We start from the raw sequence: 57,671 nt of genomic DNA, 5'->3' as shown, positions 1-57,671 counted from the left end.
TGATCCAACGGGTGCGCACACCGATGGAGTTGAGGACCTCCAGGAGCCGGTAGACCTCTTCGATGCGCGCCACCCTGCGCAGCACGGTACGGCCCTTGTTGAGCAGGGAGGCGCAGAGGAGTGCCACACACGCGTTCTTGCTCGTCTTGACGTCGATCGAGCCCGAGAGGCGGCGGCCGCCGACGACACGCAGATGCATCGGTCCGGCGTAACCCAGCGACACGATCTCGCTGTCGAGCGCCTCGCCGATACGCGCGATCATCTCAAGGCTGATGTTCTGGTTGCCGCGCTCGATGCGGTTCACCGCGCTCTGGCTGGTGGAGAGCGCATCGGCAAGCTGACTCTGTGTCCAGCCCCGGTGCTGACGGGCGTCACGGATGAGCTTGCCGATACGTACGAGGTAGTCGTCTGCCATATCGGCAGGTTATCTCAGATATGAGATGCCGCATCTCGGGGGTGGGCCATCGGGGTGATCATGCGATGGATCTCAGCGCCGCACCAGCAGGGAGTGCGTGGCGGCAGGGGAGGCGACCACCTCGGCGACCCGATAGCCGTCGAGCGCGTCCCCCAGGTCGTCGAAGAGACGCTCGCCCCGGCCGGCGAGGAGCGGGACGACGACCACATGCATCTCGTCGACCAGACCGGCGCGCAGATACTGCTGGACGGTGGCCGGACCGCCGCCGATCCGTACGTCCTGCCCGCCCGCGGCGTCGAACGCCCGCCGCAGCACGGTCTCGACCGGCTCGTCCGTGAAGTGGAAGACGGTCCCGCCCTCCATGGGCTGTGAGGGGCGCAGATGGTGGGTGTGGACGAACACATCGTGGTGGTACGGCGGGTTCTCGCCCCACCAGCCCGTCCATGACTCGTCCTGCCACGGTCCACGCACGGGGCCGAACATATTGCGCCCCATGATGGTCGCGCCGATGTTCTCGTCGCCGCGCTCGATCCACCCGGCGTCGATCCCGCCCTTGCCGTCGGTCAGTTCCCGCATCCCGGCGAAGGCCCATTCGTGCAGCCCGTCGACGCCGTCGCCGAAGGGTGCGCCGGGGCGCTGGCCGACGCCGGAGGCGAAGCCGTCCAGGGTGACCGTGAGGTTGTGTACGCGAAGCTTGGGCATGGTGCGCTCCTTGGCCCGTCTCCATCTGCTCTTACGAGTACGTCGAACGGGGAGCGGCCGGATCGACACCGTAAAGGGACCAGGTATTTTCAGCCGAACTTAGGTTAGGCTAACCTTCATCTCGTGAAAGTCGGTGAAGAACTTACCCGGGCCGCGCCACCGCGCGGCCACACCCTCTCGGCCACGGGTGTCACCGTGGCGTACGACGGTGTCGACGTCGTGCACGAGGCGTTCCTGGACCTTTCGCCCGGACGGGTGACCGTACTGGTCGGGCCGAACGGCAGTGGGAAGTCGACGCTGTTGCGGACCGTGGCGCGATTGCAGCGGGCGCGGACCGCGGCGCTGACCCTCGACGACGGCACGGACGGCTTCGCGCTGACGCCCCGTGAGTTCTCGCGGCAGGTGGCGCTGCTGACCCAGGGGCGGCCCACACCCAGCGGGCTCACCGTGCGGGACGTCGTGGAGTTCGGGCGGTATCCGTACCGGGGCCGCTGGGGGCGGGCCGATCCGGGCGGGCACGCGGCCGTGGAGCGGGCGCTCGGGATGACCGGGGTCGCCGAACTGGCCGAGCGGGGTGCCGAGCACCTCTCCGGCGGCCAGCTCCAGCGCGTGTGGCTCGCGGGCTGTCTCGCGCAGGAGACCGGCGTACTGCTCCTCGACGAGCCGACGACCTACCTCGACCTGCGGTACCAGGTGGAACTGCTCGATCTGATACGGGACTTGGCGGACGACCACGGCATCGCCGTCGGCGTGGTGCTGCACGACCTGGACCAGGCGGCGGCAGTCGCCGACCGGATCGTGCTGCTCAGGGACGGACGGGTGATCGCCGACGGGGAGCCGGACGGCGTACTCACCCCGGAGCGCCTGACCGAGACGTACGGCATCCGTATCGAGGTCTCCACCGATCCGCTGACCGGGCGGCTGCGCACCCGCGCCATCGGCCGGCACCACACACGACGGAACACGCACCAAGTGCACCACGCGCACAGCGAAAGGCTCAGTACCACCTCATGAGACGACTCCTCCTCACCGCCGCCGCGGCCACCACCGCCATGCTCGCCCTGAGCGCGTGCGGTACGTCCGAACCCGCCGCGGACCAGGCGGAGAACAAGCCCGCCGAGCACATCACCCTCACCGGCGCGGACGGTAAGAAGGTGGAGCTCGACGGGCCCGCGAAGAAGGTCGTCGGGACCGAGTGGAACGTCGTCGAGCACCTGGTCTCGCTGGGTGTCGCGCCGGCAGGTGTCGCCGACGTCAAGGGGTACAAGTCCTGGGACAAGGCAGCCCCGTTGACGAACACGCCGAAGGACATCGGCACCCGCGGCGAGCCCAGCATGGACACCGTCGCCGCTCTCGCGCCCGATCTCATCGTCGCCACCAGCGACCTGCCCGCGGCCGCCCTCACGCAGCTGCGGAAGACAGCCCCGGTGCTCGACCTGAAGGCGGCCGACGCAGCCGACCCGATCGGCCGGATGAACAGCGATCTGGACATGATCGCCAAGGCCACCGGCACCACGGCCCGCGCCGGCGAGCTCAAGAAGGGCTTCGAGGCGAAGCTCGCCGAAGGCAGGCAGGAGCTGGAGAAGTCCGGTCACAAGGGGACCGAACTCGCCTTCGCCGACGGGTATGTGACCGGTAATCAGGTCTCCATCCGGCCGTACACCAGCGGTTCGCTGCTCGGCGCCGTGAACGAGAAGCTCGGGCTGAAGAACCCCTGGACGATGAAGGGCGACCTGGCCTACGGGCTCGCCACCACCGACGTCGAGGGCCTGACCAGGCTCGGTGACGTGGAGTTCGCGTACATCGCCAGCGACGACGACAAGAGCAGCACACCGTTCACCGGAGCGCTCGCGGGCAACGCGGTGTGGAAGTCGCTTCCGTTCGTGAAGGCGGGCAATGTGCACCGGCTGCCCGACGGCGTGTGGATGTTCGGCGGCACCGCGTCGATGGAGTCGTACGTCGACTCCGTCGTCGCCGCGCTGAAGAAGTGACGACGGGACGCACGTAGACATCATGGCCGTCACCACCACCGTTCCCGCCGGCCCCACCGCGGCGGCGGCTTCCCGGAAGGGCGGCGCGGCAGCGGTGACGGCCGTGCTCGTCCTGCTGGTCACCGCACTCGCCGTCGTCGACATCGCGCAGGGCACAGCCGCCGTCGGCGCCGCAGAGGTCTGGAAGGCGCTCACCGGGCAGGCCGACCCGGCCGACGCCTCCGTCGTCATCGCCTCACGGCTGCCGCGCATGGCCGCCGGACTGTTCGTCGGGGCGGTGCTCGGCATGGCGGGCGCCGCCCTCCAGGCCGTCAGCCGCAATGTGCTCGCCGCGCCCGACACCCTGGCGGTCAACGCCGGTTCCTATCTCTCGCTCGGACTTGTCGCCGCGACCGGCGTCTCGCTGCCGCTGCTCGCCTCGTCGGGCGTCGCCTTCGTCGGCGGCCTGGCGGCTGCGGCCGTCGTGCTCGGCATGTCGGGGCTGGGAGCCGGGACCGTACGGCTGGTCCTGGCGGGCAGCGCCCTCACCCTCGGCCTCAGCTCCGTCACGGAAGGACTGCTGCTGCTGTTCCCCGTACAGACGCAGGGGCTGTACGCCTGGAACCAGGGCAGCATCGCGCAGAACGGTTTCGGCGGGGTGCTCTGGATGGTGCCGCTCGCTCTCGCCGGTCTCGCGGGACTGCTGCTGGTCGCCCGCCGGGTCGACGCCCTGGCGCTCGGCGACGACGCCGCGCGGGGTCTGGGCGTACCGGTGCGGGCCACCCGTGTCACCACCGTCGTGCTCTGCGCCCTGCTGTCCGCCGCGGCCGTCACCCTCGCGGGCCCGATCGGCTTCGTCGGGCTCTGCGCCCCGGCCGCCGTACGCCTGCCGGCACGCCGCTACCGCGCCTTCTCCCGCTTGCGTACGAATGTGGCGGTGTCCGCGCTGGCCGGTGCGGCCCTGGTCCTCGGCTCGGACGTCGTCCTGCGGACACTGGTGCCGGCCGACGTGGCGGTGGCCGTGCCGACCGGTGTGGTGACGAGTCTGCTCGGCGCTGTGTTCCTGGTGGGACTGGCGACCAGGGGCCGGGACAGCGGGGCCGCCGCCGCGCCCGACCGGTTGCGCATCCGCAGCCGGGCCGTCTTCCTGGCCGTGGCCGGGACGCTGGTGGCGGTACTGATCGCGCTGACCGTCGCCTCCGTACTGCTCGGCGACACCAAGCTGTTGTTCGGCGATGTCATGAACTGGGCGCAGGGCAGGTCGGGCCGGGCCGTCACGTTCGTCCTCGACACCCGGGTGCCGCGCGTGCTCGCCGCCCTCCTCGCGGGTGCGGCCCTCGCACTGGCAGGCACCCTGGTCCAGGCGGTGACCCGCAATCCGCTCGCCGAACCGGGCGTCATGGGCGTCTCCGGCGGAGCCGCGCTCGGCGCGGTGATCCTTCTGACGTCCGTGCCGTCGGCCGGTCCCACGGCGCTCGCCGGTGCGGCCTTCGCGGGCGCGGCCCTGGCCTCCGTCATCGTCTTCGGGCTGTCCGCGCGCGGCGGCTTCCAGCAGAACCGTCTCGTCCTGGTCGGCATGGGGGTCGCCACCGCGAGCTCCGCCCTGATCAGCCTGTTCATCGTCCTCACCGACCCGTTCAACGCCACCAAGGCGCTGACCTGGCTGTCCGGTTCGACGTACGGGCGGACCATGCCGGACCTGCTGCCGCTCGCCGTCGTGCTGGTGGCGGCGCTCGCTGTCGCGGTCGTACGGCGTACCGAACTCGACCTGGTCTCGCTCGACGAGGACACTCCGAGACTGCTGGGCCTCGGGCTGGCCCGGTCGCGTCCGGGATTCCTGGCGCTGGCCGTCCTGTTGAGCGCGGCGGCCGTCGCCGCCGCCGGGACCATCGCCTTCGTCGGCCTGGTGGCCCCGCACGCCGCACGCGCACTGGTGGGCCGCCGGCATGCGCGGGTGGTGCCGGTGGCGGTGCTGCTCGGTGCGGTGCTGGTGTGCACGGCGGACGTGGTGGGCCGGACGGTGATCGCACCGGCCCAGCTCGGGGCCGGTCTGCTCACCGCGGTGATCGGGACGCCGTACTTCCTCTGGCTGCTGGTACGGAGCCGGGGAGGGGCGCGCTAGGCGGGGCTCAGCCCAGCTGCTCGTGCAGGAACGTCAGCGTGCTCTCCCAGGCCTGCGCGGCCGGTCCGGGGGCGTATACCTCCGGGTGGCCGTCGTTGAAGAAGGCGTGCCCGGCGGGGTAGAGGCGCAGGTCGGCGGTGACGCCGGACTGCCGCTCGACCGCTTCGCTCAGCTCTGTGAGGCTGTCGAGCGGAACGGTGCTGTCGAGCTCGCCGTAGTGACCCTGGATCTGGGCCTTCAGACCCGAGAAGTCCGGCAGGGGGCCCTGGATCACTCCGTAGAAGGGCACCGCGGCACTGACGCGCGGATCGGCCGCGGCCTGCTGGATCACGAAGCCGCCGCCCATGCAGAAGCCGACCGATCCCACGGTGCCCGACGTGACCTCGGGCAGCCCCAGCAGGTGGTCGACGGCGCCGGACAGCAGCTCGACGCCGTGCTCCACCGGAAGCTCCCGCATCATCCGGAACGCTTCTCCGCTGTCGTGCGCGACGTTGCCGCCGTAGAGGTCGGGTGCGAGGACGACGAAGCCCTCCGCCGCGAGCCGGTCGGCGACATTCGCGATGTGGTCGGTCAGACCCCACCACTCCTGGATGACGATGACGCCGGGACCCTGTCCGGTCGGCGGAAGCGCGAGATAGCCGTGCGCGGAGCCCCCGGCGCTGGGGAAGGTCACGTTCTGGTGGGCCGGGGCCCCGGTCGGCTTCGGCAGTTCGGTCATGGCGGTCAGCTCCTGCGGGACGGCGTCCGGGGCGACGGACCGGCCCCGAGTCGATCACCACCCTTTCATGCGCGGGGAGATGGAGGGACAGAGCATTCGTCGTGCAGGCGTTGCCACGTCTGTTGCGGGTCGGCCTGCTGGAGACATTGGAAAACAAACATCACGCCCCCGCCCGTGCCCGCGAGAGAGGACAGTGCCAGGCCCGGGTCGACCAGCAGTCCGGGCTCCTCGCGCCGGTCTGCCCGATCCGGCTCTTCGATGACGGCGAGCGCGGTGCTGCTCCTGCCCACCGCGCGGGACTTCTCGCTGTCCGCCGGGCCGCCGTACAGCACCCAGGTCGCCCCTCCCGCTATGGAGGCCAGGTGGTAACGGTCACGGCCGTGAGTGATGGCGTCGAGAGCCTCGCCGACGGTGATGTCCCCGCGCACGGTACGGCTCTCGCCAATCGTGCGGTACGGGGAATCGTCGTCCCCCGCATGGACCCTGTCACGGTCGATGTGCAGCGTGATCGTGTGCTCTGTCATCAGATGGCTCCGTTCGAAGTCGCGCCTGCCGGCATGCCGCTCATCGAGGAGGGCCGGGACCCGTCCTCGACGAGCGGCATGCCGGCAGACATCAGCTACTTTCCGCCGTCGGCCCGACGGCCGTGCCTCACTTCAGGTGCCGGGCGAAGAACCGGGCCCCGTCCTCCATCTCGGACCGCGGGACACCGGCGTGCCCGCCGAGGTTGGCGTGCAGGGACTTCTCCTTGGAGCCGAAGGCGTCGAACAGGTCGAGTGCCGCCTGCCGGTCGTTCCCTTCGTCGTCCCACTGCAACAGGACCCGCAGCGGAACGGTGACCTGGCGGGCCTCTTCAAGGATGGCGGCGGGAATGAAACTCCCGGCGTAGAAGCCGGCCACCGCGATGCGCGGCTCGACCACCGCAAGGCGGACGCCGATGGAGATCACTCCCCCCTCGTACGCGACCGGGCCGCCGATCTCCGGCAGCGAAAGGAGGGCGTCCAGGGCGGTCCGCCATTCCGGGACCGACTTTTCGACCAGCGGGAGGACGAGGGCGTCGATGATCTCGTCGGTCACCGGCTCGCCTGCCTCCATCGCCCGGCGCAGGTCGGCGCGGGCCTGCTCGGCGGCGGCCCAACGGGGCCGGTCACCGCTCCCGGGGAGCTCGATGGTGGCCGCGGCCCAGCCGTACTTCGTCGCGTAGTGCCGGGCCCGCCCCGCCAGCCGGGGGTGCATCTTGCGCAGTCCGAGGGGAGGGGGGCTGATCAGGATCAGCGGCGTCGGTGCGGATACGGATGAGGGCGTCCACAGGATGCCGGGGATCTCGCCGAGGGTGAATTCGCGTTCGATGACGCCGTCGTCGAGGTGTTGTTCAGAAGTGAATTGCATGGTCGTGCCTTTCGGGAGGGCTCAGAGACGGCGCTCCCGGACGACCTATCGCCCGACCATGACCCCAGAGGGGAGCACCCATGTCGATACTGTGTTCACGGGTACCACCTCCTCGTTCTCTTGCACGGCCACCGGAAAATTAGCAGTGGTCGCGGTGGTCCGCAAACGGGTTTTTGCGGAGGCTCGGTGGCGACGGCTGAGGCGGACAGAAGCGTCGCAGCGGCGAGGCTGCCCCAGAGGGCGGCCGAGCCGTGGGGTGCGAGAGCGGTGATGACCGCCGGGGAGACGGCGAGGCCGAAGCCCGTCGAGAGCTGGAAGCGCGCCAGGACGCGCCCCAGGACATGGGCCGGTGCGATGGCGGTGACGAGCGCGGTGGCGCTGCCGGCATAGATGATCTCGCCGATGGTGCAGATCACGGACACCGCGGCGACGGCCGGGGCACCCCAGCCGTGTCCGAGTGAGGTGGCCGCGAGGAAGCCGAGGTAGGACACGGTGAGCACCACGCCGGCGAGAGCCAGTACGGTCCGCCGGGGGAAGCGGGACATCAGGACGGTGACCGGAACCTGCAGGGTGACCACCAGCACCGTGTTGGCCACGAAGATGGCTGCCGACCACATCGGGGATGCGTGCAGTTGTGTCACCAGGACCAGGGGAAGCGCGATTTCGGTGACGTTGAGGCAGAAGGCGTAGGCCACGTTGGCGGCGAGCAGCGCGCGCATCCGGGGTGCGGGCTCGTCGCCCCTGTCCTTCCTGTCCTTCCTGTCCTTGGCCGGGGCAGCGGCCGGATACGCGCGCAGGTGGACCGACCACGCCAAGGCCGCAGCAGCGAGATAGGCGAGCCCGGTCACGGCCGCCAGCGCCTGCATCGCGGTGGTGCCGCCCGCCAGGCATGCGGTGGCGACGAGGGCGCCCGCGCCCATGCCGGCGTTGCGCAGGGCGCGGCCTCCCGCGAGAGCGGCATCGCGTTCGCGGCCGTGGGCGACCGTGGCCACGAGGGCTGCGTGGGCGGCCGGCCAGGCCTGGTTGCCGATGCCGAGGAAGAGTGCCGCCGTCGCGAACAGCCCGACGTGCCCTGCCGGGGCGGCCAGCAGAAGCGCCACGCCCAGCACGCGCACCAGCATCGACGCTGCCACGACCGTGCTGCGTGCACCCCGGTCCAGCCATCGGCCGACCGCGGGCATGCACACCAGGCCCACGACGGTGCCGACCGTCATGGCGATGCCGGTGGCCGACGCGGACAGCCTGAGCACGGTCACCCCGTACAGCAGCAGAAAGGGCCGCAGCATGCCGGTGCCGAGCGCGTCCACGGCCAGGGCGACGGCATAGCGGGGGCCTCCGGAGGCACGGACGAGAGCGCGCGGCTGGAGCTTGGTGGTGGTTGCCATGGCGCCAACGGTGCGTTCGGCCGCCGGGACGGCCGTGCCGGTTGACGGACAACGTCAATCGACGCGGTCGTCGGCGGTCCGAGCACCGAGAATGAGGGGATGACGTTGAGGATCGACATCGGCGGCCTGCCGTCCGGGCGACTGCGGTTCGCCGCTTCCCCGCTGGCCGAGCTGACCGCGATGCTGCACGTGCTGGCCGAACCCGCGCATCACCCGCAGCTCGCCGACTGGGCCGGGGACGTCTGGGCCGGGCTGCGGCCGGAGCTGGCCGAGCGGCTCAGGGAGGCGGAGTTCCTCTGGCGTTCCTCACGAGCCGACTTCCTGGTCCCCGCCCGTCCCCGTCCGACCCTCGCCGAGGAGTTGGACGATGTGGACCGGATCGACGATGAAACGTATGTGACCGCCGCGCTCGTCACCACGTGCGGCAGCAACCGGGTCCACTTCGCCGCGCCGTCGCCCCTCGCCGACCTGACGGCGCGCGAGCGGGCCCTGGATCTGGCCCAGGCCCGCGGCGCGCTCCAAGAGGCCTTCGCGGAACGGCTGCTCGCGGATCCGGCCGCCGTACGGGCGCGGGTGCGTGACACCCTCGAACAGTGCGCCGAGGCCTTCTTCGACGCCGCCTGGACGGGCGTCGCCGTGCGACTCGCCACCGACCTGCGCCTGAAGAACGACCTGCTGAAGCGCCAGGGCACCGGGGCGGCGCTCTCATCGGTCTCCGGCGCCGTCACCCTGGCGCCCGACGGCAACTGCATCATCGTGGACAAGCTGCAGGACAACGCGACCGCCGCCCACGGCGCCGGGGTCACCTTCCTCCCCAGCGTCTTCGGGCGCCCGCACCTGGTGGTGGTCCACGCGCCCGGGTGGCAGCCGGTGGTGCAGTACCCCGTGGCCGAGGCGAGTCCACCGGAGCCGGTATCGCTGGAAACGGTCACGCTACGGCTGGAGGCACTCGCGCATCCGGTACGGCTACGGCTGCTGCGCACCCTGGCCCGCGGCCCGCACACCACCGGTGAGCTGGCCCATGCCTGGGGGCTTTCGCCCCCGGAGGTTTCCCGCCACCTCGCTGTCCTGCGCCGCGCGGACCTGCTCACGGCCCAGCGGGAGGGCCGCTACGTCCGCTACACCCTCAATCTGCATGATCTGACGGCGCTGGGAACCGACCTGCTGGCGGCCGTACTGCGCTGAGTGAACGCCTCGATCGGATGAGATCGGATGAGAGCGGTCAGGAGCCGTCAGGAGCGGCCCGGACATGACCCCGGAGCGGTGGTGTACTAGAGTTATCTCGACATCGAGATAATTGCCCAGGCGCACCGCGACCGTCCAGCCGGTAAGGGTTACCTTACCTGATCGGCGCTGGAGTCGAGGCGGCAACAGAACGCGCACATTGATGAAGGAGACTGTCGTGTCGGCGAACAGCTTCGACGCCCGCAGCACGCTGCGCGTGGGCGACGAGTCGTACGAGATCTTCAAGCTGGACAAGGTCGAGGGCTCCGCGCGCCTCCCTTACAGCCTGAAGGTGCTGCTGGAGAACCTGCTGCGTACGGAGGACGGCGCGAACATCACCGCCGACCACATCCGCGCGCTCGGCGGCTGGGACTCGCAGGCCCAGCCCAGCCAGGAGATCCAGTTCACGCCGGCTCGCGTGATCATGCAGGACTTCACCGGTGTGCCGTGTGTCGTGGACCTCGCCACCATGCGTGAGGCCGTCAAGGAGCTCGGCGGTGACCCGGCGAAGATCAACCCGCTGGCCCCGGCCGAGCTGGTCATCGACCACTCCGTCATCGCCGACAAGTTCGGCACCAAGGACGCGTTCGCCCAGAACGTCGAGCTGGAGTACGGCCGCAACAAGGAGCGCTACCAGTTCCTGCGCTGGGGCCAGACCGCCTTCGACGAGTTCAAGGTCGTCCCCCCGGGCACCGGCATCGTCCACCAGGTGAACATCGAGCACCTCGCTCGTACGGTCATGACCCGCAAGGGCCAGGCCTACCCCGACACCCTCGTCGGCACCGACTCGCACACCACCATGGTCAACGGCCTGGGCGTGCTGGGCTGGGGCGTCGGCGGCATCGAGGCCGAGGCCGCGATGCTGGGCCAGCCGGTCTCCATGCTCATCCCGCGCGTCGTCGGCTTCAAGCTGACCGGCGAGCTGACCCCGGGCACCACCGCCACGGACCTCGTCCTCACGATCACCGAGATGCTGCGCAAGCACGGCGTCGTCGGCAAGTTCGTCGAGTTCTACGGTGAGGGCGTCGCCGCCACCTCCCTCGCGAACCGCGCCACCATCGGCAACATGTCGCCGGAGTTCGGCTCCACCGCCGCGATCTTCCCGATCGACGACGAGACGCTGAAGTACCTCCGTCTGACCGGCCGCGACAAGCAGCAGGTCGCGCTCGTCGAGGCGTACGCCAAGGAGCAGGGCCTCTGGCTGGACCCGGCCGCCGAGCCCGACTTCTCCGAGAAGCTGGAGCTCGACCTCTCCACGGTCGTCCCCTCCATCGCCGGCCCGAAGCGCCCGCAGGACCGCATCGTCCTCGCGAACGCCTCCCAGCAGTTCGCCGTCGACGTGCGCAACTACGTCTCCGACGACGAGGAGGCCGGCAAGGAGTCCTTCCCGGCGTCCGACTCCCCGGCGGCCTCCAACGGCGTCCCGACGAAGCCGACCCCGGTCACGCTGGCCGACGGCACGTCGTTCGAGCTGGACCACGGCGCGGTGACGGTCGCGGCCATCACCTCCTGCACCAACACGTCGAACCCGTACGTGATGGTCGCCGCCGGTCTCGTCGCGAAGAAGGCGGCCGAGAAGGGCCTGACCCGCAAGCCGTGGGTCAAGACCACCCTGGCGCCCGGCTCGAAGGTCGTCACCGACTACTTCGACAAGGCGGGGCTCACCCCCTACCTGAACAAGCTCGGCTTCAACCTGGTCGGCTACGGCTGCACCACCTGCATCGGCAACTCGGGTCCCCTCGAAGAGGAGATCTCGAAGGCGATCAACGACGCCGACCTGGCCGTCACCTCGGTGCTCTCCGGCAACCGTAACTTCGAGGGCCGGATCAACCCCGACGTCAAGATGAACTACCTGGCTTCCCCGCCGCTGGTCGTCGCGTACGCCATCGCAGGTTCGATGAAGGTCGACATCACGTCGGACGCCATCGGCACCGACACCGACGGCAAGCCGGTCTTCCTCAAGGACATCTGGCCGACGGAGGCCGAGGTCAACGAGGTCGTGGCCTCCGCCATCGGCGAGGACATGTTCAACAAGTCCTACCAGGACGTCTTCGCGGGCGACGCCCAGTGGCAGGCCCTGGAGATCCCGACCGGCAACACCTTCGAGTGGGACTCCGAGTCGACGTACGTCCGCAAGCCCCCGTACTTCGAGGGCATGACGATGGAGACGACCCCGGTCGCCGACATCTCGGACGCGCGCGTGCTGGCCAAGCTGGGCGACTCGGTCACCACCGACCACATCTCCCCGGCCAGCTCCATCAAGGCCGACACCCCGGCCGGTCAGTACCTCACGGAGCACGGCATCGAGCGCCGTGACTTCAACTCCTACGGCTCGCGCCGTGGCAACCACGAGGTCATGATCCGCGGCACCTTCGCGAACATCCGCCTGCGCAACCAGATCGCGCCGGGCACCGAGGGCGGCTACACCCGCGACTTCACCGTCGAGGGCGGCCCGGTCTCCTTCATCTACGACGCCTCGCAGAACTACCAGGCCGCCGGCACCCCGCTGGTCGTCCTGGCGGGCAAGGAGTACGGCTCGGGCTCGTCCCGCGACTGGGCCGCCAAGGGCACCGCGCTCCTCGGCGTCAAGGCCGTCATCGCCGAGTCGTACGAGCGCATCCACCGCTCGAACCTCATCGGCATGGGCGTCCTGCCGCTCCAGTACCCGGAAGGCGCCACGGCGGCCTCCCTCGGCCTGACGGGCGAGGAGACGTTCTCCTTCACCGGCGTGACCGAGCTGAACGACGGCGTCATCCCGCGCACCGTCAAGGTCACCACGGACACCGGTGTGGAGTTCGACGGCGTCGTCCGTATCGACACCCCCGGCGAGGCGGACTACTACCGCAACGGCGGCATCCTGCAGTACGTGCTGCGCTCCCTCATCCGCAAGTAAGCGGTACGGGCACGTAGTCGAGGGCCGCACCCCCAGGCGGGGGGTGCGGCCCTCGGTCGTTCCCGCTCAGCCGTTGACGAAGCGCAGGCTGCCCTCGTCGTAACGGGTGCCGGCCACCTTGCCCGCGGGGGCGGCCGCGTCGATCGCCGCCAGCTCCTGCTGCGACAGCTCGACGGCCACGGCGGCGAGGTTCTCCTCCAGGTACTTCTGGCGGCGCGTGCCGGGGATCGGCACCACGTCCGCGCCCCGGTGCTGGACCCAGGCCAGCGCCAACTGGCCCGCGGTGACGCCCTTCTCGGCGGCAAGAGTGTTGAGGTGGTCGACGATCGCCAGGTTCTGTTCGAGGTTGCCGTCCGCGAAGCGCGGCTGGGTACGGCGCATGTCGGACGCCTCCATCCCCTCGACCGAGGTGTAGCGGCCGGTCAGGAACCCCCGGCCGAGCGGTGAGAACGGCACCAGGCCGACCCCGAGCTCACGGCAGACCGGGGCGATCTCCGCCTCCAAGTCCCGTGTCCACAGCGACCATTCGCTCTGCAGTGCCGCGATGGGGTGCACCGCGTGTGCGCGGCGGATCGTCTCCGCACCCGCCTCGGAGAGGCCGAGGTGGCGCACCTTTCCGGCCTGTACGAGCTCGGCCATCGCGCCGACGGTCTCCTCGATCGGCACCTGCGGGTCGACCCGGTGCTGGTAGTAGAGGTCGATGTGGTCGGTGGCGAGGCGGCGCAGCGAGGCCTCGCAGGCCTGCCGTACATAGGCGGCGTCGCCACGGATCGCGGTCGGTTCGCCGAGCTGGTTGGAGAAGCCGAACTTCGTCGCCACGACGGCCTGTTCACGGCGGGCGCCGGTGAGGGCGCGGCCGATCAGCTCCTCGTTGTGGCCCTGTCCGTAGAAGTCGGAGGTGTCGAGGAGCGTGACGCCGAGGTCGAGGGCGCGGTGGATGGTCGCGATCGACTCACCGTCGTCCGCAGCGCCGTACGCGTGGCTCATGCCCATGCAGCCGAGGCCCTGGGCGGAGGCGGTCAGTGCGCCGAGCCGGCGGGTGGGGAGATTTGAGGTCATGCCTTCGACCGTAGGTCCTGGAGTGCACTCACGAAAATAGTAGCCATGTACTTAATAGCCATGTACTGTATTTCTCATGAGTACGGCATACGAAGGCTCGACACCCGGCTTCCTGGTCTGGCGCCTGTCCATGAAATGGCGGGTCGCCGTAGACCGGGCGGTCGCGCCCCTGGGGCTGACGCACGCGCAGTACTCGCTGCTCGCATCGCTGTACGGCATGGAGTACTCCGGAGTGCAGCCCAGCCAGCGCCAACTCGCCGACCACACAGGCCTGGAGGCGCTGTACGTCTCCAAGCTGGCCCGCGCCTCGGAGTCCGCCGGACTCGTGGAGCGCACGAAGGACCCGGCCGACTCGCGGGCGGTGCGGCTTGCGCTCACGGGGGAGGGGCGTGAGGTCGTGCGGAGCGCGATCAAGGTCGTACAGGAGCTGCACGGACGGATGCTGGCGCCGCTCGGAGGGCTGGGCGGCGCACGTACCAAGGCGCTCGCCAGAGAGCTGACGGCGCTGCTCGACGTATCACTCGACATCATCGAGGAGTAGTCATGACCACTGCACCCACCACCGTCAACGGTCAGGTCATAGGCCAGGCCCACTACGCAACCCGCGCCCTCCTGGAGGGCCTGTTGGTCCAGAGCGGTGCCACCTTCCATCAGACGCTGGGGCTCAACTACGTTGCCACGCGCGGCGGTTCCGCCGACATCGGGGCAATCGTCGACGCGCTGGTCGGCGGGGTGAAGATCGAGGCGGAGCTCGCCCGCACGGTCGTCGACGAACTGATCGCCGCGAAGCTGCTGGAGGCGGCGCCGGGCGACCTGGTCCGGTTCACGGACGCGGGGGCCGAACTGCACGCGAACACCCGCGCTGCGGGCGCCGAGCTCACTGTGCGGCTGTACGGGGACATCCCGGCCGCCGACCTGGAGACCGCGGGCCGCGTCCTGGCCCTGGTCACCGAGCGCGCCAACTCCGAACTGGCGGCGTCCTGATCAGACGGCCGCGTCCGGGCCCTGTGCCCGGACGCGCCGTACCTGTTCCAGGGACTCGCCCAGGTCGGTGAGCCAGGTGTCGGCGTTGCGCTGCACCAGGCGTACGCACCAGGCGAGCGCATCACTCCGGCTGCGTGCCACACCGCCGGCGACCAGGGTGTCCAGGACCTGCCGCTCGGGCTGGCGCAGCCGGGTCATGGCCGGGGCCGACACGTGGGTGAACAGGGCCTGTTCGTCCCCGCAGCGCACGCCCCACGAGACCTTCCTGCGGTACCGGTGCTCGGCGTCCCTGGCGACCGCGATCCGCTCCTCGCGGGTGCGTTCCCGGAACTCCTGGATGCGGCCCTCGACCGCGGCCGCCCGTTCGGCGTCGGACACGTCCTTCGCGAGCTGCGGCTCGGCGATGCGGCCGACGACGGTGATCTCCTCGCGGTCCACGGTGATCTCGGCGGGCTCCTCGAAGAGGCCTTCGGGGAGGCGGCCGGCGAACCAGCCGCGCAATTGCTCGTGCTGTTCGGCTGTAATCATGTAATTAACGTTGCACTGCGGGGAGTTGGAGGCAAGGCGCGTACGCGCACAGCTGAAGTTACGGGCGGCGCTCGGCGCTGACGAAGGCGGACCAGGCGGCCGGGCTGACGGTGAAGTGCGGGCCGTCGGGGTTCTTGGAGTCGCGGATGTGGACGGCGGTGGGGTGGGCGGCGACCTCTACGCACTGGCCGCCCTCGCTGCCGCTGTAGCTCGACTTCCGCCAGTCGTAGGCGACTTCGAGGCAGTCACCGCCTTCGCTGCCGCTGTAGCTCGACTTGAACCAGTTCGGTGCGGTGCTCATTGCTCTCCTAGCAGCCGGTTCAGCAGGCCCTTGGACTGCTCGGGCGTCAGGGCCTGTGATCGCAGCATCGCATATTTGCGCGCCAGGTTGGACACTTCGTCGCGGTCGGAGACCCACTGGCTGCCGCGCTGTGACTCGGTGTACGCCAGATGCTGGTGGTCGGGGGTTTCTACGAGAGTGAAGGCCCCGTCGAGCCCGGCATGCGTCGGCGCGTCCAGTGGCAGGAACTGCATTGCCAGGCCGGGGAGTTCGGCGCAGGCTCGCAGATGGCGCAGCTGGTCCGCGCGCGCCAACGGCTCCAGGTAGGCCAACTTCAGCGCAGCCTCCCACACGACGAAGCTCAGCGTCGGCGGGTATCTGCGGTGCAGGATCTCCTGGCGCTCGATGCGGCCCGCCGTCTTCGCGCCGAGTTCGTCCTCGTCGTACGCGGGCACACGGTTGCGCAGCACCGTACGGGCGCACTCCTCGGTCTGGAGGATGCCCGGCACGGTCAGGACGTCGTACCAGGACAAGGTGATGGCCTCGCGCTCGTGCGCCATGTACTGCTCGGCGTACAGCGGATACTGGTCGATCTCCGGCATCCCCGCCACCGCGACCGCCAATGCCCCCTTCGTGTCGAGGACTTGGTCCATCGCGACAGCCATGTCCGGCAGCAGCGGACGCCTGCCCTGCTCGATCGCGGCGATGGTCGACTCGGCCGCCACCAGACGCTCGGCGAGCGCCGCCTGCGTGAACCCGGCCGCCTTGCGGAACAGGGCCACCAGGTCGCCGACCATCCTCATCGCCGACGGGTTCTTCGGCGGACGCTTTCCCGGGCTCATGACGGTCAATCTCCCCGCCCCCACTCTCCCTTGACCCCACCCGAACCCCGACAGAAAATCTGTCGGGGTCGACGCACTGTACCCAGTGAATCACTGTGCGCGACATTCCCGTTCATGAAACCTGTGAAAGCCGCTTTCCGGGAGCGCTTCTACCGTCGCGAGCGTCAATCCGTCCCCGCCGCGCGGGAGTTCACGCGCGAGGCGCTCGAAGACTGGGGTGTGCGGAGCCGCTCGTACGACATCCTGCTCTGCGTCAGCGAGCTCACCACCAACGCCCTCATTCACGGCGTCCCGCCCGGCCGTGGCTTCCTCCTGCGTGTGCTGCCGTGCGACGACGGGGTGCGTATCGAGGTCCACGACAGCGGCGACGGCGTACCGGCCATAGGGCGGGAGGCGGACCGCGCGGTGAGCGAGAGCGGCCGGGGGCTGCTCCTGGTGGAGGCCCTCGCCGACAAGTGGGACGTGGGGGAGCGGGACCCGGGCAAGGTGGTGTGGTGCGAGTTCGGGTGCCTGGCGTGACCGGCCGGACGTGATCGGCCTCACCTGCCGCCCGGCAGATCGGGTGGGGTAGCCTGGCATTCCATGGCAATAAGTACCGCCCTCTGGTCCTTCGCCCTGGTTGTAGGGCTTCTCACCCTGACTCCTGGACTCGACACCGCGCTGATTCTGCGCACCTCTGCCCTTGGCCGACGCAGGAGAGCGTGGGGTGTCGTCCTCGGAATTCAGACCGGCACCCTGTTGTGGGGTGCGCTCACCTCCCTCGGAGTGACCGCGCTGCTCACGGCTTCCCATCTCGCCTATACGGCGTTGCGCTGGGTCGGTGCCGCTTATCTGGTCTGGATGGCTTTCCGGATGCTCCGGGACACCTTCCGCGCCTCACCCGTTTCGGACACGGACGACTCTCTCCTGTCGGCCGGCGCGGACTCGGTCAGCGGCGGCTGGCGGCAGGGGACGCTCACCAACCTCCTCAACCCGAAGATGGGCGCCTTCTACGTCGCCGTCCTGCCCCAGTTCATCCCCGCGGGCACCAGCCACTTCGCCATGGGGCTCGCGCTCACCACGGTGCACATCTTCATCGGTCTTCTCTGGTCGGCCGTCCTCATCGGCTTCGCCCGTGTCCTGCACACCTGGCTCCGCAAGCCCCGGGCCCGCCGCGCACTCGACCGGATCACCGGGACCGTCGTCGGCGCATTCGGCATCAAGCTGGCGCTCAGCAACTGACCGCAAGGCGCGAAGCCAGGCGTGGACACACACCCCGGGCCACGGCCGTCACGGCCGTGGCCCGGGGTGTGTTCCTGGAGTGACAGGTCAGGAGAGCAGCTCCACCTCCGCGAGGGTCGCCGCGCCCGTGGCCGTGTTCACCAGGCGGTAGTTCTTGTACGTACCGGGGTGCGCCACCGTGAAGACACGGGTCTGCTTGTCCCAGCTGAACGACTCACCGGCGCGCTGGTCCAGCGAGGTCCACTTCTCACCGTCGTCGGAGCCCTGCAGGGTCCAGGCCGTCGGCGCCTTCGCCTTGTCGGACGAGGTGAGGGTGTACTGGACCGTGCGCGTCGGGCCCGCCACCGGGAGGTCCGTCGAGGTGAACTCCCCCGATGTGGCGGAGGTGTTGTCGAACAGCGGGCCGGTCCCGGTGATCTTGTCCTCGCGCGGGGCGGGGACCTTGTCGTCCTTGGTGATGGAGACGGGCGCCGCGTTCTTGCCCGTACCCCAGTCGGACGGCTTCGAGCCCATCGAGAAGTCCAGGGTGCCGCCGCGCTCCAGAAGGTCGTTCGGGAGGGCGGTGGAGTTCCAGGACTTGCCGTTCACCTTCAGCGACTGGATGTAGATGTTCTTGTCGCTGTTCTTCGGTGCCTTCACCACCAGGTCGTGGCCGTTCTCCAGGTGGACCGTCGCCTTGGTGAACTGCGGGGAGCCGATGGCGTATTCGCCGCTGCCCATGACGAGCGGGTAGAAGCCGAGCGAGGAGAAGAGGTACCAGGCCGACTGCTCGCCGTTGTCCTCGTCGCCGTGGTAGCCCTGGCCGATCTCGCTGCCCGTGTAGAGGCGGCTCATGACCTCGCGGACCTTCTCCTGGGTCTTGGAGGGCTGGCCGGCCGCGTCGTACATGTACGTGATGTGGTGGGCGACCTGGTTGCTGTGCCCGTACTGGCCCATCCGCACGTCGCGCGCCTCGGTCATCTCGTGGATGACACCGCCGTACGATCCCGCGAACTCGGGGGAAGCGGTCTCGGGCGTCGAGAAGTACGTGTCGAGCTTCTTGGCGAGGCCGTCGCGGCCGCCGTAGAGGTTGGCGAGGCCGAGCGAGTCCTGCGGGGCGGTGAAGGCCATGCCCCAGGCGTTGGTCTCCGTGTAGTCGTAGCCCCAGACGCGCGGGTCGAACTTGTCGGAGTCCACGCGCCAGTCGCCCTTGGCGTCCTTGCCCTGGAAGAAGCCGGCCTTGGAGTCGAAGAGCTTGACGTAGTCCTGGGCGCGGTTGAGGAAGTACGCGGACTCTTCCTTGTAGCGCTTCTCGTGCGTCTTCTTGTAGAGGGCATCGCCCATCTTGGCGATGCCGTAGTCGTTGACGTAACCCTCCATCGCCCAGGACATGCCCTCCCCGGTGGAGGTCGAGGTGTATCCGAGGAAGGGAGAGGTGTCCATGCCCTTACGGCCGACGCCCGAGCTGGGCGGGACGACCGTGGCGTTCTTCAGGGCCGCCTCGTACGCCGCCTTCGCGTCGAAGTTGGTGACGCCCTTGACGTACGCGTCCGCGAAGGCCACGTCCGAGCTGGTGCCGGTCATCAGGTCCGCGTAGCCGGGGGACGACCAGCGCGATGTCCAGCCGCCGTCCTTGTACTGCTGCACGAAACCGTCGACGAGCGTGCCGGCCTTCTTCGGGGTGAGGAAGGAGTACGCGGGCCAGGTCGTGCGGTAGGTGTCCCAGAAGCCGTTGTTGACGTAGACCTGACCGTCGACGATCTTCGCGCCGGTCTGGGTCGGGGTGTTCTCGCCGGTCGCCTTGGAGAAGGGGCTGGCGTACTGGACCTTCGAACCGACCTTCTCCGAGCCCGAGTTGGGGTACAGGTACAGCCGGTAGAGCGAGGAGTAGAGGGTGGTGAGCTGGTCCTGGGTCGCGCCCTCGACCTCCACCTTCTTGAGGATCTTGTCCCAGGCGGACTGGGCGCGGTTCTCGGTGCTCGCGAAGGTCGCGGAGGCCGGGAGCTCCTGGCGCAGGTTGTCCTTCGCCTGGTCCAGGCTGATCAGCGAGGTCGCCATCTTGAGGGTGACGGTCTTGTTCTTGCCGGGCTTGAAGCGCAGGTAGCCGGTGACGTCGTCGCCGCCTCCGCCCGTGAGCTTGCCGCCCGCGGTGACGGGGGTGTCGAAGGTCCCGTATACGAAGAGCCTGGTCGCCCCGGTGGAGCCGCCGCTCTTGACGTCCGAGAAGCCGGAGAAGGAGCCCGTGGCCGGGTCGAGGGTCAGACCGCCGTCGTTGGAGATGTTGTCGAAGATCATGCTGGCGTCATCACCGGGATAGGTGAACCGCATCATCGCCGCATGGTCGGTCGGCGTCATCTCCGCCTTGAGACCGTTCTCGAACGTGACGCCGTAGTAGTGCGGCTTCGCGATCTCGTTCTCGTGGCGGAAGGGCATGGCCCGCTTGGTGCGGTCGGCGTCCGGGGTGCCGGAGGCCACCGACGGCATCAGCTGGAAGGTCTGCCGGTCGCCCATCCAGGGGCTCGGCTCATGGCTCGCCGCGAAGGCCTGGAGTGTCGGCATGTTGTCCGCGTTGTTGCCGCGGGCGTAGTCGTACAGCCAGCTCGTGGAGCCGGCGTTGGTCACCGGCGTCCAGAAGTTGAAGCCGTTGGGCACGGCGGTCGCGGGGAAGTTGTTGCCGCGCGAGAAGGAGCCGCTGGAGTTGGTGCCGCGGGTGGTCAGCGCGTAGTCCGAAAGGTGCGCCAGCCGCTTCTCCGGGGCCTTCGGGGCGATCGTGATGTCGTCGATCCAGCCCTGGAACTTCGCCGGGCCCTTGGGGGAGTCGTACGCCACCAGGACACGGTCGACCGTCTTGCCGTACGCGACCGAGCCGATCCGCGAGGCGACCGCGTTCCACTGGTTGACGTACAGCCGCTTGGCCGCGCCCTGGCCCTGCGGCGTCAGCGTCCCGCCGTTGCTGTCGAGGGCGCCCAGGTCACTCAGATAGGTGCCGTCGGTGAAGGCCAGGTCGACCGAGACATTGGTGGCGGGGTAGTTCAGATCGGTCTCCGCCATCGAGGGGAAGACCTTGTAGGAGAGCTGGGTGTCCCGGGCGATGCGGGTGTTGACGTCGAAGACCTTGTTGTACGAGTACGCGTGCCCGGTGCCCGACTGCGTACCCGCGTAACGGAGCGCCTTCGTCCCCGTGAAGCCGGCCCGCGCCTTCGCGGTGGGGGATCCGGTGGGGCCGCTGTCGACCAGGGTGCGCATGTCGGTCGGCGCCGGTGTGCTGGTGTCACCGTTCGAGAATTGAACGTCGGCGAGCTGGAGGGCGTCCGTCGCCCCTCCGTTGCCGGTGATGTCAAGACGGTAGTGCGCATACGCCGTGTCATTGGCGAAGTCGTACGACTTGGTCTGGAGACGCCCGCTGAAGGTCTCGCCCTTGCGGGTGTCCAGCGTCTTCCAGGTGGTGCCGTCGGCGGAGCCCTGGAGCGTCCAGTCCTTCGGGTCGCGCTCGGCGTGGTCGTTGGCCGATGTGAGGGCGTACGTCACGACCTTGACCGGTTCGTCCAGGTCGAACTCGGTCCAGGCGGTCGGGGAGAACGCCAGCCACTTCGTGGAGGGCTGCCCGTCGATGAGGTTCTCCTTCACCTCCCCGCCGCCGCTGTTCTCGCCGCTGGCCCGGACGTCGGTGACCCGGTCCGTGACATTGCCCGGTATTCCGCTGGTAAATCCGCCTTCGACACCTGAAGCGCGCTTCTGACCGTCGGGCCCCACTTCGACGGTGTTGCGCCAGTCGGGCTGCGGCTGTCCCGTCTCGAAGGAGGAGCTGAACTCACCCCCCGGCCCCTGTGGTTGCGCGGGCCGGGCCACGGCGGCCCCCTGAGCCGAGACGACGAGCGCGAAGGCTGTCGCCATCAGGACGGTTACGGAATTCAATCGGTGCCGGGGTCTGGGCAGCATGAAGGACGTCCTCCCAAGGATGCGATCTGGACAACGTTGTCATTGTGATGCGCAGGGACAAGTAGGAAGGCAAGTGCCCAGTGGTGTCAAGGCTGTTGGACGTGTCGGTGGGGTGTTTCGCACGGATGCGGAATATGCCCGTCCAGTGCGCTGCGCCGGAGCCCCAGATGTCCGTGAGGTCTCAACTCGGGAAAGACTGACGTTCAAACCTGCATTCGATCTTGCCCACTTGAAGGGAAGTGGACTATACCTGTCGGCGTCTGCCAAGCCGCGTTTTAGGCAGCAGGCCAGGGGGACGGGAAGACAGCGGGGAGGGCTGTTCTGCTTCCGCCGTCGTACTTCCCTATGTACCCACTGAACTCAGTACTACCCAGCTACAACTGACCGCGGTGGCGGGGCCCTTCGCCTTTGGCGTATTTATACGGGCGACCGGCACACCGCCTGAGTCCTGGAGAAGGCGAGGACTTGAGCATGGGATCTACCTCCACCCGCAACAACGGTGAGGGCCTCGGCCGTCGCGATCTGATCAAGCGTTCTGCTGCGCTCGGCCTGATCACCGTCCCGACGATGAGCTTCCTGTCGGCGTGCGCGTCCGGCAGTGACGACAGCGGTTCCAAGGACACGTCCAAGGGGAAGGTCACCAAGGACAACCCCTTCGGCGTCGCCAAGAACGGCAAGCTCGAGGTTGTCGTCTTCAAGGGCGGCTACGGCGACGACTACGCCAAGGCGTGGGAGGCGCTGTTCGCCAAGAAGTGGGGCACCAAGACGTCCCACCTCGGCACGCAGGAGATCACCGGCAAGCTGCAGCCGCGCTTCAACGGCGGCAACCCCCCGGACGTCATCGACGACTCGGGCGCCCAGCAGATCAAGCTGGACGTGCTCTTCAAGGGCGGTCAGCTCCTCGACCTCCAGGCCGTGCTCGACGCGCCGTCGGTCGACGACCCGTCGAAGAAGGTCTCGGAGACCCTGATCGCCGGCTCCACCGACCCGGGTCTGCAGGGCGGCAAGGTCGTCTCCCTGAACTACGTCTACACGGTCTGGGGTCTGTGGTACTCCGGCAAGCTCTTCAAGGAGAAGGGCTGGGCCGAGCCCAAGACGTGGGACGACTTCCTGGACATCTGCAAGAAGGCCAAGGCGGCAGGCATCGGCGGCCTCGCCCACCAGGGCAAGTTCCCGTACTACATCAACCTGCTGATCATGGACCTCATCGCCAAGACCGGTGGTCTTGACGCCATGAAGGCGATCGACAACCTCGACCCGAAGGCGTTCGTCGGCAGCGACGCCGCCAAGAAGTCCATCGAGGCCGTCTACGAGATCGTCGACCAGGGCCTGCTGATGCCGGGCACCAACGGTCTGACGCACACCGAGTCGCAGACCCGCTGGAACCAGTACAAGGCAGCCTTCATCCCCTCCGGCTCCTGGCTGGAGAACGAGCAGCTCAAGCAGACCCCGGCGGACTTCGACATGAAGTTCCTCCCGGTTCCGCTGCTGCCTGGCAGCAAGCTGCCCTTCGAGGCGATCCGCGCCGGCTCCGGCGAGCCCTTCATCATCCCGACGAAGGCCTCCAACAAGGCCGAGGCGCAGGAGTTCATGCGCCTGATGCTCTCCAAGGAGTGGTCGACGAGCTTCGCGAAGGAGGCGAACTCGCTCACCATCCTGAAGGACGGTGTCGACCCGAGCGTCAAGCTGCGCCCGGGTACCCAGTCCACGGTCGAGGCGGTGAAGGCGGCCGGCGACGCCAACTCCTTCAACTTCCTCTACCCGAACTGGTACAGCGAGATGGACGTCGCGATCCAGAACGCGTCCAACGAGCTCATGTCCAAGCGCATCCAGCCTGCTGAGTGGCTGAAGCGGGCACAGGCCGCTGTGGACAAGGCCGCGAAGGACCCGGCCTCCAAGAAGAACCACCGCGCCTAGTCACAACGCTCACCGCAACACCAGGGGCAGGATGCCATGCGAAAAGGGCAGTACAGATTTGTCGCGGGATTTCTTCTCGCACCGTTGGCGCTGTATCTGATCTTCGTGATCTGGCCGTACATACAGACCTTCGGATATTCCCTGACCGACTGGTCGGGGGAGTCGCCGAACTTCAAGTTCGTCGGTTTGGACAACTACACAGCGTTGTTCCACGATGACGTCTTCAAGCAGGCGATCTGGCACAACGTCCTGCTCCTGGTGTTCATTCCGGTCCTCACCATTCTGATCTCCCTCTTCTTCGCCTTCATGGTGAACGTGGGCGGCCGGGGTGGTGCGGGCGGAGTGAGCGGCGTCAAGGGCTCGAATATCTACAAGATCATCTACTTCTTCCCACAGGTGCTGTCGCTCGCGATTCTCGCGGTGCTCTTCCAGGCGCTGTACCGAAGTGACGAGGGTGGTCTGCTCAACGGGATCCTCATCAAGCTGGGGCTCGTCGACGCCAATAGCCCCATCGAGTGGATGAACAACCCGAAGCTGGTGCTCTGGTGCCTGATGGTGGTCATCATCTGGCACGGGGTCGGCTTCTATCTGGTGCTTTTCTCCGCGGCGATGCAGTCCATCCCGAGGGAGATCTACGAGGCCGCGCTGCTCGACGGGGCCGGCCGTTCGCAGACCTTCTTCCGCGTCACGCTGCCGCTGCTCTGGGAATCCGTACAGACTGCCTGGGTCTATCTGGGCATCGTGGCGATGGACATGTTCGTCCTGGCGTCGACCCTGACTCCGGGCACGGGCTTCGGCGGCGGACCGGACCATCATGGCGAAGTCATCGCGACTGTGCTGATGCGTAACTTCCTCTACTTCGGCAAGAGCGGTTACGCCTGCGCGATGGGCATCGTGATGCTCGTCCTCACCATGATCATTTCCGTCATCACGCTGCGTGCCACCCGCCGCGAGCGCATCGAGTTCTGAGCGGGAGACCCAGACATGAGCACACCCATCAAAGACCCGTCGGTCACCGAGGGCGGCAGCGTCGTCCCCGGCCAGCGGGGCACCAAGAAGTCCGCGAGGCCCGGTGACTCCCGCTCCGAGGGGATGACCCTCAACGTCTTCTCGCACGGATTCCTGATCCTGTGGGCCGTCCTGATCGTCCTGCCGCTGCTGTGGCTGATACTCAGCTCCTTCAAGACGGACGCGCAGATCGGCGGCTCGGCCCTCAGCTGGCCGACGTCCTGGGACTTCGACGTCTTCAGCCGTGCCTGGAGCAAGGGCCACATCGGCGACTACTTCCTGAACACCGCGATCGTGCTGGTGTTCTCGGTGCCGCTCACCATGCTCTTCGGATCCATGGCCGCGTACGTACTGGCGAGGTACCAGTTCCCGGGCAACCGGCTCATCTACTACTTCTTCGTCAGCGGCGCGATGTTCCCCGTGTTCCTCGCGCTCATCCCGCTCTTCTTCATGATGAAGCGGCTCGAGCTGCTGAACACGTACCAGGGCCTGATCGGCGTCTACATCGCGTACTCGCTGCCGTTCACCGTCTTCTTCATGCACTCCTTCTTCCGGACGCTGCCCACGGCGATCCACGAAGCGGCGGTCATCGACGGGGCCTCGCACACCCGGGTGTTCTTCCAGGTGATGATGCCGATGGCCAAGCCGGGTCTGCTGAGCATCGGTATCTTCAATGTGCTCGGCCAGTGGAACCAGTACATTCTCCCCTCGGTCCTCATGCAGCCGCAGAGTTCCGGCGAGCCGGAGCGGTACATGCTCACCCAGGGCCTGATCCAGCTGCAGCAACAGCAGGGTTACGCGACCGACCTGCCGGTGCTCTTCGCCGGTGTCGCCATCGCGATGCTCCCGATGCTGGTCGTCTACCTTTCGTTCCAGCGGCAGATCCAGTCCGGTCTCACCGCGGGCACGCTCAAGTAGCAGTGCGGTAAAGCAGAGGCAATGCCCCGGCGGGGAAATCCGCCGGGGCATTGCGCTGTATCAGGCGCCGCGACGAATCCGGCCCGCATAACGGGCTTCGAGTGCGCTGTTGTGCTCGTCGCCGCCCGCCATATTGGCGGAGAGATAGACCGGCGGAACCTGGCCGGCGGCCAGCAGATCCTTGACCACCTCGGCGACCGTCATCTGCGCGAGCAGCGCGGAGGTGATGGTGGAGACGGCGCCGAAGGTGCCGCCGCCGGGGAGATTCATCACCGAGTCCCCGTACGGGGCGCCGTTGTCCAGGACCACGTCGGCCAGCTCGATCAGCTTGCGGCCCGAGGGGTGGCGCGAGGTCATCTCGTTCGTGTGCTGGAGCGAGGTGATGGCGATCAGACCGTGCCCCTGCTCCTTCACGATCGACGCGAACTCCACGATCGTCCCGTTGACGCCGGAGTTGGACGTGATCACGAAGACGTCCTGCGGCTGTACGGGTGCGAGGTCGTACAGCTTCCGGGCGATGGCGGGATCGCGCTCCAGTTCCGGGGAGCCGAGCAGCGAGGCGGGCTCGCCGCCGTGCAGCACCAGGTCGCGCAGGGCGATCTTGTTGGTGGGGACGAGCCCGCCGGCCCGGCCCGCTATCTCCATGGAGATGGACTCGGAGTGCCCGGAACCAAAGGCCTGGACCACACCGCCGTCGAGGAGCGACGCACTGATGAGCCGGGCGGCACGGCCGACCGCCTCGGCCTGGCTGGTGGCCACCGAGGGGATCAGCTTCTCGATGTGGCCGACGAACGACTGGGCGTCGATGGTCATGGTCGTCTCTTCTCTGTCCGGTGGCTGGCGGTGGCCTGGCTGGTGATCTCCAGGGCGTGCGTGGTGCGTTCGTACGTCCGCATGGCGACCGCCATGTAGAGGGCGTTCAGCGCGAACAGCTGGGAGTGGACGGTGGCCATGCCGCGGGCGTGCAGCACGCCCTCCCGTCCGGCGGTGAGCAGAACGTGGTCCGCCGCCTCCGCGAGCGGGGAACGGGCGGAGGAGGTGACGGCGACGGAGACCGCGCCGTTGTCGGCCCCCTCGGTCAGTACTTCGAGGACTTCGCGGGTACGGCCCCGGTGGGACACCCCGATGACGACGTCGCCCGGCTGGAGCAGGGCCGCGTTGGGCAGGGCCTCGTGCGGGTCGGTGGAGCTCCAGCAGGGCAGCCTGATGCGGTTGAACTGCCCCGCCATCAGCCCGGCGACGGCCCCGCTGACCGACGTACCGAAGAACAGGACGCGCCGGGCCGCCACCATGGCGGCGGCCGTCTGTGCGACCGCGTCGAGGTCGAGCCGCTCGCCGGTCTCGCGCAGCAGCTCGGTGTCGGTGGTCAGCAGCGACTGGACCAGGGTGGCGAGCGAGTCGTCCGGGGAGGCCGCGCCGCCGGACGCGTTCTCCCAACTCGCCTGTTCCGTACGTCCGGTGTCGGCGGCCAGGGCGTAGCGGAGCTCCGTGTACCCGGCGAATCCGAAGGTCCTGGCGAAGCGCGTCACCGTCGCGGGGGAGGCCTCGCCGCGGGCCGCCAGTTCGATGATCGTCGATCGTGCCGCTGCCGCGGGGTCGGCCAGGACGGCCTCCGCGATCCGGCGCAACGCGCCCGGCAATTCGGGCAGTTCATCCGTGATCCGCCCAACTGTCCCCGCTGTCAAGGTAACTCTTTTCATTGGAGTGCCAACCGCATGAAAATTATTCTTGCCATCGGCTCCCGTCAAGACCCACCATGTCGGCATGACGGATCACCGACTCGTCCTGGGGATCGACGCGGGAGGCACCGCGACCCGCGCGGTCGTCACGGGACTCGACGGAGAGCTGCTGGGCAGCGGACGGGCCGGCGGCGGCAACCCCACCACCCATGGACAGCCGGCGGCCCGTGCCCAGCTGGCCGCGGCGCTCGCCGACGCCCTGCGCGAGGTGGACCCGGCCGATGTGGTGGGCGGTGTGGCAGGCATCGCGGGCGGCCTGGCGTTCTCCCCGAGCGTGCTCGAAGCGGTGTGGCGGGAGGCCGGACTCGGCTGTGTGCCCCGCCCCGAGGGCGACGCGCTGATCGCCTTCGTCGCCGGCACCCCGCAGTCGTCGGGGACGCTGCTGCTCAGTGGTACGGGCGCGATCGCCTGCCGGGTCACGGACGGGACGGCCGAGGCGTGGTCGGACGGGCTCGGCTGGCTGCTCGGCGACGAGGGGTCGGGCTTCTGGCTCGGGCGGTCGGCGGCGAGGACGGTCGTCCATGACCTCACCCGGCCGGACGGCACACCGCCGGGACTGCTCGCGGAACTGGTCATGGCGGAGCTGCTCGGTACGCCGAGATCCTTTCGTGACCTGAACGATCAGGCGTTCGCGCTGGTCGCCCGGGCCCAGGCCGATCCCCAGTCGCTCACCCGGCTCGCTCCCGCGGTGAACAGGGCCGCCGAGGCCGGAGATCCGAGGGCGCTGGAGATCGTACGAGAAGGAGCACGCCTCCTCGTCGCGACGGCGGCCCGCGTACACCGTCCACAGGGGCCGATCGTGCTCGCCGGATCCGTGCTGACCAGCGAAGGACCCCTGCGCTCGGCGGTACAGGAGCTCCTCGGGGAGCGGTGGGACACCCCGGTCCGTACGGCAGGAAGCGGAGCCGGAGCCGCCGCCTGGCTCGCCGCGGGCGAGGTCCTGAACCCGGTGCGGGAGGCCGAACACATCTCGCTCCACGCGAAATTTACCGGCGGTAATCCGCCCGTCCCGGCTCTTACGCCCTTCCTACCTGCCTGACCTGCGCTTCTGTCTCAACTGAGGTCAGCGGGCAGGCCGCTCATTCGTGCCTTCCCCTGCTCAAGGTCTTGACGGATAGGAACCCCAAAGGCTCATCTTAGAGTTCACATGTTGGAGATAGGGCGGGGTCTCGTTGTTGCGACCCCGCGCGGGGGGCGGCCGTCGTGCCGTCTGCCAAACGGCGGGAGTGGATGAGTCGATGGAGACTCCGGGGTCGCAGACATCTCTGCACCGGGCCAACCTTGAGCGGGTCGTTCGCGCGGTGCGGATGGCGGGCTCGCTCACTCAGGCGGAGATCGCCCGCTCCACCGGGCTTTCGGCAGCCACGGTCTCCAATATCGTCCGGGAGTTGAAGGAAGGCGGGACCGTCGAGGTCACCCCGACCTCCGCCGGCGGCCGCCGGGCCCGCAGCGTCTCGCTCAGTGGGTCCGCGGGCATCGTCATCGGCGTCGATTTCGGGCATACGCACCTGCGGGTGGCGGTCGGCAACCTGGCCCACCAGGTGCTCGCCGAGGAGTCCGAGCCGCTGGATGTGGACGCCTCGTCCGCGCAGGGCTTCGGCCGCGCGGAAGAGCTGGTCAAGCGGCTGATCGCGGCGACCGGCATCGGCGCGGACAAGGTGATCGGAGTGGGGCTCGGCGTACCGGGTCCCATCGACGTCGAGTCGGGCACGCTCGGCTCCACGTCGATCCTGCCGGGCTGGACCGGCATCAACCCCTCCGAGGAGCTCTCCGCACGTCTGGGGGTGCCGGTGTACGTCGACAACGACGCCAACCTGGGCGCGCTCGGCGAGCTGGTCTGGGGGAGCGGCCGGGGGGTCAAGGACCTGGCGTACATCAAGGTCGCCAGCGGTGTGGGCGCCGGGCTCGTCATCGACGGGCAGATCTACCGGGGCCCCGGCGGCACGGCCGGCGAGATCGGCCACATCACCCTCGACGAGTCGGGTCCGGTCTGCCGCTGCGGCAACCGGGGCTGCCTGGAGACGTTCACCGCGGCCCGGTACGTACTGCCCCTGCTCCAGTCCAGCCACGGCGTGGACCTGACCATGGAGCGGGTCGTCCAGCTGGCGCGCGAGGGGGACCCTGGCTGCCGCCGGGTCGTCGCCGACGTCGGACGTCACATCGGCAGCGGTGTCGCCAACCTGTGCAACCTGCTGAACCCCAGCAGGGTGGTGCTGGGCGGAGACCTCGCGGAGGCCGGTGAGCTGGTGCTCGGGCCGATCCGCGAATCGGTCGGAAGGTACGCGATCCCCAGTGCGGCGCGGCAACTCTCGGTGCTCCCCGGCGCGCTCGGCGGACGCGCGGAGGTGCTGGGCGCCCTCGCCCTCGTACTGAACGAAATGGGCGATTCGACCCTTCTTGACAGCACTGTGCCCGCGGGTACCCCTGCCTTCACTTAGATAACGAATGACACCGTTGCCATCTCGTTAAGGATTTACTCCTTGACGCCTACGTGGCGGCCGAGTTGACTCACTCCCACCTCGGCCGCAACGTTGCGGCCTCGTCAGGGAGGCATCTCCACATGAACGCAATGATGCGCCGCGCAGTCATCGGTACCGCAGCGGTCTCGATGGCCCTTTCCATCGCCGCCTGTGGCAAGGCCGGCGACGACTCGAAGGACGCGAAGGACTCGGGCAGCAAGACCAAGATCGGTCTGCTGCTCCCCGAGAACAAGACCGCGCGCTACGAGACGCTCGACAAGCCGCTGTTCGTCGAAGCAGTCAAGAAGGACTGCCCCGACTGCGTGGTCGAGTACAAGAACGCGGCCGGAGACGTGGGCGCGCAGAAGCAGCAGTTCGACCAGCAGATAGCCGATGGCATCAAGGTCATCGCGATCTCCTCGGTCGACGCCGAGAAGTCCGCCTCGTGGGTCAAGACCGCGCACACCAAGGGTGTCAAGGTCGTTGCGTACGACCGCGCCATCGCCGGTGCCGACGCCTACGTCAGCCACGACAACGAGAAGATCGGCAAGCTCCAGGGCCAGGCCATCCTCGATGCCCTCGGCACCAAGGCGGCCACCTCCAACCTCGTGATGATCAACGGCGACGAGAAGGACCCGAACGCGGGCCTCTTCAAGAAGGGCGCCCACGAGTCCCTCGACGGCAAGATCAAGATCGCCTACGAGGCGTCCGGCGAGTGGGACCCGAAGATCGCGGGCGAGAAGATGGCCGCCGCCGTCTCCTCGGTCGGCAAGGACAAGATCAACGCGGTCTACTCCGCCAACGACGGCATGGCGGGCGGCATCATCACCGCCATCGCCAACGCCGGCATCAAGGGCATCCCGGTGGGCGGCCAGGACGCCGAACTCCCCGGTATCCAGCGGATCATCGCCGGTACGCAGACCTTCACGATCTACAAGTCCCCGAAGCAGCTCGCCCCGGCGGCCGCCCAGTTCGCGGTCAACCTGCTCCAGGGCAAGGACATCGGCGCCCAGGGCAAGACGGACGGCGTTCCGTCCACGCTGCTCGAGCCGACCGTGATCAAGAAGGACAACATCGCGTCCACCGTGATCAAGGACGGCATCTACAAGGTGTCGGACGTCTGCTCCGCGGACATCGCCGCCAAGTGCACCGCGCTGGGCATCAAGTAGTCACCTCGTGTGCCAGGGCCGACAGGCCCTGGCACACACGGGTTTGACCCGCGCCGTACACCGGCCCGGGACGCACTGCCCCGGCCGTGCCGTCCCGGCCCGGATGCGGCGCCCGGTCCTCCGTCCGCGGAGTCTGCCCGCCCCATGACTGTCCGGCCCCGGCCGGCCAACACCCCGCTGTCGGCCGGGTGCCGGACACTCTCCCCCCTCAAGAACTTCCAGAATGTCGACGTCGTGCCGACGGTGCGACGTCTCCGCCGCTCAGGCGGCACATCCCCGCCGGTCAGGCGGCGAAGGAGATGGTTCACGTGTCACAGACGCCCGTGCTGGCGTTGCGTGGAATCTTCAAGCGATTCGGAGCGGTGCAAGTCCTCTCCGGTGTCGATCTTGAAGTCCACGCCGGAGAAGTAGTCGCCCTCGTCGGCGACAACGGTGCCGGAAAGTCCACGCTGGTCAAGACGATCGCCGGCGTGCACCCCATCGATGAGGGCATCATCGAGTGGGAGGGCGAGAAGGTGGAGATCAACCGCCCGCACGACGCCCAGAACCTCGGCGTCGCCACCGTCTACCAGGACCTCGCGCTCTGCGACAACCTGGACGTCGTCGCCAACCTCTTCCTCGGCCGGGAGATTCGCAAGGCCGGAGTCCTCGACGAGGTCGCGATGGAGAAGCGGGCACAGGATCTGCTGTCCACGCTCTCCATCCGTATCCCCAGCGTCCGTATCCCGGTCGCCGCGCTCTCCGGTGGTCAGCGCCAGGTCGTGGCCATCGCCCGCGCCCTGGTCGGCAACCCCAAGGTCGTGATCCTCGACGAGCCGACCGCGGCCCTCGGTGTCGAGCAGACCGCGCAGGTCCTCGACCTGGTGGAGCGGCTGCGCGAGCAGAACCTGGGCGTCATCCTCATCAGCCACAACATGGCTGACGTCAAGGCTGTCGCCGACAAGGTCGCCGTGCTGCGACTCGGTCACAACAACGGCATCTTCCCCGTGGCGACGACCAGCCACGAAGAAATCATCGCCGCGATCACGGGCGCCACGGACAACGCCGTGACGCGCCGTTCGTCCCGCAGCGCGGAGGCATCCAAGTGAGCAAGCTCAGCAAGACTCCGGCCCAGGTCCCGGCCCAGGCCGAAGCCACCGAGGCTCCCGCAGCAGCGGCCGGAGCAGTCAAGGTCATCGACCCCCGCCTGCTCATCCGTGAGCAGGGCTTCAAGGGTTACTGGACCGAGTTCAAGCGCAAGGTGCGCTCGGGTGAGATCGGCTCGCTGCCCGTCGTGGTGGGCCTGATCATCATCGCGGTCGTCTTCCAGCTCGAGACCGGAAACTTCCTCACCTCGTACAACCTCGACCAGATCACGCTGTACGCGGCGGGCCCCGGCATCATGGCCGTCGGCATCGTCTTCGTCCTGCTGCTCGGCGAGATCGACCTCGCGGTCGGCTCCGTCGCGGGTCTCGCGGGTTCGATGTGGGCCGTGCTCGGCACCCACATGCCCGACTCCCTCGCCATCGTGCTCGGCATCCTGTCCGGCACGGTCCTCGGCGCCTTCCACGGCATCGTCTTCGCCAAGATCGGCGTGCCCGCGTTCGTCGTGACGCTCGCCGGCTTCCTGGGCTGGGCCGGTCTGCAGACCTGGGTGATGGGTGACAAGTCCACCATCACCACCCCGCTCGGCAGCTTCGTCGACGACCTCACCAAGTACTACTTCGCCGACGTGGCGGCCGCCTACGGCCTCGCCGTGTTCGTGATCGTCGCCTTCTATCTGACGCAGCTGCGCGACGCGCGCCGGCGCAAGGCCGCCGACCTGCCGCACCGCCCGCAGAGCGAAATCATCCTGCGCACCGTGCTGCTCGCGCTCGGCGCTCTCCTCGCCGCCTACGCGTTCAACCAGGAGCAGGGCCTCCCGCTCTCCCTGGTGATCTTCCTGGCGATCCTGGTCATCACCGACTTCGTCCTGCGCCGCACCACGTACGGCCGTCAGATCTTCGCGGTCGGCGGTGGCGTCGAGGCGGCCAGCAGGGCCGGCATCAACGTGTCCTGGATCCGTATCTCGGTGTTCATGATCTCCGGCACGTTCGGCGCGATCGGCGGTCTCTTCCTGGCCTCCGCCACCGGCGGCGCCGACCGTTCGCTCGGCGGCGGCAACCAGCTGATGATGTGCATCGCCGCGGCGGTCATCGGCGGTACGTCACTGTTCGGCGGACGCGGCAAGGTCTGGTCCGCGCTCCTCGGCATCCTGGTCATCCAGTCGATCGTCCAGGGGCTCAACCAGATGAACCTCTCCTCCAACGCGATCCAGTACATGATCACCGGTGGAGTACTCCTCATCGCCGTGATCATCGACTCGGTCTCCCGCAAGACCCAGAAGACCGCGGGCCGCGCCTGACCGCGGATCCGCAGGAGCGCCCGGCACCGCAACCGCGGTGCCGGGCGCTCCTGCGTGACGTTCCCGCGTGAGATAGAACGCACCGCCCGATGAACACTGCCGCGACCGGAACATTAGACTCGGGAAGATCCGGCAGAAGCTCGATCAGCTAGAACGCAAGGAGGCACGGGTGGCGCTGCTGACCCGCATCACGGGACCGCGCGATCTGGACCGGCTCACCCCGGAGCAGCTGGACCAGCTGGCCGGAGAGATCCGGACCTTCCTCGTCGACGCGGTGTCCAAGACCGGTGGCCATCTCGGCCCCAACCTGGGCGTCGTCGAACTGACGATCGCACTGCACCGCGTCTTCGACTCCCCCAAGGACCGTGTCCTCTTCGACACCGGTCACCAGAGCTATGTGCACAAGCTCCTCACCGGCCGTCAGGACTTCGTCAAGCTGCGCACCAAGGGCGGCCTCTCCGGCTACCCCTCGCGCGCCGAGTCCGACCACGACGTGATCGAGAACAGCCACGCCTCCACCGTCCTGGGCTGGGCCGACGGCCTCGCCAAGGCGAACGAGGTGCTGGCCAAGGACGACCACGTCGTCGCCGTCATCGGCGACGGCGCGCTCACCGGCGGTATGGCCTGGGAGGCGCTGAACAACATCGCCGCCGCCAAGGACCGCCCCCTGGTGATCGTCGTCAACGACAACGAGCGCAGTTACGCCCCCACCATCGGCGGCCTGGCCAACCACCTCGCCACCCTGCGCACCACCGACGGCTACGAGCGTTTCCTGGCCCGCGGCAAGGACCTCCTGGAGCGCACGCCGGTCGTCGGCAAGCCGCTGTACGAGACCCTGCACGGCGCCAAGAAGGGCCTCAAGGACTTCATCGCCCCGCAGGGCATGTTCGAGGACCTCGGCCTGAAGTACCTCGGACCGATCGACGGCCACGACATCACCGCCCTGGAGTCGGCCCTGGAGCGTGCCAAGCGCTTCGGCGGCCCGGTGATCGTCCACTGCCTCACCGAGAAGGGCCGCGGCTACCAGCCGGCCGAGCAGGACGAGGCCGACCGCTTCCACGGCATCGGCCCGATCCACCCCGACACCGGCCTGCCCATCAAGACCGCCGCCGCCAGCTGGACCTCGGTCTTCGGCGACGAGATGGTCAAGATCGGTCACGACCGCCCCGACGTCGTCGCCATCACCGCGGCGATGCTCCAGCCGGTCGGCCTCAAGAAGTTCGCGGAGGTGTTCCCGCACCGTATCTACGACGTCGGGATCGCCGAGCAGCATGCGGCGACCTCCGCGGCCGGGCTTGCCACCGGCGGTCTGCACCCGGTCTTCGCCGTGTACGCGACCTTCCTCAACCGCGCCTTCGACCAGGTCCTGATGGACGTGGCCCTGCACAAGTGCGGTGTCACCTTCGTCCTGGACCGGGCAGGTGTCACCGGCGACGACGGCGCCTCGCACAACGGCATGTGGGACATGTCGATGCTGCAGTGCGTGCCCACCCTGCGCATCGCCGCGCCGCGCGACGCCGAGCAGGTCCGCGCCCAGCTGCGCGAGGCCGTCGGGGTCCGCGACGCCCCGACCGTCGTGCGCTACTCCAAGGGCGTCGTCGGCCCGGCCGTCCCCGCCGTCGGCAGGATCGGCGGCATGGACGTCCTGCGCGAGGCCGGCACGGACACCCCCGACGTTCTCCTCGTCTCGGTCGGCGCCCTGGCGCCCATGTGCCTGGAGATCGCCGAACTGCTCAACAAGCAGGGCATCACCACCACCGTCGTCGACCCCCGCTGGGTCAAGCCCGTCGACGAGGCCCTGCCCCCGCTCGCCGAGCAGCACCGGGTCGTCGTCACCGTCGAGGACAACAGCCGGGCCGGCGGCGTCGGCTCCGCCGTCTCCCAGGCACTGCGGGACGCGAGCGTGGACGTACCCCTGCGCGACTTCGGCATCCCGTCGCGCTTCCTCGACCACGCCACCCGCAAGGAGGTCATGGCCGAGATCGGTCTGACCGCCCCGGACATCGCCCGCCAGGTCACCGGTCTGGTGGCGAAGCTGGACGGCCGCATGGAGGACGAACCGGCCGAGGTCGCGCGCGACTGACGCGTCCGGCAGGCACCCTCCGTCAGCCCCTGGGCCGTACGGACCATCCGTCAGGGTGGTCCGTACGGCCCATTGGTTTTCCCCCGCATGGACCCCATTGGGTGAATTGCCCCATCCGATCTCCGTGCGGGGAGGTGTGGTCTCGATCATTGCGGTGACTCGGCCATCGGAACCGGACCACCAGGGAGGCGCGGCAGTGTCCACACACACCGACCACAGCACCGGCAAACGGCAGCAGGGACTCCTGCGGACGAAATCCATCGAGCAGTCGATCCAGGACACGGAGGAACCGGAGCACAAGCTGAAGAAGTCGCTCTCGGCCCTCGACCTCACGGTCTTCGGTGTCGGGGTCGTCATCGGCTCGGGGATCTTCGTCGTCACCGGTACGGCGGCCAAGAACTACGCGGGCCCGGCCGTCACCCTCTCCTTCGTCGTCGCCGCCGTGGTCTGCGCGCTCGCGGCCCTCTGTTACGCCGAGTTCGCCTCGACCGTCCCGGTCGCCGGATCTGCGTACACCTTCTCCTACGCCTCCATGGGTGAGCTGCCCGCCTGGATCATCGGCTGGGACCTGGTCCTGGAGCTGGCGCTGGGCTGCGCGACGGTCGCCGTCGGCTGGTCAGGATACGTCCAGTCGCTCCTCGACAGCTGGGGCATCCCGCTGCCCGAGAAGCTCCAGGGGCCGCCCCCGGGCGGAGGGTTCGGCTTCAACATCGCCGCCTTCCTCCTCATCCTCGCCGTCACCGCGGTGATCGTCGTCGGCATGAAGCTCTCCGCGATGGTCACCTCGGTCGTCGTGACCATCAAGGTCATCGTCGTCCTGATCGTGATCGCGGTCGGCGCCTTCCTGATCAACGGTTCCAACTACCACCCGTTCATCCCGCCCTCGCAGGAGACCAAGGGCGGCGGCGGACTCAGCGCCACCCTCCTGGAGGCGATCTTCGGATTCACGCCCACCAGCTTCGGCTTCATGGGCATCTTCACCGCCGCGGCCGTCGTCTTCTTCGCGTTCATCGGCTTCGACGTCGTCGCCACCGCTGCCGAGGAGACCCGTAACCCGCAGAAGGACATCCCGCGCGGCATCCTCGGCTCGCTGGTCATCTGCACGGTGCTGTACGTCGCCGTCGCGTTCGTCGTGACCGGCATGCAGAAGTACACGAAGCTCGACTCCGAAGCCCCGCTCTCCGAGGCCTTCAAGTCCGTCGGGCACCCCTTCTGGGCCGGGCTCATCAACTTCGGCGCGATCATCGGCCTGGTCACCGTCTGCATGATCCTGTTGATGGGCCAGAGCCGGGTCTTCTTCGCGATGAGCCGCGACGGACTGCTGCCGCCGCTCTTCAGCCACGTCCACCCCAAGTTCCGTACGCCCTACCGCTCGACGCTCATCCTGGGCTTCATCTCCGCGCTGGTAGCCGGTTTCGTCACGCTCGACGAGCTCTCCAAGCTGGTCAACATCGGCACGCTCTTCGCCTTTGTCGTCGTGGCCCTCGGCGTGATCATCCTGCGCCGCACCCGCCCCGACCTGCCGCGCAACTTCAAGGCGCCCTGGGTGCCTGTCCTGCCCGTGCTCTCCGTCGCCTGCTCGGTCTGGCTGATGCTCAATCTGTCGGTGGAGACCTGGCTGCGGTTCGGGATCTGGATGGCGATCGGGATCGTCATCTACTTCGTGTACGGACGCAAGCACAGCCACCTCAACCGCAACTCCCGGTAATCACACCGGATTTCGTCCCCGGCCCCGTATGTCCGCATAAGCTGCGGTGTGCGGGGCCGATAGTTTGGCGACCATGCTTGTCGAGCCGCCGCCGTCGCTACGGTACGTATCCGCCCCCCGGCTGCCACGACGGGCACAGGCCGCCCCCTTCTGGCGCCGTGTCCTCCCCCTCCTCGCCGTGCTGGCCGCCGTCACCCGCATCCCCTCCTTCCGGCTCCCGCTCTGGAACCCGGACGAGGGGTATCTCGCCGTCCAGGCGCGGATACTGGCGGGCGGCGGCACCCTGTACGGCACCGTCGTCGACCGCAAGCCACCCCTCCTGCCCTGGCTGTACGAAGCCGCCTTCGCGCTCTGCGGCGACGACTCGCTGCGCCCGCTCAAGGTCCTCGCCGTCCTCGCCCAGCTGACCACCGCGGTCCTCCTGTCCGCCATCGCCCGCCGCCGCTGGGGCGACCGGGCGGGGCGCACCGCCGGGGTCCTCTATCTCCTGGCCTCCATCGGCCTCAACCCGGAGGACGCCCAGGCAGCCACCTTCGAGGTCTTCATGCTGCCCTTCACCGCGGCCGCGCTCTGGTGCGCGGACCGCAGGCGCTGGGCCGGCGCGGGAGCCGCGGTGGCGGCCGCCCTCCTCACCAAGCAGACCGGCGGCGCGGTGCTGCTCCCGGTGCTGTGGCTGCTCTGGCACACCGCACCGACCCGGAACGCCTTGCTGCGTACGGCAGTCGGGCTCACCGTGCCCGTGGCTGCGGCCGCCCTGCTCACCACGCCGACGGGCTTCTTCTTCTGGACGGTGACCGGATCGGGTGCGTACGCCTCCTTCACCGGATCCGAACTCCATGTGCTGGTCCGCGCCTTGACCAACACCGTGATCCTCACCGTCGCCTGCGCCGGTCTGATCCCCCCGGTCCTGCGTGTCCTGCGCATCGCTCGCACCGGGGCCGCCGACCTCTGGCTATGGCTCGCCTCATCGGCCGCCGCGGTCGTCGTCGGATTCCACTTCTTCGGGCACTACTACCTTCAACTGATCCCGCCCCTGGTCCTGTTGGCGACGGCGGCGCTGCAGATCCTGCCGCACGACTGGCTGCCCGCCACCGTGCTCACCTCGGCCTGCGCCTGCGCGCTCTTCCTCGCCTGGGGACTGCTCGCGCCGCGCCCCGAACTCGCACACGCCCAGCGCCTGGCCGAAGCGGTGCGGTCGCGGACCGCGCCCGACGACCGCGTCCTGGTCTGGGGGATACACCCCGAGACGTATCTCTTCGCCGACCGCACCCCGGCCAGCCGTTTCCTCACCGCCGGACTGCTCACCAACTACAGCGGCGGCCGCGACGGACCGCAGGTCGGCGAGAAGTACGCCGTCGAGGGGGCCTGGTCCCTCTTCCGCGAGGAGATGGCCGAGCGCCCGCCGGACCTGATCGTCGACGACTCGCGCGGCAAGCCCTTCGCCCCCGACCGGATCCCCACCCTGCGCCGGCTGCTGGCCGGCCACTACACCGAGCGGTCCACGGTCGACGGGGCGGTCCTCTACGTACGCTCCCCGGGCGGCTGACGCACGGTACGCGGCCCGGCGCACCGCGCCCCGTACGCCTCCACCCGGCGCCGCAGCTCCCGGTCGGCGGTGACCACGGTGCACTCCAGCCCGGCGGCCCCGGCCTCGGCGGCGAGTTCCGCGATCCGGTCGTCCCCGCTGCCGGGGGCCGACTCCACCCGCACCCCTTCGACGGACCCGACGCCCCGGGCGGCGCCCTCGACGACGAGCACGACCTCCACGGCGTCCCCGCCCGAGTCCGTGTACCCGACCAGGCTGTCCCGCAGCCGTACGGCGGCCCCCCGCCGGTCCCGCCACCACCCGTCGGGTACGGAACCCACCACATTTGCCGCGTCCACGATCAACAGGGACACCCCGCACACCGCCCCTCACCAGCGCGAATGTTAGTCTTGACCGCAAGTATGACCAGTTGAGGGAAGGCTGGCAGCCAGCCATGTCGCCGCGTACCGCCCAAGCTCCCAGCACCAGCCGCTGGCTTTTCCGCGGCAAGGACCGCAGGCTGACCGCCTACGCCCTGACCGAGGGCGGCGTCCTGCGCTGGACGGAGACCAGGCCCGGCGGACCCGACTGGTCAGGACCCGATTTCATCGTGGCCGCCGGTCTCACCCACCTGTCCCTCGCGCAGGGCCCCGACGGATACGTCCATCTGCTCGCCCGCCGCAGACGGTCCCAGGGCGACGACGTGATGCACGCCGTCCAGTACCAGAGCGGGCGCGCGATCGGCCCCTGGCAGTCGCTGGGCAATCCCCACACCAAGGACATGAACAAGGCCCGTGCCGTGGGTGTCCCCGCGGCCGAGGTCAACGCCGACGGCCATGTCCACATCTTCCTCAACAACGGCAACGGCGCGGTCAACATGCGGCGCCAGACCAAGTCCGTGAAGTGGGAGGGGTGGAAGGACCTCAAGGGCGCGCACTTCCGCGAGGGCATGGCCGCGGTCGTCGCGGTCGGCGGCCTGATCGAGATGGTGGCCCCCGTGGACAAGGAACTGCTCCGCCGCGAACAGGCCGCCCCCGGCGGCGAGTTCACCGAGGCGGAAGCGGTCGACGGCACACCGTTCCCGGGATCGGTGGCCGGCCTGCAGACCGCCGACGACCGTGCCACGTACTACTGGAGCGACCGCGAGACCCCCGGCATCGTCGCCCACCGCCACGGCTCCGACCCCGTATCCCTGGGCGGCGAACCGGACGAAGGCCCCCCGGCGCTCCTGCGCACCCCGATCGAGGGCCACGACTGCACGGTCCTGGCCTACCGGGGGAGGGACGGCCGTCCCGCCATCGCGGCCTGTCCCACCGAGGCCGAGGCGGACGGCCTGTGGTGGACGCCGACCGGCGAAGCCTCCATCGGCGCCCCGACCCTCGCGCTGGACGCGGAGGGCCGGGTGGTCATGGCGGTCATCGCCACGGACGGCACCTTGCGCGTAGCCCGCCAGAAGGCCGAGCCGGGGCTGGCCCTGGCGGCCTGGGCCGGGGTGTAGCGAGCGGATCAGCCCCCGGTCGCGGGTGACTTCTTCGCCGACTCCGGAATCGTCGAGTCGGTGCGGATCGCCTTCCAGAGGGTCTTCGCCTGCGGTTCGGCGGCAATCACCCGGTTCCGGTCGATCTTGTCGTACGCCACCGGAAGCATGATCGTCTCCATGGTGGCGGGATCGACCCCGTTCAGGCTCCGCGCGAAGTCGGCCAGCGAGGTGAGCGAGGCGAGCTCGGAGTCGGTGGTCAGCGACTTGGTGAGCGAGTTGGCGATCTTGTACGACTTGGTCGGACTGCCCAGCAGATCCTGCGACTTGACCTCACTGAGCAGGGCCAGCATGAACTGCTGCTGCAGCCCGATGCGCCCGAGGTCACTGCCGTCGCCGATGCCGTGCCGGGTACGGACGAACGCGAGCGAATCGGTGCCGTTCAGCTTGTGCGTACCCGCCACGAGGTCGAGCCCGGAGGACGTGTCGTGGATCGCCTGGTCCGTGGTCACACTGACCCCGCCGATCGCGTCGACGAGCCCCTTGAACCCGGCGAAGTTGATCTCCATGTAGTGGTCGATGCGGACCCCGGACATCTTCTCCACGGTCTTGACCACACAGGCCGGACCGGCGATCGAGTACACCGAGTTGAACATGACGCGGTGCGCGGAGGAGAGCGTCGAGCCGTCCTTCTTGGTGCACTCGGGCCGGGTCACCAGGGTGTCGCGCGGAATGCTGACGGCGACGGCCTTCTTACGGCCCTCCGGTATGTGCACCACCATCGCGGTGTCGGAGCGGGCGCCGCTGACGTCGCCGCCCACGAGCCCCTTGTTGTCACCGGCACGCGAGTCCGAGCCCAGGACCAGCACGTTCTGTCCGCTGGTGGGGAGCTTCTCCGGGCGGTCGGTGCCGAGCGCCTTGTTGATGTCGACGCCCTTGATGTTGCCGTTGAGCTGGCTGTAGAACCACCAGGCGGTGCCGCCGCCGGCCAGCACCAGGACGAGGAGAACACTCAGAGTGATCTTGAGTCCGCGGCGGCGCCGGGGCTTGCGGCGGCCATGGGATCTGGCGTCGTCCGAGGCGCCGACGGTCACGTTGTTCTGTGTCATGCGGAGATTCGAGTCCTTTACTGGATCGACCCGTCGTGGGCCGATGGGACTCGGGTGGGGGACGGGTCCGCTCGGTCAGGCTTGAAGAAATGCACTATAAGCATGTTTTCAAGTTCTTGGGAGCGCCGGATATCTTCGTCTCGGATTGTGTCAATCCGTCAGGCACTCCTGTGACCTCGACCACCCCCAGGTAGTCGCACTCCGCTGTCGCTCCGTCGCTATATGAAGTGGAATCTCTTCGTGAACAATGCACATCCCGCAATCGTCAAGGCGGTCATACCCGCAGCGGGACTGGGGACGCGGTTTCTGCCGGCCACCAAGGCGACGCCCAAGGAGATGCTTCCGGTGGTGGACAAGCCCGCCATCCAGTACGTCGTCGAGGAGGCCGTGGCCGCCGGTCTCACGGACGTACTGATGATCACGGGCCGCAACAAGCGTGCCCTGGAAGATCACTTCGACCGCAACTACGAGCTGGAGGACGCCCTGCGGCGCAAGGGTGACTACGACCGGCTCTCACGGGTGGAAGAGTCGACGGGACTCGCATCGCTGCACTATGTGCGCCAAGGCGATCCGCGGGGACTGGGGCACGCGGTGCTCTGCGCGGAACCGCACGTCGGTGACCAGCCGTTTGTCGTGCTGCTGGGCGACGATCTGATCGACCCGCGTGATCCGCTCCTGGACAAGATGGCTGAAGTACGGCGCGAGTTCGGCGGCAGCGTGGTCGCGCTCATGGAGGTCGAGCCCGAGCAGGTGCACCTTTACGGATGCGCCGCAGTGGAGCCGACGCCCCTCGACGGCGTGGTGCGGATCACGAACCTGGTGGAGAAGCCTGCCGCGGGTGAGGCGCCGAGCAACCATGTGGTGATCGGCCGGTACATTCTCGACCCGGCGGTTTTCGAGGTACTGCGGACGACCGAGGCCGACCGCGGTGGCGAGATCCAGCTCACGGACGCCCTGCGCAGTCTCGCCGGGCCCGGATCGCCCGGCGGCCCGGTCCACGGCGTCGTTTTCAAGGGCCGGAGGTACGACACCGGAGACCGTGGCGACTACCTGCGCACCATCGTTCGCCTCGCGTGCGAACGCGAGGATCTGGGGCCCGATTTCAGAACCTGGCTGCGGCAGTTCGTGGCGGAGGGCCTCTGACCCACCTGGGCCGAGTGGGTAACCTGCCTCCTCCGAACATTTGGCCCGGGCGTCAGGTGTCCGAAGTGCTGCCGTAGGTTGTCCGTCGGCTCGTCGGGTCGGTCCACGAAGAACACGAGGCGGGGAGGTGGCTGGGTTCATGGCGCGACGCGGTCGTTCGGAGGCGGCTCGAGAGTTCATTTCGAGGCCCCCCGCTGTCATGGGTTCTGAGATCGTCGCCGCGACCGATGGCGGGCATGCGGCCTCGAATTGGCTGCGCCTTGGGCGTGACGGCCGGCTGACCGCATACGCGAGCTGCGCCGACGGTCTGGTGCGCTGGACCGAGTCGTCGCCCGGCTCGGACCACTGGCAGGGGCCCGAGCTGCTCCCCGTCGAGGACTGGCACGGGCGGTTCACGCTGAGCCAGGACTCTGATGGATTCATCTCTTTTGCCGGCATGCGGCACCGCGAGGGGATGCCTGGCGGCCTTGAGTTCATCGTCGCCACGCAGTATCAGACGGCACGGCCGCTCAGCGCCTGGCGCCCGGTCGGAAATCCGTTTCGTACGAACGAGCCGACACTGTCCGGCCTGGGAGACCCTGTCGTCCTGACCGACGGCGCGGGCCTGCTCCATGTCGTGGGCGCACGCTTCGGGCAAGGTGTGCGCGGTCGGACCCGGAGCACGGACGGCGCTTGGGGCAAGTGGACCGACCTCGACGGGAAGTGGGTGCGCGGATCGGTCGTGCCTCTGGTGACCTCCGAGGGATATGGCGAATACCTCACGCCCTTCCGGGGCGGGGCCGTGTATGTGCGCCAGGAGCGGCCCGGTGCCGCCTTCAAGTGGCGGGGGCGGGTGCACGCTGATGCGGTCGAGGGGACGTACAGCTCGTACGAGACGAGTCCGGGTATCGGCACCTACTTCTGGCGCCATCCGGCGGACGGCAGTGTCGTCGCCTACCGTCCGCGCAGCGCGGCGGGACAGGCGAGTGCCCTCATGCCGCTGGGCGGGGCGGGCGGTGTCGGCCCGGTGGGCATCGTGCGGACCCCCGTCAACGGCTATGACTGCACGGTGATGCTGCAGCTCGGTGCCGAGGGATACCCCGAGATCGGGGCCTATCCGACGGAAGGCGAGCAGTACGGCGCCTGGTGGGCTCCCGTCGGGGACCGGTGCGTCGGCCTGCCGGCCATGGGCATCGACGGTCTCGGTGCGGTCACAATTGCGATTGTCGACATGGATGGCGGGCTGAGAGTCGCTCGCCGGGACCTCTCGGAAGTGGGCCTCGCCTTCGGCGCGTGGCGCCGGGTGGGATGACCCCTCTCGGTGACCGTTCCGCCCCTTGGCCGGGCGCGGTTCCCCTCCCCTGACCCGTCTCCCTCCCCCCTGCGCGTGGGGAGGACTTGGCATGCCCGTCAGGTGCCGTTTGCCTCCCTTTTCACCGAGCTATATGTCCCATTTAGCTAGAGGTTTACAGAAGGTTGCCTGGTGTTGACCAACCGGCGTACCTTGTGCAGAATCTGTGAAGTCCGTATAAGTGTGCGGGCAGCCGAGGGCCGGGGGGCCTGCGGATCGCGGGGGAGCGGCGAGCGATAACGGCCAGGGGTGGGCCCAGGGCATGAGCGGCGAGCCGACGCGCATCGGAGGAAGCGGAAACTATCGAGGAGTTCACCGAGTGGCCGGCCAGCCCCGCCTGAGTGTTGTCGTGCCCTTCCAGGACGTCGAGATCTATCTCGTGGAGTGCCTGGAGTCCATAGCCCGGCAGACGTTCCAGGATCTCGAAGTCATCATGGTCGACGACGGTTCGACCGACTCCTCGACCGAGATAGCCGCGGAATTCACTCGCCGCGACCCGCGGTTCCGGCTCCTGCGGCAGGAGTCGATGGGGCCGGGGCACGCCAGGAACGTCGGCATTCGCGCCGCTCACCCTGACGCCGAATTCCTCGCGTTCGTCGACGGGGACGACGTCATCCCCGAGTACGCCTACGAGTTGCTCGTCCAGACGCTCGAGGGCTCCGGTTCCGACTTCGTGTCCGGCAATGTGCAGATGATGAACTCCACCAAGAAGTGGCAGTCCCCTCTGCACAAGACGCCGATGGAGAAGAACAGACGGGGAACGCACATCACGAGGCTTCCCGCCCTGATCTACGACCGCACGGTGTGGAACAAGCTGTTCCGGCGGTCCTTCTGGGACTACCACTACATCGCGTTCCCCGAGGGAGTCATGTATGAGGACTCCTGGGTCAACATGTTCGCCCACTTCCGGGCCACCAAGGTCGACACCCTCACCGATATCGTCTACTTCTGGCGTCGGCGCGAGGGTGGTGCCGCTCCGTCGATCACCCAGCGGCACACCGAGTTCAGCAACCTCGAGGACCGGGTCGCCGCGGTGCAGTCGGTCAGCCGCTTCCTTGCGGGACACCGCTCCAAGTCCTATGTCGACCACAAGCGGAAGTATGACCTCGCCTGTCTGAAATCGGACCTGATGCTGCACCTGAAGGTGCTGCCGGACGCCGACGAGGATTACCGGGACGCCTTCATGCGGTGGGCGAACGAGTTCCTGGACGAGGCGGACGACGACATCGTCGACGAACTGCCCGCTGAAGCCCGCGTCAAGTGGCTGCTCGTGCGCGAAGGCAGGCTGGACGAGCTGCTCGATGTCCTCGAATTCGAGCGCAAGGGCGGACCGCTGCCCGTCCGGCGGCGGCTGCACCGCTACCTCAACTACCCCTATCTCGGTGACCGGTCGGTGGGCCTCGACAAGAGCGCCTACCGGCTCGACAAGGAACTCTCACTCCACAGCTCGCTGACGAACGCGTACTGGAACTCCGAGTGGCTGACCATCGAGGGTTCCGCGTATGTCCGCTTCATCAACGTGCACAAGCGGCACATGTCGATGAAGGCCATCGCGGTGCGCAACAAGAAGTTGGGCAGGACGGTCGTAGCCAAGGCGAAGACCACTTATTACCCGCAGGCGACGGAGAGCTCTCAGCAGAATCGTTACTGTTATGACTGGTCCGGTATTCAGGTGCGCTTCGACACCACCCGGCTCAAGCGGAAGGGTGAGTGGGTCGAGGGCACCTGGGACGTTGCGGCCGGTGTCCTCAGCCGCGGTCTCTTCCGCTACAAGGGCGTGGGGCGAGGCAGCTCGGACAGTGCGGCCAATCCGCCCTATCGGTACGTCGACAAGAACACCCGAGTGGTTCCGCTCTTTCTCCAGGGGAAGCTCAAGCTCCGTGTGGAGAAAGTCCGCTGCCGTATCACCCGGCACCGCATCATCGGAGACCACCTGGAACTCGGCGGGGTCTACCTCGGGCCCCAGGTGCCCGAGTGGGGCAAGTTCCGCATCACCAGCATGGGTGGCGCCGGGCGGCATGACTCCTGGGTCCACTTCAAGCCCGGCGGCGAGGGCTGGTGCAGTTTCAGCACCCGCGTACCCCTGAGCGCGCTCGTCCCCAGTCAGCGCGGGGGCGCCGACAGCGGGGTCCCGCAGTCGTGGAGCATGGGAAGCAACGGGTGGAAGACCACCTTCCATGTCGAGGGCCGTGCGGCGGCGATCTACCCGGTCATGGCGGAGGAGGCCACCGACGGCCATTACCGGGTACCGGAGGCTCTGCAGAGCGACACCGGTGATCGCGAGGTCTTCGTACACCGCAACGGCTCCGGATACGTGGTGCTGTTCGAGCGAGCCACCCTGCCGCTGGCGCATTCGGCCACCTGGCTGGAGGACGGCTCGCTGGAGATCGTTGCCAAGTACGCGGCGGAGGGCGTACTCAGCGAGGTCGAGTACGACGCCGCGCACATCGTCGTGCGCTCCAGGGCCCATGGTGCCGAGCGTGTCGTCCCGATCCGCTGGTACGGCGACGAATTCCGCTTCGCCGTCACCCCGGCGGCCATGAGGAATCTGGCCGGGGACATCCCGCTGGCCGCCGGCCGCTGGGACTTCTTCCTCCGCAGGCAGGATCCGTCGGCCTGCGCAGGGGAGGACCGTTCCGAAGACCTCATGATCAAGATCGAGCAGAGTCTGATCTCGTCGTTCCCGGCCGAAGTGAGTATCAACGAACGGCGCTACGAACTGCAGGCCGAGGCCTACGACCGGCTCTCGCTCCTGGTCCACTCGGCCATGCCGGACGAGGCCCGCGGGCCGTACCGGCAGAAGCTGATGCGGACCAAGGTCTACCCGGAGGCCCGGAACAGGCCGATCAAGCAGACCGTCCTTTTCGACGCCTTCAAGGGAACCCAGTACTCGGACAGCCCGCGCGCGCTGCACGAGGAAATGGTGAGTCGGGGCGTGCCGGTCGAGCATCTCTGGGTGGTGCGTGACGACCAGGTCGAGGTCCCGCCCACCGCCCGTCCGGTCCGTATGTGGTCGCCCGAGTGGTACGAGGCGCTCGGGACCGCGCACTACGTCGTCGTCAACAATCACCTGCCGGACTGGTTCCAGAAGCGTGAGGGCCAGATCGTCGTACAGACCTGGCACGGCACTCCGCTCAAGCGCATCGGGCACGACATCGAGGCAGTGCATTTCGCGGACAAACGGTACTTGGAGCGCGTCGAGAAGGAGGTGCAGAACTGGGACATGTTGGTGTCCCCCAACAGCTTCTCCACCCCTATCCTCAAGCGGGCCTTCCAGTTCCCCGGCGAAATGGTTGAAAGCGGTTATCCCCGCAACGACATCCTGCGCCGCCCCGGCATGGAGAGCCGGGCGGCGGAGATCCGTCGGCGGATCGGCCTGCCGCCGGGCAAACGCATCATCATGTACGCCCCCACCTGGCGTGACGACCAGTTCTACGCACCGGGCAAGTACAAGCTCGACTTCAGGATCGACCTCGAGGACGCCCGGGCGCGGCTGGGCGCCGACCACGTGCTGATGGTGCGGCGCCACCCGAACGTGGTGGATGCCGTGCCGGGGGCGGGCGACGGCTTTGTCTTCGATGTCTCCGACTACCCGGACATGGCCGATCTGTCACTGATCACCGACGTGATGATCACTGACTATTCGTCCCTGATGTTCGACTTCGTCAACACAGGGCGCCCGATCCTGTTCTTCACCTACGACCTGGACCACTACCGGGACACTCTGCGAGGCTTCTACTTCGATTTCGAGCAGAGCGCTCCGGGGCCGCTGCTCTTCGAGTCCGCCGCGCTGGTCTCCGCGATCCGCGACGTCGACCGTATCCAGGATGGATACGCCGATCGGTACCGGTGGTTCCAGGGAGAGTTCTGCGACCTCGACGACGGGTACGCCGCCGCGAGGCTGACCGATCGCATCCTGGTGGCCGGTGGCGACCTCGGCCCTGGACGGGCGCCGGAGCCGACCGCCGGCGGCATGAACGGTGTCGCCAGCCAGACGATCTCGCAGCCAGATCGGCTTCTCGTTCAGATTCCGCAGCAACCGGTGAGAATGGATTCAGCGCGTGCCTAAAGGAAAGACAGGCGAGCGTCCCACGCTCAACGGCATTGAAACTTCCGGAAATTATCCGGTGGAATACAAATTCGCTCACGCCAAGAACGGAAACCGCCATTTGGTGGTGGTGTTCGCCAATTTTAGCGCACCTGACGAATATGGCTGGTCGAACGGCGTCTTCGACACTCTTCGTTCGAATGTTCTCTGGATTCGCGATCTGTTCGACACGAAGAACAGTTATTATTTGTGCAAGGGAATGGATTTCTCGCTGGAGAACTCTGTTATCGCACTGATATCGAACGTGATGGGCTCCCTTGGCTTGACCCCGAACGACGTGACGATGTGGGGTGGTTCGAAGGGCGGCAGTGCCGCACTGCACTTCGGGCTCAAGTATGGATTCCGCAATATTGTTTCCGTCGTCCCCCAGTTCAGGATCGGCACCTATGTGTTGTCGATTCCCTCCGTTGCGGAGTTCATGATGGGTGAGGTCACGGACGGCAACGTCGGTATCCTCGACTCGATTCTTCCCGACCTGGTGCGCCAGGGAGCAAATCGCGGTGCCAATATTTACATGCTCTCGTCGCCGCAGGACGAGCAGTATGCGGATCAGATAGGTCCCTTCCTCCCGTTGTTCGACGGGTACGCGAACTTCAATTTCATCTTCAGTGAATCACCCCTCATCACCGGCCACACCGACGTGACCAGGCGGAATGTCCCGCTGCTCATGGGCATCCTGAACTTCCTCATCGATGGCCTTGCCCCGAGGTTGGGATTCGTCCGCAACGGCTATGAGCAGCCCGACGTCGACAAGACTGGTATCAACAACTACCTCGCGGCCACGTCCAAGGTGCAGTTGTCGTTCCCCGCCCCGGTGGTGTCGGTACCGACCGCCGGCCAGCAAGTGCCCGGCGGTGCCGTCACGTTCATGGGCTCCGCACCCGGCGCCGAGCGGGTCAGCCTGTGGGAGAACGGCAAGTTCATCGCCTCGCCGGACGTCGCCGCCGACGGAAGCTGGACTTGGTCACCGGCTCGTCCCTGGGGCATGGGTCAGCATGTGGTGAGGCTCTTCGCGGTGAACGCGGCCGGCCAGCATTCCGGCCGTACTGAGGTCGCCTTCGACGTGGTGGAAGGAACGCTTCAGCCGACGTTCACGATGCCGTCGCAGGGCCAGCACGTACAGGGACCTGTCGTGGGTTTCATGGGCTTCGCCCCAGGCTCCGTACATGTGGAGTTCTGGGAGCGCGGTGTGAGCCTGGGAGTGAGCGGCGTGGCGGTCGACGGCAGTTGGGGATGGGATTCGGGCTGGGCCTGGAACGAGGGGGAGCATGTTGTCGAGGCTGTCGCAGTGGATGCGACAGGCAACAAGACGTCCCCGGCCGCCGTCGCGTTCACCGTGGTGAACGCCTATGCCGAACCTGCTCCGCAGGGGTACTTCAGTCCGAGATTTTGATTTGCATGATCAGCGCGCGGTGGTCCGAGGCCCCTGTGTTGCGCACGGTGCATCCAGTGCGCGGCAGTGCGGTGAATAGGTAGTCCAGTTTGTGGCCGGTCTTGTGTGTGGTCCTGCCGCTGCGGGAGTTCTTGTCCTTCTGGTCGCACTCACGGTAACGACTGTAGGTTTCCTGCGGCCAGATCCAGCTCCCAGGGTCGCCGGGGTCCGGCGGGGTGCTGTTGAAGTCTCCGCCGAAAACGGTCCGGTCGCCCGCCGCTGCTTTCACGAGGATCTTCAACTCGTCGGCTCGGTACTCCCGGTGCGGGTGTGCCAGATCACTGCCGGGCAGGGTGAGGTGGGCATTGCACACCCGAAGGTTCTGCGCGGCGACTGAGGCACAGATGATGCCTCGTTGCATTCCGACCGTCGGTTCTGGCGAGGACACCTCAGAGACCCGGGACAATGCGGTGGAGGCCAGGATCCCGAAGCCCGCCGTGCCTCGATTGCCGACGGTGCACGCCATCGTGGAGCGCTTGCCGTTCTTGTCGGCGTTCACGTAAGGGCGCAAGACACTGCTCCAGCCATGCCCCAGCCCTTTTCGAGCCCGCTCGAGGTCCGAGGAGCAGGTCTCCTGGACGAGGATCACCTGCGCGCCATCGACGGTGGCGAGCCGTTTCAGCTCCATCACTTTCTGCAGATTGCTGCCGGTGTTCGGGCACCCCCACGGCTTGATGTCGCACATGTTCCAGGTGGCTATGCGCAGTTGTCGCCCCGTGATCTTCTGCGTGGGATGGTGGATGGAGAGCAGTGCGACCGCGACAACGACAACGCACATCAGCGGAATGGCCGTGCGTCGAGTCCAGTTACGCGGGCGCAGCATGTTGAGGCCGGTATGTCGGCGCATCAACCCTCCTTGAACAGGCGTACGGGCCGTATGAGAGTCGAACTCATACGGCCCGTACAACGTAAGTAGGTCGATGTTACGCCGGAACGCTCGCCAGGCCCTGCGCCAGGAACGGCTTCCCGTTCACCCGCTGCGAGACGCCCTCGCGGTCCAGGTACGGGGTGATCCCGCCGAGGTGGAAGGGCCAGCCCGCGCCCGTGATCAGGCAGAGGTCGATGTCCTGGGCCTCGGCCACGACACCCTCGGCCAGCATCAGGCCGATCTCCTGCGCCACCGCGTCCAGGACGCGGTCACGAGTCTGCTCCTCGGTCAGTACGGTGTCGCCCTGCTTGAGCAGCGCCGCGACCTCCGGGTCCAGCTCCGGCTTGCCGCTGTCATAGACGTAGAAGCCGCGCTTGCCCGCCTTGACCACGGCGGCCAGGTTCTCCGAGACCGTGAAGCGGTCGGGGAAGGCGCGGTTCAGGGTCTCCGAGACGTGCAGACCGATCGCCGGACCGACCAGCTCCAGAAGCACCAGCGGCGACATCGGCAGGCCCAGCGGCTCGACCGCCTTCTCGGCGACCTCCACCGGGGTGCCCTCGTCGATGACGTTCTGGATCTCGCCCATGAAGCGGGTCAGGATGCGGTTGACGACGAACGCCGGAGCGTCCTTCACCAGGACCGCCGTCTTCTTCAGCTTCCGCGCGACAGCGAACGCCGTGGCGAGCGCGGCGTCGTCGGTCTGCTCGCCGCGGACGATCTCCAGGAGCGGGAGGATCGCGACCGGGTTGAAGAAGTGGAAGCCGACGACCCGCTCGGGGTTCTTCAGCTTCGACGCCATCTCGGTGATCGAGAGGGACGAGGTGTTGGTGGCGAGGATCGCGTGCGCCGGGGCGACCGCCTCGACCTCCGCGAACACCTGCTGCTTGACGCCGATCTCCTCGAAGACGGCCTCGATGATGAAGTCGGCGTCGGAGAAGCCCTCGGCCTTGTCCAGCACACCGGTGACCAGGGCCTTCAGGCGGTTGGCCTTGTCCTGGTTGATGCGGTGCTTGCCGAGGAGCTTGTCGATCTCGGCGTGGACGTAGCCCACACCCTTGTCGACCCGCGCCTGGTCGATGTCCGTGAGGACGACCGGGACCTCAAGGCGGCGCAGGAAGAGCAGCGCGAGCTGCGAGGCCATCAGGCCCGCGCCCACGACGCCCACCTTCGTCACCGGACGCGCCAGGTTCTTGTCCGGCGCACCCGCCGGGCGCTTGGCGCGCTTCTGTACGAGGTTGAACGCGTAGATACCGCTGCGGAGTTCCCCGCCCATGATCAGGTCCGCGAGGGCCTGGTCCTCGGCGTCGAAGCCCGCCTGCAGGTCACCGCTCTTGGCGGCAGCGATGATGTCGAGCGCGCGGTACGCGGCCGGGGCGGCGCCGTGCACCTTGGAGTCGGCGATGACACGGCCCTTGGCGACGGCCTGGTCCCAGGCCTCGCCGCGGTCGACCTCGGGGCGCTCGACCTTCACGTCGCCCTTGAGGACGTTCGCCGTCCAGATCAGCGACTGCTCCAGGAAGTCCGCGCCCTCGAAGAGCGCGTCGGCGATCCCGAGCTCGAAGACCTGCTTGCCCTTGAGCTGACGGTTCTGGCTGAGCGAGTTCTCGATGATGACCGAGACCGCGCGCTCCGCGCCGATCAGGTTCGGCAGCAGGGCGCAGCCGCCCCAGCCGGGGACCAGGCCGAGGAAGACCTCGGGCAGCGAGAAGGCCGGCAGCGCCTTGGAGACCGTGCGGTACGAGCAGTGCAGACCGACCTCGACACCGCCGCCCATCGCGGCACCGTTGTAGTACGCGAAGGTCGGCACGGCCAGGCCCGAGAGCCGCTTGAAGACCTCATGGCCGCCCTTGCCGATGGCCAGCGCGTCGTCGTGGTTCTTGAGGAGCTCGACGCCCTTGAGGTCGGCGCCGACGGCGAAGATGAACGGCTTGCCGGTGATACCGACACCGACGATCGTGCCCTCGGCCGCCTCCTTCTCCACCTGGTCGATGGCGAGGTCCAGGTTCGCGAGCGAACCGGGGCCGAAGGTGGTCGGCTTGGTGTGGTCGAAGCCGTTGTCCAGCGTGATGAGCGCGAACTTGCCCGCGCCCGCGGCGGAGCCGCTATTGGGCACTGCCGGCAGATCGAGGTGGCGTACGTGCGCCGACGTGACGACCTCACCGGGGAACAGCTCGGCCGCGCCCTTCAGAAGCTCAGCGGTGGTGGTGCTCACTTGTCGCCTCCGGCGTCCTTGTGGTGCGGGTTCTCCCAGATGACCGTGGCGCCCATGCCGAAGCCGACACACATCGTGGTCAGGCCGTAGCGGACCTCGGGCTGCTCCTCGAACTGCCGCGCCAGCTGCGTCATCAGACGCACACCGGAGGAGGCGAGGGGGTGGCCGTAGGCGATGGCGCCGCCGTACTGGTTGACGCGCGCGTCGTCGTCCGCGATGCCGTAGTGCTCCAGGAACGCGAGCACCTGGACCGCGAAGGCCTCGTTGATCTCGAAGAGGTTGATGTCCTCGATCGACAGGCCGGCCTTGGCCAGCGCCTTCTCGGTGGCCGGGATCGGGCCGTAGCCCATGACCTCCGGCTCGACGCCCACATACGCGTAGGACACGAGGCGCATCTTCACCGGGAGGTTGTTCTCGCGGGCGAAGTCCTCGGAGGCGAGGATCGAGGCGGTCGCGCCGTCGTTGAGACCGGCGGCGTTGCCCGCGGTGACGCGTCCGTGCGTACGGAACGGCGTCTTCAGCCCGGCGAGGTTGTCCAGGGTCGTCCCCGGACGCATCGGCTCGTCGGCGGTGACCAGGCCCCAGCCGGTCTCGCCCACCTCGGCATTGGTGTTGCGCACCGAGATCGGGACCAGGTCCTGCTGGATCTTCCCGTTCGCGTACGCCTTCGCCGCCTTCTCCTGCGAGCGCACGGCGTACTCGTCGGCGCGCTGCTTGGTGATGGTGGGGTAGCGGTCGTGCAGGTTCTCGGCGGTCATGCCCATGAACAGGGCGGACTCGTCGACGAGCTTCTCGCTCACGAACCGCGGGTTCGGGTCGACGCCCTCGCCCATGGGGTGGCGGCCCATGTGCTCGACGCCACCGGCGATGACGGCGTCGTACGCACCGAAGGCGATGGAGCCCGCGGTCGCCGTCACGGCGGTCAGCGCGCCCGCGCACATGCGGTCGATGGAGTAGCCGGGTACGGACTGCGGCAGACCGGCGAGGATGCCCGCGGTCCGGCCGAGCGTCAGGCCCTGGTCACCGATCTGGGTGGTGGCGGCGATGGCCACCTCGTCGATCTTCGCGGGGTCGAGTTCCGGGTTGCGTCGCAGCAGCTCCCGGATCGCCTTCACGACGAGATCGTCGGCCCGGGTCTCGTGGTAGATGCCCTTCGGGCCCGCCTTGCCGAACGGGGTGCGGACGCCGTCGACGAAGACGACGTCCCGGATGGTACGAGGCACGATGGCTCTCCTCCAGGGTGCGGGATGGCACTGCTGCTGCGGGCACGACGGATCGTGTTCCGCATACGGTCATGCTACCCACGGGTAACCAGACTGCCCACCCTCTGCGGCAGGAGCGGCGAAGGTCACACCCCGGAACATCCCGGAGCACCCCGGAAATGAAGCCGGGGCCGCGGCATCCGCCGCGGCCCCGGTCACCCTCAGCTCTGAGCCGGTCCGTCCTGGAGCGCCGTCACCAGCAGCGGTGCGACCTGCTCGATCTGCCACCGCCGTGCACCGAGCCCGGAAAGAACGGCCGAGATCTTTTCCTCGGAACGGTCCCTCGGCGGCTCCCAGCACACCCTGCGCACCGTGTCCGGCGTCATCAGGTTCTCCTGCGGCATGTTCAGTTCCTCGGCCAGGGCCGAGACCGCCGTACGCGCCGCAGCGAGCCGGGCCGCCGCCGCCGGGTCCTTGTCGGCCCAGGCGCGCGGCGGCGGCGGACCCGCCACCTGCGTACCCGGCTGCGGAAGCTCGTTGTCCGGCAGCGCCTTGGCGCGGTCGACCGCGGACTGCCACTGGTCCAGCGCGCGCCGGCCCATGCGGTGGCCGAACCCGGGCAGCGCCGTCAGCGCGGTCACATCGAGGGGCAGCGCCAGGGCCGCCTCCACGATCGCGCCGTCACCGAGGACCTTGCCCGGGGAGACGTCCCGGCGCTGGGCCACCGTGTCCCGTACGGTCCACAGCTCCCGGACGACGGCCATCTGACGGCGTCGTCGCACCTTGTGCATCCCGGATGTACGGCGCCAGGGGTCCTTGCGCGGGGCCGCGGGCGGCGCGGAGGCGATCGCGTCGAACTCCTCCAGGGCCCACTCCAGCTTGCCCTGCCGGTCCAGCTCCTTCTCCAGCGCATCGCGCAGGTCGACGAGGAGTTCCACGTCGAGGGCGGCGTAGCGCAGCCAGGGGTCGGGCAGCGGGCGGGTCGACCAGTCGACGGCGGAATGGCCCTTCTCCAGGGCGTAACCCAGCACGTTCTCGACCATCGCGCCGAGGCCGACCCGCGGGAACCCGGCGAGCCTCCCGGCCAGCTCGGTGTCGAAGATCCGGGTCGGGACCATGCCTATTTCGCGCAGACACGGAAGATCCTGGGTCGCCGCGTGGAGCACCCACTCGGCATCCGCGATGACGTCGCCGAGCCCCGACAGGTCGGGGCAGCCGACCGGATCGATCAGTGCGGAGCCCGCGCCCTCGCGGCGGAGCTGGACTAGATAGGCGCGCTGCCCGTAGCGATATCCGGACGCACGTTCGGCGTCGACGGCGACGGGACCCGTGCCCGCGGCGAAGGCCGCGATCACTTCGGCGAGCGCTTCATCGGTCGCGACCACCTGCGGAATGCCCTCGCGGGGCTCCAACAAAGGAATCGGCGCCGAATCGACGTCGTCGGGGGGAGCGCCCCCCGTGGTGCGCAGTGCTGTCTCTGCTGCGGTCTCTTGGGCGTCGGTCACCTGTCAAGGGTATCTGTGTATGCACAGGGCCCGTCGACGGAACGATCCGTCGACGGGCCCTGAGGGGGTGTAAACCGGTCAGTGAATGATTCCGGTACGGAGAGCCACCGCGACCATGCCGGCGCGGTCGCCCGTGCCGAGCTTGCGCGCGATGCGGGCCAGGTGACTCTTGACGGTCAGGGCGGAGAGCCCCATGGAGACGCCGATGGCCTTGTTGGACTGGCCTTCGGCGACGAGGCGGAGCACCTCGACCTCACGGCCCGACAGCTCGCGGTAACCGCCCGGGTGGCTCGGGGCGCCCGGGGGGCGGCGGTGCAGACGGGCGGCGTTGGCGCCGATGGGTGCGGCGCCCGGGCGGGTCGGGTGCCCGACATTTGTACGGGTGCCGGTGACTACGTAGCCCTTCACGCCGCCCGCGAGGGCATTGCGTACGGCGCCGATGTCGTCGGCTGCGGAGAGGGCCAGGCCGTTCGGCCACCCCGCGGCTCGGGTTTCGGACAGCAGGGTCAGCCCGGAACCGTCGGGCAGGTGGACGTCGGCAACGCAGATGTCGCGCGGGCTGCTGACGCGGGGACGTGCCTCCGCGATGGACGAAGCCTCGATCACATCACGTACTCCGAGGGCCCACAGGTGGCGGGTGACGGTGGAGCGCACGCGAGGGTCGGCCACGACGACCATGGCCGTCGGCTTGTTCGGGCGGTAGGCGACCAGGCTTGCGGGCTGCTCGAGGAGAACGGACACCAGGCCTCCTGGGGAGAAGAGTGGGGTGCTTGATGGGTCACTGACCTCTTCGGCACCAATTGGCCCAGGCTTTAGAGAAAGATCACGATTTGGTGAGTAACAATTCCGGCAATTCGGACGCGCGCGCGATTGTTCGAGGGGATGCGGGAGGGAGCGGGAGGGATACGGGCAGTCTTCACAGGGTCTGCGGACCGCGCCGCTGCGGCAGCGACACCACTCCGGTGTCCATCGGACCGGCCGGCGGCAGGCCACCGATCTGACAGAGCAGGTCGCACCAGGAAGCCAGATGGGAGGCGGCGTCGGGCACCCCGCCCATACCCTCGCGCGGGGTCCAGGACGCCCGGATCTCGATCTGCGTCGCGGGCCTGCGCTCCGAGAGCCCGCCGAAGTAGTGCGACCCGGCACGGGTGACCGTGCCGCTCGCCTCCCCGTACGACAGACCGCGCGCCTCCAGCGCCCCGGTCAGCCAGGACCAGCAGACCTCGGGCAGGAGGGGGTCCGCGGCCATCTCCGGCTCCAGCTCCGCGCGTACGAGCGTGACCAGGCGGAAGGTGCCCTGCCAGGCTTCGTGCCCCGCCGGGTCGTGGAGGAGCACGAGCCGGCCGTCGGCCAGATCGAGATCGTCCTGGACGACCGCCGCCTCCAGGGCATAGGCGTGCGGCGCGAGCCGTTTGGGCGGCTTCGTCGGGTCGATCTCCACCTCCGGACGCAACCGCGCCGACTGCAGAGCATCGACCGCCCGCTGAAAAGCGGGCGGAACGGGGTCCCCGTCCGCGCCGTCCGAACCATCAGCGCCATCTGAAAATCGTCCTTGAGCCGCAGCCATGCGGGGAAGACTAGGCGGAACGGGGGCTTCGCACGGGGAGGGACACCCGTCATGCGAAACTTCTGGACGTGAGCGCCAACGACCGCCCCCAGGGCCAGCAGAGCAAGACGTACGACTCGGTCTTCATGAAGGCCTGCAGGCGGGAGCCTGTGGAGCACACGCCGGTCTGGTTCATGAGGCAGGCAGGGCGCTCGCTTCCCGAGTACCTCAAGGTGCGCGAGGGCATCGCGATGCTCGACTCCTGCACGCGTCCCGAGCTCGTCGCCGAGATCACCATGCAGCCCGTACGCAGGCACAACGTGGACGCGGCGGTCTACTACAGCGACATCGTGGTCCCGCTGAAGGCCATCGGCATCGACCTCGACATCAAGCCGGGGGTCGGGCCCGTCATCGCGGATCCGATCCGTACGCGCGCCGATCTGGACCGGCTGCGGGATCTGACCCCGGAAGACGTCTGGTACGTCACCGAGGCGATCGGACTGTTGACCGCCGAACTCGGCTCCACTCCGCTCATCGGATTCGCGGGCGCACCTTTCACTCTCGCGAGCTACCTCGTGGAGGGCGGTCCTTCACGCAACCACGAGCACACCAAGGCGCTGATGTACGGCGACCCGCAGCTCTGGGCCGACCTGCTCGACCGTCTCGCGGAGATCACCTCCGCCTTCCTCAAGATCCAGATCGAGGCGGGCGCGAGCGCCGNNCCGCGCATCCACTTCGGCATCGGCACCGGTGAGCTTCTCGGGCTGATGGGCGAGGCGGGGGCCGATGTGGTGGGCGTCGACTGGCGCGTGCCGCTGGACGAGGCGGCTCGCCGGGTCGGGCCCGGCAAGGCGCTCCAGGGGAACCTGGACCCGGCTGTTCTTTTTGCTCCGACGGAGGTTGTCGAGGCGAAGACGCGTGAGGTGCTGGACGCGGCTGCGGGGCTTGAGGGGCACGTCTTCAATCTTGGGCACGGGGTCATGCCGAACATGGATCCGGTGGCGCTGACGCGGCTCGTGGAGTACGTACACGCCCAGACCGCGCGCTGAGCGGGCCCCCGCCCCGGGGGCCCCGCCCCCGGCCCCCCGGTCCTCAATCGGCGGACGGGCTTGCATTGCTTGAATTGACTGCCGCTGTCGCCTTGCGGGCCGCCACCAGGATCGGGTCCCATACCGGGGAG

General features: G+C 68.2%; 47 protein-coding genes (1 of these 47 running past the window's edge). 26 read left to right on the top strand and 21 right to left on the bottom strand.

Annotated elements, in window-relative coordinates:
* Together J0695_RS17490 and J0695_RS17485 are read right to left on the bottom strand one after the other, a co-directional pair.
* A protein-coding gene (locus tag J0695_RS17490) for a helix-turn-helix domain-containing protein (RefSeq protein WP_206963002.1) crosses the window boundary here: on the bottom strand, positions 1-415 show its 5' end (the start). It extends 1,112 nt beyond the left edge of the window; 415 of the gene's 1,527 nt are visible here — the first part of the coding sequence; its start codon is at positions 413-415; the stop codon falls past the left edge of the window.
* 72 nt (positions 416-487) lie between these two features.
* On the bottom strand, positions 488-1,117 hold the full coding sequence (locus J0695_RS17485) for a dihydrofolate reductase family protein (protein WP_206963001.1): 630 nt from the start codon (positions 1,115-1,117) through the stop codon (positions 488-490).
* Between the two features lie 123 nt (positions 1,118-1,240).
* Here J0695_RS17485 and J0695_RS17480 point away from each other — a divergent pair, with 123 nt between their 5' ends.
* From J0695_RS17480 to J0695_RS17470, 3 genes are read left to right on the top strand one after another with little or no spacing between them, the layout of a single operon-like run.
* Entirely contained in the window at positions 1,241-2,131 is an 891-nt protein-coding gene (locus J0695_RS17480; protein WP_206963000.1) for an ABC transporter ATP-binding protein, read from the top strand.
* Positions 2,128-3,108: an iron-siderophore ABC transporter substrate-binding protein gene (locus J0695_RS17475; RefSeq protein WP_206962999.1), complete on the top strand. Its 981-nt coding sequence runs from the start codon at positions 2,128-2,130 to the stop codon at positions 3,106-3,108. The genes J0695_RS17480 and J0695_RS17475 overlap by 4 nt, the downstream gene beginning before the upstream one ends.
* Positions 3,109-3,130: 22 nt before the next feature.
* Positions 3,131-5,209: an iron ABC transporter permease gene (locus tag J0695_RS17470; protein ID WP_206962998.1), complete on the top strand. Its 2,079-nt coding sequence runs from the start codon at positions 3,131-3,133 to the stop codon at positions 5,207-5,209.
* Positions 5,210-5,216: 7 nt separating this feature from the next.
* Here J0695_RS17470 and J0695_RS17465 read toward each other — a convergent pair whose 3' ends face one another.
* The 4 genes from J0695_RS17465 to J0695_RS17450 form a co-directional block, all read right to left on the bottom strand.
* A complete protein-coding gene (locus tag J0695_RS17465; protein ID WP_206962997.1) occupies positions 5,217-5,927 on the bottom strand; it encodes a dienelactone hydrolase family protein in 711 nt (236 codons plus the stop codon).
* Positions 5,928-5,992: 65 nt separating this feature from the next.
* Positions 5,993-6,451: a hypothetical protein gene (locus J0695_RS17460; RefSeq protein WP_206962996.1), complete on the bottom strand. Its 459-nt coding sequence runs from the start codon at positions 6,449-6,451 to the stop codon at positions 5,993-5,995.
* A gap of 127 nt (positions 6,452-6,578) precedes the next feature.
* Positions 6,579-7,316, bottom strand: a complete 738-nt coding sequence (locus tag J0695_RS17455) for an alpha/beta hydrolase (protein WP_206962995.1) — start codon at positions 7,314-7,316, stop codon at positions 6,579-6,581.
* A 95-nt stretch (positions 7,317-7,411) separates the two neighbouring features.
* Complete coding sequence (locus J0695_RS17450; protein ID WP_242552790.1) at positions 7,412-8,701, bottom strand: MFS transporter; 1,290 nt, start codon at positions 8,699-8,701, stop codon at positions 7,412-7,414.
* A gap of 99 nt (positions 8,702-8,800) precedes the next feature.
* Here J0695_RS17450 and J0695_RS17445 point away from each other — a divergent pair, with 99 nt between their 5' ends.
* Both J0695_RS17445 and acnA read left to right on the top strand, forming a co-directional pair.
* Positions 8,801-9,886 carry a helix-turn-helix domain-containing protein gene (locus J0695_RS17445; protein WP_206962994.1) on the top strand — a complete coding sequence of 362 codons (1,086 nt, stop codon included), beginning with the start codon at positions 8,801-8,803 and terminating at the stop codon, positions 9,884-9,886.
* Positions 9,887-10,103: 217 nt separating this feature from the next.
* On the top strand, positions 10,104-12,818 hold the full coding sequence (gene acnA, locus J0695_RS17440) for an aconitate hydratase AcnA (RefSeq protein WP_307798666.1): 2,715 nt from the start codon (positions 10,104-10,106) through the stop codon (positions 12,816-12,818).
* 66 nt (positions 12,819-12,884) lie between these two features.
* Here the strand turns inward: acnA and J0695_RS17435 are convergent, their stop codons facing one another.
* Positions 12,885-13,877, bottom strand: a complete 993-nt coding sequence (locus tag J0695_RS17435) for an aldo/keto reductase (RefSeq protein ID WP_206962992.1) — start codon at positions 13,875-13,877, stop codon at positions 12,885-12,887.
* A gap of 76 nt (positions 13,878-13,953) precedes the next feature.
* Between J0695_RS17435 and J0695_RS17430 the strand changes: the two genes are divergently transcribed.
* Together J0695_RS17430 and J0695_RS17425 are read left to right on the top strand one after the other, a co-directional pair.
* Entirely contained in the window at positions 13,954-14,418 is a 465-nt protein-coding gene (locus J0695_RS17430; RefSeq protein ID WP_206962991.1) for a MarR family winged helix-turn-helix transcriptional regulator, read from the top strand.
* A gap of 2 nt (positions 14,419-14,420) precedes the next feature.
* Positions 14,421-14,861 carry a winged helix DNA-binding protein gene (locus J0695_RS17425; protein ID WP_206962990.1) on the top strand — a complete coding sequence of 147 codons (441 nt, stop codon included), beginning with the start codon at positions 14,421-14,423 and terminating at the stop codon, positions 14,859-14,861.
* Here J0695_RS17425 and abmR read toward each other — a convergent pair whose 3' ends face one another.
* From abmR to J0695_RS17410, 3 genes are read right to left on the bottom strand one after another with little or no spacing between them, the layout of a single operon-like run.
* Positions 14,862-15,389, bottom strand: coding sequence for an ATP-binding transcription factor AbmR (abmR, locus tag J0695_RS17420; RefSeq protein WP_206962989.1), 528 nt, complete (start codon positions 15,387-15,389; stop codon positions 14,862-14,864).
* 58 nt (positions 15,390-15,447) lie between these two features.
* Complete coding sequence (locus tag J0695_RS17415; RefSeq protein ID WP_206962988.1) at positions 15,448-15,690, bottom strand: DUF397 domain-containing protein; 243 nt, start codon at positions 15,688-15,690, stop codon at positions 15,448-15,450.
* Complete coding sequence (locus J0695_RS17410; protein ID WP_206962987.1) at positions 15,687-16,511, bottom strand: helix-turn-helix domain-containing protein; 825 nt, start codon at positions 16,509-16,511, stop codon at positions 15,687-15,689. Before J0695_RS17410 ends, J0695_RS17415 begins: the two co-directional genes overlap by 4 nt.
* A 114-nt stretch (positions 16,512-16,625) precedes the next feature.
* Between J0695_RS17410 and J0695_RS17405 the strand changes: the two genes are divergently transcribed.
* Complete coding sequence (locus tag J0695_RS17405; protein WP_206962986.1) at positions 16,626-17,030, top strand: ATP-binding protein; 405 nt, start codon at positions 16,626-16,628, stop codon at positions 17,028-17,030.
* A gap of 63 nt (positions 17,031-17,093) precedes the next feature.
* The gene (locus J0695_RS17400) at positions 17,094-17,732 is read left to right on the top strand and encodes a LysE family translocator (RefSeq protein WP_206962985.1); all 639 of its coding nucleotides are present in this window, start codon (positions 17,094-17,096) and stop codon (positions 17,730-17,732) included.
* A gap of 87 nt (positions 17,733-17,819) precedes the next feature.
* Here J0695_RS17400 and J0695_RS17395 read toward each other — a convergent pair whose 3' ends face one another.
* Entirely contained in the window at positions 17,820-21,650 is a 3,831-nt protein-coding gene (locus tag J0695_RS17395) for a GH92 family glycosyl hydrolase (protein WP_206962984.1), read from the bottom strand.
* A gap of 471 nt (positions 21,651-22,121) precedes the next feature.
* Here J0695_RS17395 and ngcE point away from each other — a divergent pair, with 471 nt between their 5' ends.
* From ngcE to J0695_RS17380, 3 genes are read left to right on the top strand one after another with little or no spacing between them, the layout of a single operon-like run.
* Positions 22,122-23,567: an N-acetylglucosamine/diacetylchitobiose ABC transporter substrate-binding protein gene (gene ngcE, locus J0695_RS17390; RefSeq protein ID WP_206962983.1), complete on the top strand. Its 1,446-nt coding sequence runs from the start codon at positions 22,122-22,124 to the stop codon at positions 23,565-23,567.
* 36 nt (positions 23,568-23,603) lie between these two features.
* Positions 23,604-24,536, top strand: a complete 933-nt coding sequence (locus J0695_RS17385) for a carbohydrate ABC transporter permease (RefSeq protein ID WP_206962982.1) — start codon at positions 23,604-23,606, stop codon at positions 24,534-24,536.
* Between the two features lie 15 nt (positions 24,537-24,551).
* Positions 24,552-25,493 (top strand): carbohydrate ABC transporter permease, encoded by a 942-nt coding sequence (locus tag J0695_RS17380; RefSeq protein ID WP_206962981.1) that lies wholly within the window; start codon positions 24,552-24,554, stop codon positions 25,491-25,493.
* Between the two features lie 60 nt (positions 25,494-25,553).
* On the opposite strand, the gene J0695_RS17375 is transcribed toward J0695_RS17380, so the two are convergent.
* Positions 25,554-26,306 carry a sugar isomerase domain-containing protein gene (locus J0695_RS17375; RefSeq protein WP_206962980.1) on the bottom strand — a complete coding sequence of 251 codons (753 nt, stop codon included), beginning with the start codon at positions 26,304-26,306 and terminating at the stop codon, positions 25,554-25,556.
* Entirely contained in the window at positions 26,303-27,178 is an 876-nt protein-coding gene (locus J0695_RS17370; RefSeq protein WP_206962979.1) for a MurR/RpiR family transcriptional regulator, read from the bottom strand. Before J0695_RS17370 ends, J0695_RS17375 begins: the two co-directional genes overlap by 4 nt.
* Positions 27,179-27,257: 79 nt before the next feature.
* On the opposite strand from J0695_RS17370, the gene J0695_RS17365 reads away from it, so the two are divergent.
* From J0695_RS17365 to J0695_RS17330, 8 genes are all read left to right on the top strand, one after another.
* Positions 27,258-28,271 (top strand): N-acetylglucosamine kinase, encoded by a 1,014-nt coding sequence (locus J0695_RS17365; RefSeq protein ID WP_206962978.1) that lies wholly within the window; start codon positions 27,258-27,260, stop codon positions 28,269-28,271.
* 199 nt (positions 28,272-28,470) lie between these two features.
* On the top strand, positions 28,471-29,670 hold the full coding sequence (locus tag J0695_RS17360) for an ROK family transcriptional regulator (protein ID WP_206962977.1): 1,200 nt from the start codon (positions 28,471-28,473) through the stop codon (positions 29,668-29,670).
* Between the two features lie 122 nt (positions 29,671-29,792).
* Positions 29,793-30,860: a sugar ABC transporter substrate-binding protein gene (locus J0695_RS17355; RefSeq protein WP_206962976.1), complete on the top strand. Its 1,068-nt coding sequence runs from the start codon at positions 29,793-29,795 to the stop codon at positions 30,858-30,860.
* A gap of 299 nt (positions 30,861-31,159) precedes the next feature.
* Complete coding sequence (locus tag J0695_RS17350) at positions 31,160-31,948, top strand: ATP-binding cassette domain-containing protein (protein ID WP_206962975.1); 789 nt, start codon at positions 31,160-31,162, stop codon at positions 31,946-31,948.
* Entirely contained in the window at positions 31,945-33,243 is a 1,299-nt protein-coding gene (locus J0695_RS17345) for a sugar ABC transporter permease (protein WP_206962974.1), read from the top strand. Before J0695_RS17350 ends, J0695_RS17345 begins: the two co-directional genes overlap by 4 nt.
* Positions 33,244-33,412: 169 nt before the next feature.
* Complete coding sequence (dxs, locus tag J0695_RS17340; RefSeq protein ID WP_206962973.1) at positions 33,413-35,326, top strand: 1-deoxy-D-xylulose-5-phosphate synthase; 1,914 nt, start codon at positions 33,413-33,415, stop codon at positions 35,324-35,326.
* Between the two features lie 196 nt (positions 35,327-35,522).
* Positions 35,523-37,034, top strand: coding sequence for an amino acid permease (locus J0695_RS17335; RefSeq protein WP_206962972.1), 1,512 nt, complete (start codon positions 35,523-35,525; stop codon positions 37,032-37,034).
* Between the two features lie 73 nt (positions 37,035-37,107).
* Entirely contained in the window at positions 37,108-38,580 is a 1,473-nt protein-coding gene (locus J0695_RS17330) for an ArnT family glycosyltransferase (RefSeq protein ID WP_206962971.1), read from the top strand.
* On the opposite strand, the gene J0695_RS17325 is transcribed toward J0695_RS17330, so the two are convergent.
* Positions 38,556-38,933 (bottom strand): PIN domain-containing protein, encoded by a 378-nt coding sequence (locus J0695_RS17325; protein WP_307798665.1) that lies wholly within the window; start codon positions 38,931-38,933, stop codon positions 38,556-38,558. The two genes, J0695_RS17330 and J0695_RS17325, sit on opposite strands and share 25 nt — an antisense overlap.
* Positions 38,934-39,013: 80 nt before the next feature.
* Here J0695_RS17325 and J0695_RS17320 point away from each other — a divergent pair, with 80 nt between their 5' ends.
* Positions 39,014-40,057: a PLL family lectin gene (locus J0695_RS17320; RefSeq protein ID WP_206962969.1), complete on the top strand. Its 1,044-nt coding sequence runs from the start codon at positions 39,014-39,016 to the stop codon at positions 40,055-40,057.
* Positions 40,058-40,065: 8 nt separating this feature from the next.
* On the opposite strand, the gene J0695_RS17315 is transcribed toward J0695_RS17320, so the two are convergent.
* Positions 40,066-41,145 carry an LCP family protein gene (locus J0695_RS17315; protein WP_206962968.1) on the bottom strand — a complete coding sequence of 360 codons (1,080 nt, stop codon included), beginning with the start codon at positions 41,143-41,145 and terminating at the stop codon, positions 40,066-40,068.
* A gap of 222 nt (positions 41,146-41,367) precedes the next feature.
* Here J0695_RS17315 and J0695_RS17310 point away from each other — a divergent pair, with 222 nt between their 5' ends.
* From J0695_RS17310 to J0695_RS17295, 4 genes are all read left to right on the top strand, one after another.
* Entirely contained in the window at positions 41,368-42,288 is a 921-nt protein-coding gene (locus J0695_RS17310; protein ID WP_372445789.1) for a UTP--glucose-1-phosphate uridylyltransferase, read from the top strand.
* Positions 42,289-42,487: 199 nt separating this feature from the next.
* On the top strand, positions 42,488-43,579 hold the full coding sequence (locus tag J0695_RS17305; RefSeq protein ID WP_206962966.1) for a hypothetical protein: 1,092 nt from the start codon (positions 42,488-42,490) through the stop codon (positions 43,577-43,579).
* Positions 43,580-43,937: 358 nt separating this feature from the next.
* A complete protein-coding gene (locus J0695_RS17300; protein ID WP_307798664.1) occupies positions 43,938-47,687 on the top strand; it encodes a bifunctional glycosyltransferase/CDP-glycerol:glycerophosphate glycerophosphotransferase in 3,750 nt (1,249 codons plus the stop codon).
* Positions 47,680-49,119: a hypothetical protein gene (locus tag J0695_RS17295; protein WP_206962964.1), complete on the top strand. Its 1,440-nt coding sequence runs from the start codon at positions 47,680-47,682 to the stop codon at positions 49,117-49,119. The genes J0695_RS17300 and J0695_RS17295 overlap by 8 nt, the downstream gene beginning before the upstream one ends.
* Here the strand turns inward: J0695_RS17295 and J0695_RS17290 are convergent.
* From J0695_RS17290 to J0695_RS17265, 6 genes are all read right to left on the bottom strand, one after another.
* A complete protein-coding gene (locus J0695_RS17290) occupies positions 49,103-50,005 on the bottom strand; it encodes an endonuclease/exonuclease/phosphatase family protein (RefSeq protein WP_206962963.1) in 903 nt (300 codons plus the stop codon). The two genes, J0695_RS17295 and J0695_RS17290, sit on opposite strands and share 17 nt — an antisense overlap.
* A gap of 76 nt (positions 50,006-50,081) precedes the next feature.
* Positions 50,082-52,238 (bottom strand): 3-hydroxyacyl-CoA dehydrogenase NAD-binding domain-containing protein, encoded by a 2,157-nt coding sequence (locus tag J0695_RS17285; protein ID WP_206962962.1) that lies wholly within the window; start codon positions 52,236-52,238, stop codon positions 50,082-50,084.
* Complete coding sequence (locus J0695_RS17280) at positions 52,235-53,461, bottom strand: thiolase family protein (protein ID WP_206962961.1); 1,227 nt, start codon at positions 53,459-53,461, stop codon at positions 52,235-52,237. Before J0695_RS17280 ends, J0695_RS17285 begins: the two co-directional genes overlap by 4 nt.
* Before the next feature lie 200 nt (positions 53,462-53,661).
* Positions 53,662-54,945, bottom strand: a complete 1,284-nt coding sequence (locus tag J0695_RS17275) for an HRDC domain-containing protein (protein ID WP_206962960.1) — start codon at positions 54,943-54,945, stop codon at positions 53,662-53,664.
* A 78-nt stretch (positions 54,946-55,023) separates the two neighbouring features.
* On the bottom strand, positions 55,024-55,686 hold the full coding sequence (locus tag J0695_RS17270; RefSeq protein WP_206962959.1) for a response regulator transcription factor: 663 nt from the start codon (positions 55,684-55,686) through the stop codon (positions 55,024-55,026).
* A gap of 175 nt (positions 55,687-55,861) precedes the next feature.
* Positions 55,862-56,512: a DUF3000 domain-containing protein gene (locus tag J0695_RS17265; RefSeq protein ID WP_206962958.1), complete on the bottom strand. Its 651-nt coding sequence runs from the start codon at positions 56,510-56,512 to the stop codon at positions 55,862-55,864.
* A 68-nt stretch (positions 56,513-56,580) separates the two neighbouring features.
* Between J0695_RS17265 and J0695_RS17260 the strand changes: the two genes are divergently transcribed.
* Complete coding sequence (locus tag J0695_RS17260; protein WP_206962957.1) at positions 56,581-57,540, top strand: uroporphyrinogen decarboxylase; 960 nt, start codon at positions 56,581-56,583, stop codon at positions 57,538-57,540.
* Positions 57,541-57,671 lie beyond the last annotated feature (131 nt).

It is taken from the genome of Streptomyces beijiangensis, assembly GCF_017315755.1.
GTDB classification, from domain to species: domain Bacteria; phylum Actinomycetota; class Actinomycetes; order Streptomycetales; family Streptomycetaceae; genus Streptomyces; species Streptomyces beijiangensis.
The sequence above is the reverse complement of the archived record's forward strand: the minus strand, read 5'-3'. Positions and strand labels throughout refer to the sequence as shown.

Bases quoted from the DNA above. Each gene is read 5' to 3' on its own strand.
- J0695_RS17485 (WP_206963001.1), bottom strand. From the start codon at position 1,117: ATGCCCAAGCTTCGCGTACACAACCTCACGGTCACCCTGGACGGCTTC.
- J0695_RS17475 (WP_206962999.1), top strand. From the start codon at position 2,128: ATGAGACGACTCCTCCTCACCGCCGCCGCGGCCACCACCGCCATGCTC.
- J0695_RS17470 (WP_206962998.1), top strand. From the start codon at position 3,131: ATGGCCGTCACCACCACCGTTCCCGCCGGCCCCACCGCGGCGGCGGCT.
- J0695_RS17465 (WP_206962997.1), bottom strand. From the start codon at position 5,927: ATGACCGAACTGCCGAAGCCGACCGGGGCCCCGGCCCACCAGAACGTG.
- J0695_RS17460 (WP_206962996.1), bottom strand. From the start codon at position 6,451: ATGACAGAGCACACGATCACGCTGCACATCGACCGTGACAGGGTCCAT.
- J0695_RS17455 (WP_206962995.1), bottom strand. From the start codon at position 7,316: ATGCAATTCACTTCTGAACAACACCTCGACGACGGCGTCATCGAACGC.
- J0695_RS17450 (WP_242552790.1), bottom strand. From the start codon at position 8,701: ATGGCAACCACCACCAAGCTCCAGCCGCGCGCTCTCGTCCGTGCCTCC.
- J0695_RS17445 (WP_206962994.1), top strand. From the start codon at position 8,801: ATGACGTTGAGGATCGACATCGGCGGCCTGCCGTCCGGGCGACTGCGG.
- J0695_RS17435 (WP_206962992.1), bottom strand. From the start codon at position 13,877: ATGACCTCAAATCTCCCCACCCGCCGGCTCGGCGCACTGACCGCCTCC.
- J0695_RS17430 (WP_206962991.1), top strand. From the start codon at position 13,954: ATGAGTACGGCATACGAAGGCTCGACACCCGGCTTCCTGGTCTGGCGC.
- J0695_RS17425 (WP_206962990.1), top strand. From the start codon at position 14,421: ATGACCACTGCACCCACCACCGTCAACGGTCAGGTCATAGGCCAGGCC.
- abmR (WP_206962989.1), bottom strand. From the start codon at position 15,389: ATGATTACAGCCGAACAGCACGAGCAATTGCGCGGCTGGTTCGCCGGC.
- J0695_RS17415 (WP_206962988.1), bottom strand. From the start codon at position 15,690: ATGAGCACCGCACCGAACTGGTTCAAGTCGAGCTACAGCGGCAGCGAA.
- J0695_RS17410 (WP_206962987.1), bottom strand. From the start codon at position 16,511: ATGAGCCCGGGAAAGCGTCCGCCGAAGAACCCGTCGGCGATGAGGATG.
- J0695_RS17405 (WP_206962986.1), top strand. From the start codon at position 16,626: ATGAAACCTGTGAAAGCCGCTTTCCGGGAGCGCTTCTACCGTCGCGAG.
- J0695_RS17400 (WP_206962985.1), top strand. From the start codon at position 17,094: ATGGCAATAAGTACCGCCCTCTGGTCCTTCGCCCTGGTTGTAGGGCTT.
- J0695_RS17395 (WP_206962984.1), bottom strand. From the start codon at position 21,650: ATGCTGCCCAGACCCCGGCACCGATTGAATTCCGTAACCGTCCTGATG.
- ngcE (WP_206962983.1), top strand. From the start codon at position 22,122: ATGGGATCTACCTCCACCCGCAACAACGGTGAGGGCCTCGGCCGTCGC.
- J0695_RS17385 (WP_206962982.1), top strand. From the start codon at position 23,604: ATGCGAAAAGGGCAGTACAGATTTGTCGCGGGATTTCTTCTCGCACCG.
- J0695_RS17380 (WP_206962981.1), top strand. From the start codon at position 24,552: ATGAGCACACCCATCAAAGACCCGTCGGTCACCGAGGGCGGCAGCGTC.
- J0695_RS17375 (WP_206962980.1), bottom strand. From the start codon at position 26,306: ATGACCATCGACGCCCAGTCGTTCGTCGGCCACATCGAGAAGCTGATC.
- J0695_RS17365 (WP_206962978.1), top strand. From the start codon at position 27,258: ATGACGGATCACCGACTCGTCCTGGGGATCGACGCGGGAGGCACCGCG.
- J0695_RS17360 (WP_206962977.1), top strand. From the start codon at position 28,471: ATGGAGACTCCGGGGTCGCAGACATCTCTGCACCGGGCCAACCTTGAG.
- J0695_RS17355 (WP_206962976.1), top strand. From the start codon at position 29,793: ATGAACGCAATGATGCGCCGCGCAGTCATCGGTACCGCAGCGGTCTCG.
- J0695_RS17350 (WP_206962975.1), top strand. From the start codon at position 31,160: ATGGTTCACGTGTCACAGACGCCCGTGCTGGCGTTGCGTGGAATCTTC.
- J0695_RS17330 (WP_206962971.1), top strand. From the start codon at position 37,108: ATGCTTGTCGAGCCGCCGCCGTCGCTACGGTACGTATCCGCCCCCCGG.
- J0695_RS17320 (WP_206962969.1), top strand. From the start codon at position 39,014: ATGTCGCCGCGTACCGCCCAAGCTCCCAGCACCAGCCGCTGGCTTTTC.
- J0695_RS17315 (WP_206962968.1), bottom strand. From the start codon at position 41,145: ATGACACAGAACAACGTGACCGTCGGCGCCTCGGACGACGCCAGATCC.
- J0695_RS17310 (WP_372445789.1), top strand. From the start codon at position 41,368: ATGAAGTGGAATCTCTTCGTGAACAATGCACATCCCGCAATCGTCAAG.
- J0695_RS17305 (WP_206962966.1), top strand. From the start codon at position 42,488: ATGGGTTCTGAGATCGTCGCCGCGACCGATGGCGGGCATGCGGCCTCG.
- J0695_RS17290 (WP_206962963.1), bottom strand. From the start codon at position 50,005: ATGCGCCGACATACCGGCCTCAACATGCTGCGCCCGCGTAACTGGACT.
- J0695_RS17265 (WP_206962958.1), bottom strand. From the start codon at position 56,512: ATGGCTGCGGCTCAAGGACGATTTTCAGATGGCGCTGATGGTTCGGAC.